General features: G+C 72.6%; 40 protein-coding genes (1 of these 40 running past the window's edge). 17 read left to right on the top strand and 23 right to left on the bottom strand.

The window, feature by feature from the left end; all coding sequences use genetic code 11:
- The 8 genes from AB0P03_RS30925 to eccB form a co-directional block, all read right to left on the bottom strand.
- Positions 1 to 18,125: the 5' portion of a hypothetical protein gene (locus tag AB0P03_RS30925; protein WP_363631971.1), read on the bottom strand. It extends 3,073 nt beyond the left edge of the window; 18,125 of the gene's 21,198 nt are visible here — the first part of the coding sequence; it begins with the start codon at positions 18,123 to 18,125; its stop codon lies off the left edge, out of view.
- Between the two features lie 67 nt (positions 18,126 to 18,192).
- Positions 18,193 to 18,495: a hypothetical protein gene (locus AB0P03_RS30920; protein ID WP_363587577.1), complete on the bottom strand. Its 303-nt coding sequence runs from the start codon at positions 18,493 to 18,495 to the stop codon at positions 18,193 to 18,195.
- Positions 18,488 to 18,940, bottom strand: coding sequence for a YbaB/EbfC family nucleoid-associated protein (locus tag AB0P03_RS30915; RefSeq protein ID WP_363587575.1), 453 nt, complete (start codon positions 18,938 to 18,940; stop codon positions 18,488 to 18,490). Before AB0P03_RS30915 ends, AB0P03_RS30920 begins: the two co-directional genes overlap by 8 nt.
- Positions 18,941 to 19,086: 146 nt before the next feature.
- A complete protein-coding gene (locus AB0P03_RS30910; protein ID WP_363631969.1) occupies positions 19,087 to 21,492 on the bottom strand; it encodes a hypothetical protein in 2,406 nt (801 codons plus the stop codon).
- A gap of 89 nt (positions 21,493 to 21,581) precedes the next feature.
- Positions 21,582 to 21,947 (bottom strand): hypothetical protein, encoded by a 366-nt coding sequence (locus AB0P03_RS30905; RefSeq protein ID WP_363587571.1) that lies wholly within the window; start codon positions 21,945 to 21,947, stop codon positions 21,582 to 21,584.
- 21 nt (positions 21,948 to 21,968) lie between these two features.
- Positions 21,969 to 22,265, bottom strand: a complete 297-nt coding sequence (locus AB0P03_RS30900) for a hypothetical protein (RefSeq protein WP_363587569.1) — start codon at positions 22,263 to 22,265, stop codon at positions 21,969 to 21,971.
- A 41-nt stretch (positions 22,266 to 22,306) separates the two neighbouring features.
- Entirely contained in the window at positions 22,307 to 22,633 is a 327-nt protein-coding gene (locus AB0P03_RS30895) for a hypothetical protein (protein WP_363587567.1), read from the bottom strand.
- Between the two features lie 90 nt (positions 22,634 to 22,723).
- Entirely contained in the window at positions 22,724 to 24,202 is a 1,479-nt protein-coding gene (gene eccB / locus AB0P03_RS30890; RefSeq protein ID WP_363587565.1) for a type VII secretion protein EccB, read from the bottom strand.
- A 268-nt stretch (positions 24,203 to 24,470) separates the two neighbouring features.
- Here eccB and AB0P03_RS30885 point away from each other — a divergent pair, with 268 nt between their 5' ends.
- Positions 24,471 to 27,590, top strand: coding sequence for a phosphocholine-specific phospholipase C (locus AB0P03_RS30885; RefSeq protein WP_363631968.1), 3,120 nt, complete (start codon positions 24,471 to 24,473; stop codon positions 27,588 to 27,590).
- A 106-nt stretch (positions 27,591 to 27,696) separates the two neighbouring features.
- Here the strand turns inward: AB0P03_RS30885 and AB0P03_RS30880 are convergent, their stop codons facing one another.
- Positions 27,697 to 28,899: an agmatine deiminase family protein gene (locus AB0P03_RS30880; RefSeq protein ID WP_363631966.1), complete on the bottom strand. Its 1,203-nt coding sequence runs from the start codon at positions 28,897 to 28,899 to the stop codon at positions 27,697 to 27,699.
- A 233-nt stretch (positions 28,900 to 29,132) separates the two neighbouring features.
- On the opposite strand from AB0P03_RS30880, the gene AB0P03_RS30875 reads away from it, so the two are divergent.
- On the top strand, positions 29,133 to 29,741 hold the full coding sequence (locus AB0P03_RS30875; protein WP_363587559.1) for a TetR/AcrR family transcriptional regulator: 609 nt from the start codon (positions 29,133 to 29,135) through the stop codon (positions 29,739 to 29,741).
- Here AB0P03_RS30875 and AB0P03_RS30870 read toward each other — a convergent pair.
- Both AB0P03_RS30870 and AB0P03_RS30865 read right to left on the bottom strand, forming a co-directional pair.
- Complete coding sequence (locus AB0P03_RS30870; RefSeq protein WP_363631964.1) at positions 29,738 to 30,856, bottom strand: agmatine deiminase family protein; 1,119 nt, start codon at positions 30,854 to 30,856, stop codon at positions 29,738 to 29,740. The genes AB0P03_RS30875 and AB0P03_RS30870 overlap by 4 nt on opposite strands.
- 238 nt (positions 30,857 to 31,094) lie before the next feature.
- Complete coding sequence (locus AB0P03_RS30865) at positions 31,095 to 31,673, bottom strand: helix-turn-helix domain-containing protein (protein ID WP_363631962.1); 579 nt, start codon at positions 31,671 to 31,673, stop codon at positions 31,095 to 31,097.
- A gap of 261 nt (positions 31,674 to 31,934) precedes the next feature.
- Between AB0P03_RS30865 and AB0P03_RS30860 the strand changes: the two genes are divergently transcribed.
- The 3 genes from AB0P03_RS30860 (at position 31,935) to AB0P03_RS30850 (ending at position 35,041) form a co-directional block, all read left to right on the top strand.
- On the top strand, positions 31,935 to 33,563 hold the full coding sequence (locus tag AB0P03_RS30860; protein ID WP_363631960.1) for a serine/threonine-protein kinase: 1,629 nt from the start codon (positions 31,935 to 31,937) through the stop codon (positions 33,561 to 33,563).
- The gene (locus AB0P03_RS30855) at positions 33,472 to 34,002 is read left to right on the top strand and encodes a DinB family protein (RefSeq protein ID WP_363631959.1); all 531 of its coding nucleotides are present in this window, start codon (positions 33,472 to 33,474) and stop codon (positions 34,000 to 34,002) included. Before AB0P03_RS30860 ends, AB0P03_RS30855 begins: the two co-directional genes overlap by 92 nt.
- A 130-nt stretch (positions 34,003 to 34,132) precedes the next feature.
- Positions 34,133 to 35,041 carry a phosphotransferase gene (locus AB0P03_RS30850; RefSeq protein WP_363631957.1) on the top strand — a complete coding sequence of 303 codons (909 nt, stop codon included), beginning with the start codon at positions 34,133 to 34,135 and terminating at the stop codon, positions 35,039 to 35,041.
- 21 nt (positions 35,042 to 35,062) lie between these two features.
- Here the strand turns inward: AB0P03_RS30850 and AB0P03_RS30845 are convergent, their stop codons facing one another.
- The 3 genes from AB0P03_RS30845 to AB0P03_RS30835 all read right to left on the bottom strand — a co-directional run bounded on the left by AB0P03_RS30845 (position 35,063) and on the right by AB0P03_RS30835 (position 37,307).
- Positions 35,063 to 35,464 carry a TIGR03618 family F420-dependent PPOX class oxidoreductase gene (locus AB0P03_RS30845; RefSeq protein ID WP_063350534.1) on the bottom strand — a complete coding sequence of 134 codons (402 nt, stop codon included), beginning with the start codon at positions 35,462 to 35,464 and terminating at the stop codon, positions 35,063 to 35,065.
- A gap of 54 nt (positions 35,465 to 35,518) precedes the next feature.
- Positions 35,519 to 36,148 (bottom strand): MBL fold metallo-hydrolase, encoded by a 630-nt coding sequence (locus AB0P03_RS30840; RefSeq protein ID WP_363617457.1) that lies wholly within the window; start codon positions 36,146 to 36,148, stop codon positions 35,519 to 35,521.
- 73 nt (positions 36,149 to 36,221) lie between these two features.
- On the bottom strand, positions 36,222 to 37,307 hold the full coding sequence (locus tag AB0P03_RS30835; RefSeq protein ID WP_363587547.1) for an S-(hydroxymethyl)mycothiol dehydrogenase: 1,086 nt from the start codon (positions 37,305 to 37,307) through the stop codon (positions 36,222 to 36,224).
- Positions 37,308 to 37,963: 656 nt separating this feature from the next.
- Between AB0P03_RS30835 and AB0P03_RS30830 the strand changes: the two genes are divergently transcribed.
- The 3 genes from AB0P03_RS30830 to AB0P03_RS30820 all read left to right on the top strand — a co-directional run bounded on the left by AB0P03_RS30830 (position 37,964) and on the right by AB0P03_RS30820 (position 40,758).
- Positions 37,964 to 39,181 (top strand): cytochrome P450, encoded by a 1,218-nt coding sequence (locus AB0P03_RS30830; protein WP_363587545.1) that lies wholly within the window; start codon positions 37,964 to 37,966, stop codon positions 39,179 to 39,181.
- A complete protein-coding gene (locus AB0P03_RS30825) occupies positions 39,178 to 39,441 on the top strand; it encodes a ferredoxin (RefSeq protein WP_363631955.1) in 264 nt (87 codons plus the stop codon). Before AB0P03_RS30830 ends, AB0P03_RS30825 begins: the two co-directional genes overlap by 4 nt.
- A gap of 132 nt (positions 39,442 to 39,573) precedes the next feature.
- Positions 39,574 to 40,758: an MFS transporter gene (locus tag AB0P03_RS30820; protein ID WP_363631954.1), complete on the top strand. Its 1,185-nt coding sequence runs from the start codon at positions 39,574 to 39,576 to the stop codon at positions 40,756 to 40,758.
- Here AB0P03_RS30820 and AB0P03_RS30815 read toward each other — a convergent pair.
- The 4 genes from AB0P03_RS30815 to AB0P03_RS30800 all read right to left on the bottom strand — a co-directional run bounded on the left by AB0P03_RS30815 (position 40,739) and on the right by AB0P03_RS30800 (position 45,094).
- Positions 40,739 to 41,644, bottom strand: coding sequence for a LysR family transcriptional regulator (locus AB0P03_RS30815; RefSeq protein WP_363587539.1), 906 nt, complete (start codon positions 41,642 to 41,644; stop codon positions 40,739 to 40,741). The genes AB0P03_RS30820 and AB0P03_RS30815 overlap by 20 nt on opposite strands.
- Before the next feature lie 9 nt (positions 41,645 to 41,653).
- Entirely contained in the window at positions 41,654 to 42,922 is a 1,269-nt protein-coding gene (locus tag AB0P03_RS30810) for an aminoglycoside phosphotransferase family protein (protein ID WP_363631952.1), read from the bottom strand.
- Between the two features lie 83 nt (positions 42,923 to 43,005).
- Positions 43,006 to 43,863 carry a PhzF family phenazine biosynthesis isomerase gene (locus tag AB0P03_RS30805; RefSeq protein WP_363631950.1) on the bottom strand — a complete coding sequence of 286 codons (858 nt, stop codon included), beginning with the start codon at positions 43,861 to 43,863 and terminating at the stop codon, positions 43,006 to 43,008.
- 133 nt (positions 43,864 to 43,996) lie between these two features.
- A complete protein-coding gene (locus tag AB0P03_RS30800; RefSeq protein ID WP_363587533.1) occupies positions 43,997 to 45,094 on the bottom strand; it encodes a DUF5937 family protein in 1,098 nt (365 codons plus the stop codon).
- A gap of 169 nt (positions 45,095 to 45,263) precedes the next feature.
- On the opposite strand from AB0P03_RS30800, the gene AB0P03_RS30795 reads away from it, so the two are divergent.
- The 4 genes from AB0P03_RS30795 to AB0P03_RS30780 all read left to right on the top strand — a co-directional run bounded on the left by AB0P03_RS30795 (position 45,264) and on the right by AB0P03_RS30780 (position 49,308).
- Entirely contained in the window at positions 45,264 to 46,544 is a 1,281-nt protein-coding gene (locus AB0P03_RS30795) for an MFS transporter (protein ID WP_363631948.1), read from the top strand.
- Between the two features lie 117 nt (positions 46,545 to 46,661).
- Entirely contained in the window at positions 46,662 to 47,465 is an 804-nt protein-coding gene (locus AB0P03_RS30790; protein WP_363631947.1) for an MBL fold metallo-hydrolase, read from the top strand.
- 6 nt (positions 47,466 to 47,471) lie between these two features.
- Complete coding sequence (locus tag AB0P03_RS30785) at positions 47,472 to 47,903, top strand: nuclear transport factor 2 family protein (protein WP_363587527.1); 432 nt, start codon at positions 47,472 to 47,474, stop codon at positions 47,901 to 47,903.
- A 142-nt stretch (positions 47,904 to 48,045) separates the two neighbouring features.
- On the top strand, positions 48,046 to 49,308 hold the full coding sequence (locus AB0P03_RS30780; RefSeq protein WP_363617478.1) for an FAD-dependent oxidoreductase: 1,263 nt from the start codon (positions 48,046 to 48,048) through the stop codon (positions 49,306 to 49,308).
- A gap of 204 nt (positions 49,309 to 49,512) precedes the next feature.
- Here the strand turns inward: AB0P03_RS30780 and AB0P03_RS30775 are convergent, their stop codons facing one another.
- Positions 49,513 to 49,950, bottom strand: a complete 438-nt coding sequence (locus AB0P03_RS30775) for a hypothetical protein (protein ID WP_363631946.1) — start codon at positions 49,948 to 49,950, stop codon at positions 49,513 to 49,515.
- A gap of 364 nt (positions 49,951 to 50,314) precedes the next feature.
- On the opposite strand from AB0P03_RS30775, the gene AB0P03_RS30770 reads away from it, so the two are divergent.
- Both AB0P03_RS30770 and AB0P03_RS30765 read left to right on the top strand, forming a co-directional pair.
- Positions 50,315 to 50,551, top strand: a complete 237-nt coding sequence (locus AB0P03_RS30770) for a DUF397 domain-containing protein (protein ID WP_363631944.1) — start codon at positions 50,315 to 50,317, stop codon at positions 50,549 to 50,551.
- A 145-nt stretch (positions 50,552 to 50,696) separates the two neighbouring features.
- Positions 50,697 to 51,113 (top strand): DUF3592 domain-containing protein, encoded by a 417-nt coding sequence (locus AB0P03_RS30765; RefSeq protein ID WP_363631942.1) that lies wholly within the window; start codon positions 50,697 to 50,699, stop codon positions 51,111 to 51,113.
- A 515-nt stretch (positions 51,114 to 51,628) separates the two neighbouring features.
- Here AB0P03_RS30765 and AB0P03_RS30760 read toward each other — a convergent pair.
- Positions 51,629 to 51,994, bottom strand: a complete 366-nt coding sequence (locus AB0P03_RS30760) for a hypothetical protein (RefSeq protein WP_363587517.1) — start codon at positions 51,992 to 51,994, stop codon at positions 51,629 to 51,631.
- Between the two features lie 141 nt (positions 51,995 to 52,135).
- Between AB0P03_RS30760 and AB0P03_RS30755 the strand changes: the two genes are divergently transcribed.
- From AB0P03_RS30755 to AB0P03_RS30745, 3 genes are read left to right on the top strand one after another with little or no spacing between them, the layout of a single operon-like run.
- Complete coding sequence (locus AB0P03_RS30755) at positions 52,136 to 52,495, top strand: hypothetical protein (protein ID WP_363587515.1); 360 nt, start codon at positions 52,136 to 52,138, stop codon at positions 52,493 to 52,495.
- A complete protein-coding gene (locus tag AB0P03_RS30750; RefSeq protein WP_363631940.1) occupies positions 52,492 to 53,514 on the top strand; it encodes a hypothetical protein in 1,023 nt (340 codons plus the stop codon). Before AB0P03_RS30755 ends, AB0P03_RS30750 begins: the two co-directional genes overlap by 4 nt.
- The gene (locus AB0P03_RS30745) at positions 53,511 to 53,900 is read left to right on the top strand and encodes a roadblock/LC7 domain-containing protein (protein ID WP_063350516.1); all 390 of its coding nucleotides are present in this window, start codon (positions 53,511 to 53,513) and stop codon (positions 53,898 to 53,900) included. The genes AB0P03_RS30750 and AB0P03_RS30745 overlap by 4 nt, the downstream gene beginning before the upstream one ends.
- A 76-nt stretch (positions 53,901 to 53,976) precedes the next feature.
- Here the strand turns inward: AB0P03_RS30745 and AB0P03_RS30740 are convergent, their stop codons facing one another.
- From AB0P03_RS30740 to AB0P03_RS30730, 3 genes are all read right to left on the bottom strand, one after another.
- Complete coding sequence (locus tag AB0P03_RS30740; RefSeq protein WP_363631938.1) at positions 53,977 to 55,032, bottom strand: Clp protease N-terminal domain-containing protein; 1,056 nt, start codon at positions 55,030 to 55,032, stop codon at positions 53,977 to 53,979.
- Between the two features lie 115 nt (positions 55,033 to 55,147).
- Positions 55,148 to 56,719 (bottom strand): APC family permease, encoded by a 1,572-nt coding sequence (locus AB0P03_RS30735; RefSeq protein WP_363589129.1) that lies wholly within the window; start codon positions 56,717 to 56,719, stop codon positions 55,148 to 55,150.
- Positions 56,720 to 57,086: 367 nt separating this feature from the next.
- A complete protein-coding gene (locus tag AB0P03_RS30730) occupies positions 57,087 to 57,503 on the bottom strand; it encodes a hypothetical protein (protein WP_363631936.1) in 417 nt (138 codons plus the stop codon).
- Positions 57,504 to 57,671: the final 168 nt, after the last annotated feature.

Here is a 57,671-nt window from a genome sequence, read left to right as displayed (position 1 = left end):
GGGCCGGGCAGGGGCGTGGCGAGCGTCTCGGCGACGGCGTCGGCGGTGGAGCCGCGGCTGATCGTCTGCCCCTCGGGGTGCAGGACCGAGTACAGCACCCGGTGGTTGCTCACCGACTGGACGACGGTGGTCTCGCTGATCGGGATCTCCATCTCGATCGGGACGAGGCCCTGCACGGTCTCGGTCCGGTCGCCGTCCCGGAAGGTCAGCTGGACCTCGGCCTGGCCGACGTAGCGGGCGGCCGGGGTGGGGATCTTGGCGTTGGCCACGGTCTTCCCGGAGGAGCCCGCGGACGGCCCCTCACGCCACCGGTGGCCGCCCCCACCGACGACGCCGGTGGTGAACTCGGCGGCGCCCTTGGCGCCGAACTTGGCGCCGAGCTGGCCCTGGACGTTCCACCGCCGCCAGTCGAGACGGGTGTGCCGCCCGCCGCTGGTGGAGTCGTTGGCCGGGCTGAAGGCGGCCACCCGGTTGTCGCTGTGGTACTCCAACTGGACGATCGAGATGGTGGCGCTGATGCCGGCGTCGTCGACGAACAGGCGCTTGCCGGCCGACGGGGTCTCGATGGTCCGGCCGTCCTGCACCACCGCGTCGCGGCGCGGGGCGTTCGGGTGCTCCTCCGACGGCGGCAGGATCTCCCGGCCCCGGGCGACCGACCCGAACAGGGCGGACAACTGCGCGTGGCTGTGGGTGTTCCGGGCGACGGACTCCAGCCAGGACCACGTCCCCTCGCGGAAGAAGCGCTCACCGAACACGGTCAGCAGGTCCCGCACGCCGGAGGTGTCGTCGAGCCAGCGCACGACGCCGGTCTCGTGCACCCCGTGGGTGAACACCGATTCCGGCGGCCGCCGGACGACCTGCGTCGCGGACGGCACGGCCGGGGGGATCGGGGGCAACTGCCGGTCGGGATCGTCCGGGCGCGGCGGCCGGACGGGCTCGCCCCGGCCGGACTCCAGCAGCACGTCGGCGTGGATCCGCGTCTCGACGACCGTCCGCCGGTACAGGCCGACGCGGGCGAGGCGGTCCCCGGTCCTGACCAGCTCCCGGTTGAGGGCCTGGAACTTGGACGGGGCGGCGCTGCCGCCGGCGTCCTGCCGCTCCCTGTCCTGCCGTCGGAACATCTGCTCCCGTGCCTCGCGGCTGGGGCGGATCTTGTGCGGGGAGGCCAGGCTCACCGCCGGCTTGCGCTCGAACTCGACCTTCAGCACCACGTCCGCGCGGTAGGACCGGCCGTCCGTCACCTTGCTCTTGACGGCCGTCCCGCTGGCGGTGCTGGCACTGCCGTGCTCCAGCCGGTCGACGCCCCACGCCCCGGTGACGCTGCCGCCGCCGACGAACGCCGCCCCCGTGGCCAGCACGTCGGTGGTGGCCAGCAGGCTGCCGGTGATCGCGGTGCCCTGGCCGCCGCCGGTGTTGGTCCCGCCGTCGGCGCTGGTGAGCGAGGTCTGGGCGCCGTGGCCGATGTTGAACTCGACCACCGGTGCCGGACCGGTCGGGGTCAGTTCCCGTACCTCGGCGGTGATCCACGCCCGGCTGCGGCCGTGCTTCACCACGATGGGGTGGCCGGCCATCACCGACTTGAGGTCGGTGTGCAGCCGGTCGAAGTCCAGCTCGGCGAGCAGCTTCCGCTGCATGCCGGGCCAGTCCTTGCCCAGGAAGCCCGCGGCCCTGCGGCCCAGATCCTGGACGACCTCGTGGACCGTCCCCTCCCGGCCCAGCCCCCGGTAGACGGCGGTGACGACGTCGGAGGAGCCGAGCCGGTGGCTCGGCAGTTGCCGCACGGGCGCGGCCGGATCAATGGTGCGGTGCGGCGCGGCCACCACGGCCGACACCGGAACGGTCAGGTCGTCAAGCCTCGCCGACCGCTTCGACGGCTCGAACGAGACGGTGAACTCGGCGGTGGAGTCGGACAGTCGGGCCAACTCCGTGGCCTTGGCCCGGCTGTTGGTGCCGCCGGTGCGGTCGATCGAGAGCCCCTTGACGAAGTCCCGGGTGTGCGAGGCCTCCCCGGCGAGGTCGACGTGCGGGACGGAACCCCCGAGCTTGAGCCGGAACCGGAACCGGGTGCGCAGGTCGGAGGTGGTGCCGGTGGTGGTGCGCTGCTGGCTGCCGACCTCGAACTCGAAGCCGGTGACCAGCGTCTCCCTCGGCCGGGGGTTGATCAGCTCGGCCGCCACCACGACCGTTCCCTTCCACCCGTCGAGGTCGACCGGGATCCGGATCCGCTCGCCCCGGCTCAGCCGGGACAGCGCGGCCTTGAGGCCGTACGGGTCGACCGCCCTGGCGAGCCGCGCCAGGACGCGCTCGGGCACCGGGTGGCCGGACTGCCGTTCGAGCGTCTCCCTGATCTGCCTCAGCACGGCGGTGTCGCCCCTGCCGAGGCTCAGCACCACGTCGGACTGGCCGAGCCGGGTGACCGTCCGCTGCGTGGCCACCTGCTCCGCGACCTCCTGGTGCGGGGCCGAGGGAGCCGTGAAGCCGTTCCGGTCGTGCTCGCCGACCTGGCGCAGCGCCGTGTGCACCTGCTCCAGGCTCAGTTCGGCGGAGAGCGGGACCGACCCGCGATGCTCCCCGTTGACCGTCACGTCCAGGGTGATCTCCGTCCGGAACAGCTCCTGCGCACTGCCGTACTTGCCGTTCGCGTAGCTCTTGCTGGACTCCCCGCCGCGCCACCCGTCGCGGACCCGCGACTCCACGGAGGCCGTGACGTTGCCCTGCATGGTGTCCTTGAAGGGCTTGCCCGCGGCGTCCAGCACCTCCCGGGTGTGCACCGGACCCTTGCCGCCGCCCTGGCCCTGCACGGTCTTCGTGTCGGAGCGCAGGTGACGCGACGAGTCGAAGGTGCTGCTCTCGCGGATCGGGTTGAGCTCGGCGTTGCTCTGGGGCCGCACGTGGTCGATCCGGGTGACCCGGGCCGTGACGGAGACGTGCATCTTCTCCAACGGGCCGAGGGTGACCTCGGGACCGCGCAGTTCGGATCCGCGCGACATCCCGACCAGGTGGGCGCTGACGGCGGCATGCGAGTAGGCCTGCAGGATGTCCTCGCGCACCGCCGACCAGCCCTGCTCGCCGCCGAACACCTCCCGGCCGATCCGGTCGAGTTCGGCGTGCAGCGGGGCGACGCTGCGCAGGTCCCGGACGGTGGCGGTGTCGGGCAGCCCCTGCCAGAACTCGTCTCGGGGGGCCAGGACTTCGTCTCCCACCGCGTGGGCGTGCTCGGGGGGCGTGAGCTGCTGAGCAGCGGTGAACACGGGCGGCTGCGTGCCGGGCACGACCTCCTCGACCGGGGTGACGAGGGTCGCCTCGGCCTGGTCGATCACCACCCGGAAACCCAGATCGACGTGGGCGTCCTGGTCGGCGGGCTGGGCCAGCCTGCTCCGCCAGCCGAAGGTGACGGTCAGGTCGGCCGCCCCCTCGAAGAGCACCGCCGGGTTCTTGACCTTGGTGCCGAGCCCCAGGTCGTCACCGGAGCCGTGGAGCTCGACGTCGTCCCGGCCGGCCCGGCCGCCCAGCCCGCCCCCGGCACCGCCGTTCTTGGCGATCCAGTTGCCGACCGAGGACGGCAGCGTCTGCCAGTCCTTGCTGCCAGTCTTCTGCTCGACGTGCGAACGGGTCGTCGCGGTGGCGATGTTGAACTCGGTGCTCGGCAGGGTGTGGACCTGCTGCATCCGGGAGACGGTCCCGCCGCCGATGGTGATCACCGCGGCGGGCCCGGTCAGGCTGTCGTCGACGATGGTCAGCTTCTGGCCGGACATCACCCCCTTCAGCTCCTGGTGCAGGGTGCCGAGGTCGAGTTCCTCCAGCAGCCTGCGCTTGAGGGCGGGCCAGCGCCCTTCGAAGTACTGCTCGGCCTGGCCCTCGAAGCCCGCCACGAACGTGGCCAGGGCCGCCGCGCCGTGCCCGGCCGGCGCGACGGGCTGGTTCACCGGGGCGAGCTCGATGTCGCCCGCGGCGTTCGGCACGGGCGCCGGCGGGCGGGCGGTCGTCCAGACGTCGGTCACGATGTGCGAGCCGGCCAGCCGCAGGTTCTCGGCGGTCTCCCGCGGCACCGTGTAGTGGGCCTGGGGCACCTGCGGCGCGTTCGCGGTCTCCCGCACCGGCACGGCGACCCGCCCGGTGAAACCGAGGTCGATCGGCTGCGGCACCTTCCACGGCCCCGGTGCGCCCTGGAGGCGGGCGTCCAGGAACTCCACCCGCACGTTGAACGGCGTGTCGAACAGCGCCGCCGGCTCGACGGTCTTACCCCGGGCCAGTGTCCTGCTGGCCTCGGCGGTGGCACTGCCGTGCAGCCAGCCGTGCTGATAGCCGAGCGTCTCGGTGAGATCCCCCGAGCTGCCGAACTTCGCCTTGAACTGCACACCGAGGTTGGCCTGCGTCAACCCGTCGGAGGTGACGCCGATCATGCTCTGCTGCTCCGAGCCGTACTCGAACTCGAAGCCGGACACCGTCTCGACGTACGTGCCGTCCCCCGCGCCACCCGTGATCCGGACCGTGCCGGACCACTGGCCCGCCTGGAAGTCCACCTCCCGGACATCGCCCCGGGACAACGCGGACACCGTCGGCCGCAGCACCTCGCCGCCGAACAGGCTGTTCGCCAGCGTCCGCGCGGCATCCCGGTCCCCGTGCAGCGCCTCGGCGAACCGGTCGGTGAGCTGGTTCAGAATCCGCACGTCGTCGTGGTTCAGAGCGACCAGGACGTCGTACGCGGCCAACCCGCGCTCGCCGACACGGGACGGCGGTAGCGGGGCGGGCGGCGGCGGAGGCTGCACCTCTTGCTGCTGTTGTTGCTCCAGCTGCTGTTGCTGTTGCTGTTGATCCTGCTGCTGCTGCGAGCTCTGCGTGACCTCATGGGAGTTCGCCACCGTCAGCGACTCTTCGGTGATCCCCTCAGTGATCCCCTCAGTGATCCCCTCAGTGGTCTCCTCGGTGATCCCCTCAGTGATCCCCTCAGTGGTCTCCTCGGTGGTCTCCTCGGTGTGCGAGGAGGTCTGCTGGAGCGCAGCCCCCTCATCGTCCGTGGTCAGCGGCAGGCCGCTCTCTTCGGCGACCACCGATTCCTGCGTGGTGGACTCGTCGTGGGAGACGGTGTGGTCGACGGCCTGCTCTACCGACTCGGTCTCGGAGACGACGTGGGAGGTGTCCTGCGACACGACCGCCGTCTCCTCGGGCACGACGATGTGCTGTTCCTCGCCCCTTCCGTCCATGAACTCCCGGAAGCCCTGGAACATCTCCTCTACGCGCTGCTCCTCGGCCCTCCCGTCCATGAACTCCCGGAGACCCTCGAACATCTCCTCTACGCGCTGCTCCTCGGCCCTCCCGTCCATGAACTCCCGGAGACCCTCGAACATCTCCTCCTCGGCCCGGACGCGGCTGACCTGGTTCGAGGGCCGCGCCTGGACGGACTGCGGGTCGGTGCCGTAGAGGTGTTCCAGCAGCGGCAGCAGCTCCGGCTCGTTCTCACGGACCCAGTCGACACCGTTGTTGCGAGGCTTCCCGGTCTGCGGATCGTTCCCGTGGTTCGTCCCGAGATACGTGTTGCTCAGCTGAGCGAAGAACTCGTGGACATCGGCCGAGGAGTAGTTGCCGACCAGCTCACCCGCAGCATTGCGCCGCGATCCATCGGGCCAGACCGTCACGGACTCCTCACCGAACAGATCAGCCAGACCGTCCGCGAGACGCTTCCCCCGGTACGCCTCCTCGACCAGCGCCCTCTGCTCACGACTCAGCCCGAACTCCAGGACCGCGTGCGCGAGTTCATGAGTCGCCGAGGAATACCCCTCCGGCTGCGTGGCATGCGGACCGACCGTCGTCCGCTCACCGAGCAGGTTCTCCTCGGGGATCGCCACCACAAGCTCGTCGTTCGCCCCCCGCAACTGGTCAACACTGCGCCCGTTGCCCGCCTCACCATCGACCAGGACACCGCGAAGCCGCTCGAAACCCGCAACACCGGTCAACGGCACGTCACGCGGCACCACCACCACGCGCACACCAGCCGCCACCAGCCTGGCCGCGACCTCCTTGTCCTGCAACATCCGCGCGACCTGCAACTCAGCCTCACGCCGCGAAGCAACCGGCTGATGCACACGGGGGTCCACGTCGATCACCAACCGCGCCGCCGCCTGCGCGAAGTCCTCCGCCGACAACTCCGACCGCAGGCTCTCCACAAAAGCGGTATCGGCCGCGAGCTCCCGCCGGGCCTCCGGACCGAGGTGCTCCAACGCCTGCACCCGCTCATGCAACGGCCCCGGAACCGGCATACCACCACCGTGCTCCACCGCCAGCGGATTCACCACCACCGACTCCTCCGACACCCCCGAAGGCGCCGGCCGAAGCCTCTTCTCCGCCGAATCCTCCGGCTCCGAGTCACTGTTGTGCTCAAGCGGCCGCTTCGGAGCCCCATCGCCCTCCTGGGTGCTGGCGGCAGCCGGTACCCCTTCCGGAGCGGGGACAGGGCTCAGCGGGGAGTAGTGACTGTCGGAGAGGAACAGGGAGACGTCCCTGTTGCCCTCGGGGGCACCGGGTACCGGCGCCAAGGAGTGCCAGTTGACCCCGTCGAAGATGTGCAGCCGCACCCCCAGAGCCGAGGCGACGATCGACGGGATCAGATCACCGTTCGACCCGGCCCACCACCCCCTCGTCTTGACCATCCAGCCGAGATCATCGGGCTTCGCCCCGTGCGTCTGCGCGAACGCGGTGACCAGCTCCATGTTGTGGCCGATCCACCTGGAGACGCGGTTGCGCAGCATCGCCGCGTTCTGAGGGCTGACGGCCGTGCCCATAACGTGGTTGACGGAGTGGTAGAGACAGTCCCCGTCGCGGGGCACCTCGTGGATCTGGTAGCCCATCTCGTACAGGTACGCGCCGTCGTGGAGGCTGCGGTGGTACGACTGCAGTTCGGGCAACAGGGGCAGTCCCTCCTCGGCCATCCTCCGGTACACCTGCCACGGGGGGTTGTCGGCGTACCGCGGCCCGTCGGCGAAGACCTCGTCGAACTTGCCCAGGTAATCCTCCACCGCCCGTCCGCCGCCCGAGGCCGTCACGACCTCCTGGCGCAGCTTGCCGTACCGGTGCCGCAGGTGCTGGACGCGGTTGGCGGCGAACTGCCCGGCGTCGAGCGGCCGGTCACCCGAAAGCCCCAGCTGCTCCCGGATCTTGGCCACAGCGTCGTACCCGAAACCGCGTTCCTGGCCGTAGACGTCGACGGGCTTGCGCCACCGGAGGATGTCGCCCCTCAGGTGGAAACCGTGGTTGGGCTTGGCCTGCGGCTGGTTGCCCTTGCCGCCCCCACCCGACTGCTTCTTCTCCTTGCCCTTACCGCCCGCCCCCGACTGCTTGGAGGCGCCGTGCTTCTCGTCGTACGGGATGGTGTACCGACCGGACGCGGTGGGCGGGGTCGGGATCACCACCCGCTCGTAGCCCGGCGCCTTGCCTCCGAATCCAGTCTCCCCCACGTCGTTTGCGTGCCACTTCTCCATCCGCTCCCGTCCGCTGGAGCCCTTCTCCTCCAGGTACGCGACCTTGTGGCCGAGCAGTGCGGCGGCTTCCAGGTTGCCGGAACGGGCCCCGAGGTGGTTCATGTCGTACTGGCGATTCAGGAAGTCGTACAACCTCAACTGGCCGGTCCTGAGGTTCTCCGTCCAGACGGACGGGTCCGATCCACCGTCCTTCCAGAAGCCGGTGACGTGGTGGATGGTGTCGATCCCGAGCTCCTCGCGCATCTCCGCGACCAGCTCGTTCCACTTGTTCTGCCGAGAAGGATGGGGGTCACCGGTGATGAGCACCATGCCCTGCTCACGGGCGACCTCCCGCAGGATCTGCCGCACGCCTTGGAAACTGGTGTCGTGCTCCATCCGGCCGCCCAGGTCGGCCCACTGCGTGGCCTTGCCGGTGAAACGGGACCAGAGCACCAAGACCTTCGAACCCCGGGCAGGCAGCGTGATCCCACGGCCCGTCAGCCAGTCGGCGATCCGCTGATCGTGCGCGGGGGTCATCTTCCAGGCGTCGCGGACGGTCTGGCGCAGTTCGTCCGAGAACACCTTGGCGACCTTGTCAGTACCGAACGTGACGCTCTTGACCGCCGCCTCCTGGTCCTGCTCGGAAAGCACCTCCCAGTCCTCGGCCACGATGCGGCGGGCCTCCGCGTCCATCACCTCGTAGAGGCGGCCCGTCTCCATGGTCGGCACCTCCACGGTGTGGATGCGATCCCCGTCGATCCCGATGGAACGGTAGAACGCCTCGATCTCCAGGGACTTGTCCTTGGGGTTGACGGCGCGGCCCTCCGCCGTGCGCGGCCCCCGCGCGATCAGGACGTGCAGGTTCGAATCGTTCAGCAGCGCCACCGAGATACCGAACTGGTCACCGGAGGAGTAACCCGGCTGCTTGACCAACCGCCGGTGCTCCGGCGGCAGGTTGTCCTCGTGGATGTTCGCCCTCGGAGCGACGTCCAACGGGCCGCCCTCGTGCGAACCGGTCCCGTGCGGGGCCGAAACCGGGTCCACCCAGACATGCTCACGGTCATGCGGCGACGCCAACTCCCGCGCCTCATCCCAGGTCCGACCATGCGTGGGAGCCGGGTCGAGGTGCCCCACCACGGACGAGATCAGCTGCAAGTGCCGCTCCCGCAGACCACCCTGCCCCAGACCACCCGGCGCCGGAGCCCGGTGATCACCCAGCAGACTCCCCTCGACCGCAGGACGATGAGACAGACCCGAAGCCCGGTACTCGTCCCGCAGACCGATCTGGTGGCCCAACTCGTGCGCGTAGTCGATCGGATCCGCGTCCAGCCACCAGGACTTCTGGTCCATCTCCCGGCCCCGCGAGACCAGGTCCACCGTCAGATGCGCCTGCTCACCCGGCCTGGCAGGCAACACCGTGACATGCATCCGGTCGCCATTGGCCAACCGGTAACCGGGCGCGTTGAGATACTCCTCCACACCCTGAACGACCTTGTCCCACACCAGAGCGGTGTTGTGCCCCCGACCACCCTCGACGAAGTCGATCCGCACCGTCAGATCAGTGACCGGACCCTCGTGATCGAACCGACGCGCCTCGAACGAGGAATGCACGACGAAACGGGGCGTCCGATCCAGCACCATCCGCGGCGCCGGCACAGGCGACTCCACGGACTCGTGGACGACCACCGATTCCTGCGGGGTGGACTCCTCGTGGGAGACGGTGTGCCGCTCCTCTCCGGTCGCTTCCATGAACTCACGGAAGCCCTCGTACATCTCCTCCTCGGCCCGGGCCCGGCTGACCTGGTTCGAGGGCCGCGCCTGGACGGACTGCGGGTCGGGCCCGTAGAGCTGCTCCAACAACGGCAGCAGCTCCGGCTCGTTCTCACGGACCCAGTCGACACCGTTGTTGCGAGGCTTCCCGGTCTGTGGATCGTTCCCGTGGTTCGTCCCGAGGTACGTGTTGCTCAGCTGAGCGAAGAACTCATGCACATCCGCCGACGAGTAGTTGCCGACCAGCTCACCCGCAGCATTGCGCCGCGATCCATCGGGCCAGACCGTCACGGACTCGTCACCGAACAGATCAGCCAGACCGTCCGCGAGACGCTTCCCCCGGTACGCCTCCTCGACCAGCGCCCTCTGCTCACGACTCAACCCGAACTCCAGGACCGCGTGCGCAAGTTCATGAGTCGCCGAGGAATACCCCTCCGGCTGCGTAGTGTGCGGCCCCACCGACGTCCGCTCACCGAGCAGGTTCTCCTCAGGGATCGCCACCACAAGCTCGTCGTTCGCCCCCCGCAACTGCTCGACGCCGCGCCCGTTGCCCGCCTCACCATCGACCAGGACACCGCGAAGCCGCTCGAAACCCGCAACACCGGTCAACGGCACATCACGCGGCACCACCACCACGCGCACACCAGCCGCCACCAGCCTGGCCGCAACCTCCTTGTCCTGCAACATCCGCGCGACCTGCAACTCAGCCTCACGCCGCGAAGCAACCGGCTGATGCACACGGGGATCGACGTCGATCACCAACCGCGCCGCCGCCTGCGCAAAGTCCTCCGCCGACAACTCCGACCGCAGACTCTCCACAAAAGCGGTATCGGCCGCGAGCTCCCGCCGGGCCTCCGGACCGAGGTGCTCCAACGCCTGCACCCGCTCATGCAACGGCCCCGGAACCGGCATACCACCACCGTGCTCCACCGCCAGCGGATTCACCATGACGGAACCCTCCGACACCCCCGAAGGCGCCGGCCGAAGCCTCTTCTCCGCCGAATCCTCCGGCTCCGAGTCACTGTTGTGGTCGAGTTGCCGCTTCTGCCCACCCTCGTCCACCGGAACGGTGACGGGGGCCGGCTCGGAAACCAGCAAGGAGTAGTGGCTCTCGGAGAGGAACAGGCGGACCTCTCCATTGGTCGCGGGGGCACCGGCTATCGGCACCACGGGGTGCCAGTTGACCCCGTCGAAGATGTTCAACCGCACCCCCAATACCGAGGCGACGATCGACGGGATCAGGTCCCCGTTGGACCCCGCCCACCACCCCTGGGACTGGGCCATCCAGCGAAGGTCCCCGAAGGTCGACCCGTGCTCGGTCGCGAATGCGGTGACCAGCTCCCGGTTCTGGTTGATCCATTCGGTGACGTGGGCGCGCATCTGCAACGCGTCAGCGAACCAGTACAGCTGCTGGTTGACGGAGTTGTAGAGACAGTCCCCGTCACGGGGCACGTCTTGGATCCGGTAGCCCTCGGCGGCCACGAGCGCATTGTTATGGGACGCGCGGTGGTACGACCAAAGTCCGGGCAGCTTGGGCAACCCGTTGGTGACCATCCATTGGTACATCTGCTCGGGGGAGGCGTTGGCGAACTCCGGCTTGTCCTTGAAGAAGTAGTCGAGCTCGCCGATGTAGCCCTCCACCCACGGTTCGCTGCCCGAAGACCTCAGGAACTCCTGGCGCAGCTTCTCGTACCGGTTCCGCAGGTGCTGGACGCGGTTGGCGGCGAACTGCCCGGCGTCGAGCGGCCGGTCACCCGGAAGCCCCAGCTCCGCGCGGATCTTGCGCAGCGCCTCGTAGTCGAAGCCGCGTTCCACGGCGTAGACCTCCACGGGCTTGCGCCACAGGGCGGTCTCGCCCCGCGGCTGGTGACCGCGGTCGACCGTGCCCGGCAGCTGAATCTCGTTCTTTCCCGCCGGCGCGTTGCCCATGCCCCGCTCACCCGCCGGCAGGAAGGAGCCGTGTTTCGCGTCGAACTGGGTGGTGTACTTGCCGGACGCGGTGGGCGGGAAGTCGATCGTCACGCGCTCGTAGCCTGGCGCCTTGCCTCCGAGTGCGGCCCTGCCGGTGCTGTAGTCCAGGTGCCACCGCTCCATCCGCGCCCGTCCGCTGGAGCCCACCTCCTCCAGGTACGTGACGTCGTGGCCGAGCAGCGCGGCGGCTTCCAGGTTGCCGGAGCGGGCCCCGAGGTGGTTCATGTCGTACCGGCGGTTCAGGAAGTCGTACAGCCTCAGCTGCCCGGTCCTGAGGTTCTCCGTCCAGACGGAGGGGTCCGATCCGCCGTCCCTCCAGAAGCCGGTGATGTGGTGGATGGTGTCGATCCCGAGCTCCTCGCGCATCTCCGCGACCAGTTCGTCCCACTTGGTGTTCCGGGAGGGGTGGGGGTCACCGGTGATGATCACCATGCCGTGTTCGCGGGCGAACTCTCGCAGGATCTGCCGCGCCCCCTGGAAGCTCGTGTCGTGCTCCATCCGGCTGCTCAAGTCGTCCCACCGGGTTGCCTTGCCGGTGAAACGGGACCACAGCACCAGAACCTTCGAGCCCTCGGCGGGCAGCGTGATCCCACGACTCGTCAGCCAGTCGGCGATCTGCTGGTCGCGCACGGAGGTCATCCTCCAGGCTTCGCGGACCCTCTCCCGCAGTTCGTCCGAGAAATCCTTGGAGACCTTCAAGGAGGCGAACGTGACATCCCTGACCATCGCCTCGTAGTCCGTCTTCGAGACGGCGCCCCAGCCTTCCGCCATCTGCCCGGCCCTGCCGTCCAGCACCTCGAAGAGTCTGCCCTTGTTCATGCTCGGCACGTCCACCATGTGGATGCGGTCCGCGGGGATCCCGATGGAGCGGTAGAAGGCCTCGATCTCCCGGGACTTGTCCTTGGGGTCGACGGCGCGACCGTCCGCCGTCTGCGGCCCGCGCGCGATCATGACGTGCAGGTTCGCGTCGTTGAGCAGAGCGACCGAGATGCCGAACTGGTCACCGGACGCGTAGCCGGGCTGCTTGATGACCCGCCGACTGCCCGGCGGCAGGTGGTCGTCACCGAGCACCCTCGGTGCGACGTCGAGCGGGCCGCCCTCGTGCGAGCCGGTCCCGTGCGGGGCCGAGACCGGGTCCACCCAGACGTGCTCACGGTCATGCGGCGACGCCAACTCCCGCGCCTCATCCCAGGTCCGACCGTGCGACCCTCCGCCGGTCGGCACATCGAGGTGCCCCACGACCGACGAGATCAGCTGAAGATGCCGCTCCCGCAGACCACCCTGCCGCAAACCATCCGCCGCCGGAGCCCGATGGTCACCCAGCAGGCTGCCCTCGACCGCCGGACGGTGCGGAAGATCCACCGTCCGGTACTCGTCCCGCAGGCCGATCTGGTGGCCCAACTCGTGCGCGTAGTCGATCGGATCCGCGTCCAGCCACCAGGACTTCTGGTCCATCTCCCGGCCCCGCGAGACCAGGTCCACCGTCAGATGCGCCTGCTCACCCAGCCTGGCAGGCAACACCGTCACATGCATCCGGTCGCCATTGGCCAACCGGTAACCAGGCGCGTTGAGGTACTCCTCCACACCCTGAACGACCTTGTCCCACACCAGAGCGGTGTTGTGCCCCCGACCACCCTCGACGAAGTCGATCCGCACCGTCAGATCAGTCACCGGACCCTCGTGATCGAACCGACGCGCCTCGAACGAGGAATGCACGACGAAACGCGGCGTCCGATCCAACACCATCCGCGGCGCCGACACCGGCGACTCCACGGACTCATGCACGACCACCGTCTCGTCGGAGGTGTGGACGACCGCCTCGCCGTCGGGCCGGGGCCGCAGCGTGAGGTCGGACGGGGCCTCGGTGTGCGACGGTGCGGGCTGCTCCTCGGGCCGGGTGGTGGCGCCGGTCAGCGCCGTCTCGATGGACTCGGGGAGGTCGTCCTGCCGAGGGCGTTCGTGCGAATCCGTCTCGTGCGAATCCGTCTCGCGCAAATCCGTGTGGTGGCCCGCCCCCTCCGGGGTGTCGGGGCGAGCGGTCGTCCGGACCAGCGCGAGCTGCTCCTCGGCGGCCGCGGCCTCCTCCTCCCGGCGGCGGGCGAAGGCGTCCTCGTGGCCGCGTTCGTGGGCGCGCCAGCCGGCCGCGTCCAGGTGGGCGAGCTTCCACAGTTCGCGGTACCGCTCGAAGAACTCGTCGCCGTACTCGCGCTTGAGGAAGGCGATCACGTCGTCGGTGAGGACGTGCGGCGCCGCCCGGTCCTCGAACCCCGCCGCGGCGTCGTGCAGGGCGGGCGCGGCCTCGGCCTCGAAGGCGGCGTGCTCGGCCAGCTCCTCGGTGAGTTCCCGGTGCCGTGCGTCCCACTCCTCCTGGCGGACCTTCAGGTCCTCGGGCTTGCCGAACACCTGGTCGAAGGCGGAGGTGATCCGGTCCCGGTGGCCCTCCTTCAGGCGGCCGATGCCGTGCCCGGTGAGGCCGCCGTGCTCCTGGGCGGCCTTCTCGGCGGCCTCCTCGGCGGCGCGGCGGGCCGCGAGGCGGGCGGCCTGGTGGGTGAGCCGGTCGTGGACGGCGCCGGTGCCGGTGAGCTCGTCGAGCTCCCGCCCGAACGCCTCGGTGTCCTCGGTGTTCCGGTTGAGGTGGTCGGCGACCAGCCGGTCGACGTCCCGGGCCAGTTCGCGGGTGACGGTGCCACGGGCCTGCTGGACGTCGTGCTCGGTCGCCCCGAAGGCGGTGGCCCGGTCCTTGCGCTCGGCGCCGGCGTCCGTGTTCCAGGATTCGGTCGCCTTCTCCGCCTCCGTGGCGGCGCGCCGGATCGCCGCCTCGCGGACCGCCTGGACGGCGAACTCGTGCGGCAGGCCCTGGGCGCGGCCGGCCAGCGCCAGGCCGAAGAGGTCCGCGGCCTGGGTACGCTCGCGGCGCGGTCCGGCGGCCGTGTCGACGGGGCCGGCGACCTCCTCGAAGTCGGTGCCGAGGCGGTCCCGCAGCTGTTCCCTGATCAGGGTCACGCTGTCGGGTGACAGCTCGGGGCGCTCCGTCACCCCGGCGGCGGCGAGCAGCTCCCGGTCGGCCGGGGAGAGGCGGTCGTACCAGTCGGCGGTGGCCCGCTCGACCAGGTGCTCCGCCTGGGCGAGCGCGGTCTCGTGGTCGGCGCGGAAGTCGAGCTCGCCGCGCAGGTGCTCGGTGAGCCGGTTCAGGGCGTGCTGGGCCTGCGCGTTGCCCGCGCCGGTGAGGTCCTCCGGGCGGGCGTAGATCCGGGCCACCTCGGCCTCGGCCCGGGCGCTGAAGCCGCCCCGCGCCTCGCTGCGGATCAGGTCCCGGGTCACCGCCGGGAGGTCGGCGTGCGAAACCGTGACGGGGCCGTCGCCGAGGGTGCGCGGCGGGGCGCTCCACTCGGTCACCGTCCGGTCGAAGCGCTCCATCGCCACCCGGACGGCCGCCTCGCGGACCGCGGCGAGGTGGGTGAGGCCGTCGAGGCCGTCGAGGATCTGCTCGCGGTCCTGCGGCCGGGCCGTCAGCTCCTGGTACATCAGGTCCTTGGCGCGCTTCCACACCGCCGTGGGCAGGCCCGGCGGCGCGTCGTCGGGGAAGCGGACGGGCCCCTCGGTGAAGGACTCGCGGAGCAGTTCCTCGGCCTGCGCGTCATGGACGTGGCCGCTGCCGTCCGGGTCCTGGCGCAGCTTGTCGGCCGCCTCGGCGAGCTTGGCGTCGTAGGCGTCCTGGAGGTCCCGCTGGGCCTGGCGCCACTGCTCCTCGCGCCGGCCGTCCTCGTCGGCGCGGACGTGTTCGGGCGCGTCGGTGTAGTGGTAGGCCGGTGGCGGTTCCTGTCCTGGGGCCGGCTGTCCGTGCTCCTGCGCGGATTTCGCCGCGTCGCCGAAGACCGCGGCCTCCGCCATGTCCGTGTGCTTGGGCCCCGACGTGTAGTGCTCGGGCAGCGGCGAGGGGTACGAGCGCACCAGCGGCTCGCCGGCCTCGACGCGCGCCCGGCCTTCCTCGGACGCGGGGTTGACGTACTCGTACCAGTTCCCGCCGCCCTCGACGACCGGCTTGCCGTCCCGGCCGAAGCCGACCTTCGCGGCGACCACGACGTGACCCGTACCGGGGCCCTCCTTCATCGCGGTCGGGGAGTCGAACCCCGGCACCACCCAGACCGGACCGTCGGCCGCCACCGCCTTGACGTCGGCGAGCTTCGGGTCCGCCCAGACGTGCTCCATCACCTCCTGGACGTACCGGGAGTTGAGCGGCCCGTTCAGGTCGCAGGCGACGAACTCGATCGTGCGCCGGTCCCCGCCGAGGTGCCCGGTCTGGGCGAGCCCGCGCACGACGGAGGCCAGCTTCTCCACCGACAGCTCGCGGCCGTTGTGCATCGGCATCCCGTGCTCGTTGGTGTGGATCACCAGGGCGAAGCGGGACGGGTCGAGGGGCAGGCGCTCCAGGGCCTTCAACGTCTCCTGGGACGGCCTGTCACCGAGCACCCAGCCGGGCTGCCGCTCCGGGCCGGCGGACGGCAGGTGGTGGCCGTGCTCCTTCGGGGCGTTGGACTCGTCGACCTCCAGGTACTGCAGTTCCTCGTTGCGGGCGTGGGTGTTCTGGTTCTCGTGGGTGTTCTGGTTCTCGTGGGCGCTCTGCTGCTCGGGGGTCTTCTGGTTCTCGTGGGAGTTCTGGCTCCCCCGGGGGTTCTGCTGCTCGGGGGTCTTCGGGTTCTCCCGGGGGTTCTCGTTCTCCCGGGGGTTCTCGTTGTCGCGGGTGTTCTCGTTCCCCCGGGGGTTCTGCTGCTCCCGGGGGTTCGGCTGCTCGTGCCCGCCGGTCACCGGGACGTGGGCGGGGGCGGGGACGTTGGATTCGGACGTCGTGGCGGGCGCGGGCACCGTCTCGTGCGCCGGGGGTTGCTGCGTCGACTTCTGCCCCTGCTCGTGCGAGCCGCCGCCGGACGTCGGTACCTTGGCCGGCGGCTCGGGCTTGTTCGACGTCTCCTCGGGGGCCTTGGCCTCCGTCTTGGTCGGAGCGTCCTTGGTCTGCCGCTCCCCCGTCGTGGACGGCTGCGACTTGGAGCCGTCGGAACTGGTGGGCAAGTCCTTCGGCTGGGTGGCGTGCTCGAAGTTCCCCTCCGCCGCCAGCCGCGCCTCGCGGGCCTTGGGCCCCTCCGGCCGGGGGATCAGCAGCGAGGTCGGGTGCCCCATCAGCGTGGACGCGATGGCCAGCAGGGTTCGCGGGTGTCCCAGGCCGTAGTACTTGTCGTCGCTGCTGTTCCTGGACTCCTCGTCCCACGCGCGGATCTTGTCCTGGAAGCGGAGCCGGGCCGGGCCGGTGAGGGTGTGCCCGGCGTGGCCGATCGCGCCCATGGCGACGCCGGCGAAGAAGGTCTCGGCGGTGACCGAGAACGAGCCGTCGCCGAAGATCGAGTTGTAGGTGCCCTCGGTCAGGATGTTCTGGACGCCGCCCTTGAGGTAGCCGCCGATGCCCTCGCCGAACTTGTAGAGCATCTGCAGTCCGGTCTGCGGCCGCAGACCGTCCATCAGGTGGAGCGTCCGGTCCGCGAGGTCCTTGACGGCCTGGTGCTCGCCGCCCTTGCCGGCGTCCTTGACCGCCGCGTCCAGGAGCTTGCGGACGGTCCCGAGGTCCACGGCGTAGCGGGCGCCGCTGCCGGCGATCGTCTCGGCGACCTTCCGCCCGGCCTCGTTCGCCAGGTCCTTGGAGATGCCCAGGCTCCCGAGCTGCTCCTCGAAGGACTTGCCCATCTCCTGGGTGAACTTCTCGACGTTGGACAGCTTCTTCTCGGCGGCCTTGACCGCGTCCTCCGCCGCGTCCTTGCCTGCGGTCTTGGCCGCACCCTCCGCCGCGCCCTTGGCCGCGTCCTTGCCTGCGGTCTTGGCCGCCCCCTCCGCCGCGTCCTTGGCCGCACCCTTGGCCGTCGTCTTCGTCGCACCCTCCACGGCGTCCTTCGCCGTGGTCTTGGCCGCGCCCTCCGCCGCACCCTTGGCCGTGGTCTTCGTCGCACCCTCGACCGCGTCCTTGGCCGTGGTCTTGGCCGCACCCTCCGCCGCGCCCTTGAGGCCGTCCTTCACCCCGGTCTTGCCGAGGCCCGCCAGCCCGCCCTCGCCGGTCTTCTTGAGGGTGTTGAGCCCCGCGTTCTCCAGCGAGCGGCCCGCGCCCTTGGCGAGGTCTGCCGCGGTCTTCAGCTCGGCGCCGGCCAGGTTCTTGAGGTTGTTCTGCAGCTCCTTGCCGATGCCGCCGCCGAACATCTTCCCGAAGAGCTTGCCGAAGCCGAAGGTGAACAGTTCCAGCGGGCCGGTGAGCAGGCCGTTGATCGCGCCGAACTCGATCGCCTGGAGGAAGGTGTCCTTCTCCCAGTGGTCCTTGTGGCCCTGGCCGATCTGGATGCCCTGGATGATCCCGTCCATGATCATGGAGGTGGTGATGTTCAGGAACTCGTGCAGGGCGATCTGCTTGAACAGCCAGATGAAGACCTGCTTGACCAGCTCCCTGGTCGCCACCTCGGCGGCGAAGATGGTGGCCAGCGAAGCCCCGAAGGTGAGCGGGATGTTGGCGATGGCCCAGGCGATCTGCGCGGCCAGCTGGACCAGCTGGGCGATGATCATCCACTTGGCGTACTCGACCTGGTTGGCGGTCTTGTGGGCGTAGTCGCCGAGTTCCTTCGCCGAATCCCCGGAGGCCGTCACGTAGTCGGTGCCGCCGTCGGCGCCGATCAGCTGCCCCATCTGCTGGACGAACCGGTCGGCCGCCTCGCCCTCGAACTCCTCCTTGACGTAGTTCACCAACTCCAGCAGGTAGGAGCGGAGTTCGGGGACCTTCTTGTAGATCTCCAGGTAGTCGTCACCGGCCGTGCGCAGCCGGTCCTCGTTGGCCTCGGGCCACTTCATGCCGGTCACGAACCCGAACAGCTTGGCCAGGGCCGGGGGAAGCATGATCGACACGGGGGCGTACTCCTGGCGTTCGTCGAGGGTTGGGCGAAGCGGGCCGGACCGAGAACCTGACGGATCGTCAGTTCTGGTTCTTGGCTTCCTCGTCGGCGTTCTTCAGCATCTCGGAGGTCTTCTGACCCTTGGTTCCGGCGCCCTCGACCTGGTCGCGCACCTTCTTGAACAGGTCGTCGAGATCGGCGGTCGGCCCGTCCACGTTCTTGTGGTACTCCTTGCCGATGTCGTCGTTGCCCGCCGAGCTCTTGTTGAACTCGTTGATCTCGTCGGTCCACCGGCGGACTTCCTCGATGGTGTCCGAGAGCGGGCCGAACTTGGCGAACTTGTCCTTCAGGTCCGCCATCGCGGTCAGCTGGGGCTTAGCCACGGAACTCCTCCTGCCGGTCGCGCTTGCGGCGGTCCGCCGCGGCGGCCTCGTCGGCGTAGCCGGGCCGCATGTCCCGCAGCGGCGCGAAGAGGTCGTCGAGTTCGGTCCCGCCGGTCATCGAGGCCCGCAGGGCCTCGCCCAGGCCGCTGAACGCGCCCATGGTCTCCGCGACCCGCTCGCCGATGTCGGCCCGCGCGGTGTTCAGCACGTCGGCCAGGACCTGCCCCAGCTGGGCCGGTGCCATCGACCGGTACGCGGTGGTGTGGAAGACCAGGGACACCACCTGCCCCTGCGCCCCGACCGTCGCGGTGACCATCCGGTCCTTGGACGTCACCGAGGCGGTGGCCGCCTGCAACTCCTTGGCGGCCACCGCCATCTTGGCCTGCTGCTCCTCCAGAGCGGCCATGGCCTGTTCGATCTGCTCGGCGTACGACAACGCCTTCACCCGCACTTCCGTCTCGTCCCGAATCCCGATGACGCGTCCCGGGCCTACGGGGGTGAGGCCCGGGACGCGCCGGCTCGTGGGGTCGTACGGTTCTCTCTACGGATGGGCGGGGTCCTGCGGTTCGACCGCCGACGCGAATCGCCCGGTCAGCGGCCGATGACGCCCGTCACGGCGCCCGAGTCGGTGCCCCAGACCTCCTCGTCCTCGGCCAGCCAGGTGGTGCGCTGCCGTTCCTTCTCCCCCTGACCGCCCGCGCCCGCGCCGGCACCGGCGCCCATAGGCGGCATCATGGGGCCGCCGCCACCGGTGGTGGAGACCCCCCGGCCCATCAGCTGGGCCTCCTCGCCGGCCAGCCCGGCCGCTGACGCCCGCTCGGCCGCCATGGTGCGGGAGGCCATGGCCTCCTCGGCGGCCGTCGCCCCCTTGTCGATGCCCAGGGCGGAGGCCAGGCGGTCGCTGACGCCGATGCGCGGCGGCCCCTGAGCGGCGATGCCGCCCATGGTCTTGGGGCCGGAGCCCTGGCCGCTGAAGGGCTCGCCGAACAGGTCGGTGCCGCTCTTGAGGGAGCTCGAACCGCCGGAACCGCCGAAGGAGATTCCGCCGCCGCCGAGCGAGCTCGGCAGGCCGGTCCAGCTGCTGCCGCTGCCGCCGCTGCCACCTCCCCCACCGAGGACGAGCCCGCCGCCCCGCCCGGAGAGCGCGTGCTCCTCGTCGGACAGCAGCTGCTCGAACTGCGAGACGGGCCGACCGCTCGCGGTGCGGACGGTGCCGTCCGCGTCGATCTTGTCGTCCTTGCGGAGCACCACCGGGTTGCCGTTGGAGTCCTTCAGCAGGTTGCCCTCGGGGGTGGTGACCGTGCCGTCGTCGTTGATCTTCGAGCCCGGCGGCACCTTGAACGGCGTATTGGACGTCGACCCGCCCGAACCGCCCGAACCGCCCGAGCCGCCCGACCCCGTGGTCGGCTGGCCCACGACGGTGCCCACCGGCACGTGCCGGGGCTTGCCGTCGGGGCCGAGCAGCGGCTTGCCGTCGGGGCCGATGAGTTCGCCCTTGCCGTTGACCGTCGTCCCCGGCGGGACGTACATCGGCTTGCCGTCCTTGTCGAGGACCGGCTTGCCGTTCTTGTCGAGCAGCGGCGCCTGGCCGTTGCCTCCGCCGATCCCCCCGATGCCACCGATGCCGCCGATGCCACCGGTCCCGGTGCCGCCGCCCTTGCCACCGCCCCCGCCGCCGATCCCGCCGGGCTTCGGCGGCGGGGGCGGCGCGATGCCCGGCGGCGGAGCACCGGCGCCGCCCTTCGGCGGGCCCTTGGTGTCGTCCTTCGGGCCGTCAGGACCGCCGGGCCCCTTGTCGGGGCCGTCCTTCGGGGGGTCCACCTTGTCCGGCGCCAGGTCCATGCCCGGGGCCGCGAACGACATCAGGACCCTGGCCGCGGCCTCGTAGGCGGTCGCCAGGGCGGTCCCGGCGTCGGTGGCCGCCTTGTCGAGCACCCTGACGACCTCGTCCGTCCACTGCTTGGTCGCCGCGTTGTTCAGGACCGTGGCGAAGGCGGCGACCGACGCGGTTCCGGTGGAACCGCTCGTCATGGTCGTAGAGCCGCCGGTGACCGTGGCCTCATACGAATCCCCTGAGGCGTCGTTCGTCGGGTAGCGGGTCGCCGTCAGCTTCTGGACTTCCTGCGTGAACGCGTAGTGGATGCACAGGTCCGGCCAGGCGTACGTGGCGTGCTTGTCCGGGTCGTCGTTCTTCTTGTACGCCCACGAGCCCGTGGGGTCCGTCAAGGCGCTGTACCCGCGCCAGGGGTTGTACCCGTTGTTGTACATGTCCTGCTGGACCTTGACCAGCGCATCGCCTGCCGCCTTCAGCTTGTCGGCGATGCTGCTGCCCGCGGCCGGCGCGGGGGCGTCGTCCTTGAACGCGTCGAGGTCGCCGCTGAGTCGGTAGTGCAGCGTCTTGAACTCGTTCTGCAGCCCGACCAGGACCTCCTTGAACCGGCCGGCCGCACTGCCCTGGAAATCGCTGCCCGCGCCGTCCACGGACTCGGCCCACTGGTGGATCTTCGCCCGGTTGTCCGCGAAGAACGTGTCCACCAGGGCGAGGATCCGCGCCGCCTCGGTCAGCGTCTTGTAGTTCGTGTTGTCGTTACCCGGGCCCCCCTGGAAGATGGCCCCGCCGAGGATCTCTCCGGGGTCGGTATGGAACAGGTGCAGCACGCTCCCCGTCTTACCGGAGGGCTTGTCGTCGAAGAAGGGCCAGTTGTAGGTCACACCCAGGATCGTGGTGAACGCGGTGGTGGCGTTGCCGTCACCGTAGTCCCACTCCGCCCACATGTCGTAGCCGGCGTTGTGGGTGGACAGGCCGTCCTTCTTCTTGCGCAGGTTGTTGTTGTACCGGGAGTCCGTCACCAGCTCCTGCCCGGTGATCCACGGCTGCCCCGTGACGTCCCCCCGCTTCACGATGGCGCTGTGGTCCGACCCCGCGAACGCCTCCAGCATCTGTTCCCAGGTGTACGTGACCTTGGGCGGCTCTGTCTTGGGCGGCTCGTCCGCCATGGTTTCCTCCGAACGCGGTGACACGGGTCAGGACATCGGTGTGCCGTCGGATCGGGCGGCCCCACAACCGTCCGATCCGACGACGGCCCTCACTTGGGCGGGGCGGGAGCTCCGGTGACTCCGCCGAGAACGTCCTTGAGGACGTCCATCATCTGGGCCTCCGTCAGGGCTTCACCGTCTCCGAGGTGAAGCTTCTCCCGCGCCTTGATCAGGTCGAGCACGATCTTGTCGACGTCGCCCCGGATGGCCTCGATCGATTCGCCCACGCTCTTGGAGAAGGCGTCGAAGTTGGCCTTCAAGGCCTTCGTCGCGGGGAACGATTCCCGCCCCGGCTTCAGGGCCGGCACCTCGCTCCAGGACGTCTTCTGGCCGTTGACGTCCTGCTCGAAGGCGTTCAGGTCCTTCACGAAGGTCTCAAGACCCTCGACCGTCACCTTGATCGTCGATTCACCCATGGTCGCGTGCCCCCGCCCGGACTAGAACTGCTTGCCGGCGTTGTAGTCCGATTCGATCATGATGTCGTGCATCTTGGTGAGCGTGCCCGCCGCGCCCTCGATGTCCTCGTCCATCTTCGACTCGTTGGCCGCGACGACCCGGGAGAGCTCCTCGAAGGCGGTGGCGGCGACACCCTGGAAGTGCCCGCCGTCGATCACGCCCCTCAGCTTGCCCATGAGCTCGTCCAGGTTGCTGCGCATCAGGTTGCCGGCCTGCCGGAGCTCGGCCGCCGACTGCTCGACCGTCTCGTGGTGGAGCTGGATGTTTCCGAAGTCCATCGGTTCGCTTTCCCTAGTCTTCCTGCTCTTCCGACGCGCCCTCAGGCGCCCTGGAGCCCGTTGTAGATGCCGTCCGCGGCGTGTGCCCGGGCGTCGTCCTCGGCCTGGGTGAGGATCTGGTTGGCGCCCTGGGTGGACTGGACGAAGTGCTCGAAGGCACCGATGACCTGCTGGTAGCGCTGCATCCAGTCGTCGACCCTCGACTGGAACATGCTGCTCGCCCCGGAGATGTAGCCGGCGGCGAGCTCCTCCTTGATCCGCTCGACCGTGCGGCCGGCGGTCACCATGTTCTCGATCTGCTGCTCCAGGCTCGAAAGAACCTGGCGGATCGCCTCGTCTTCCTTCGTCAACATGGACGGTGTGCCCACGGCATGCTCCCTTCCCTGCACGAGCGGGGGCGCGACTGCGACCCCGCACACGTTCCTGACCGACTCAACGGGCCCGCGAGACCGGGTGGTTCAGCTGCACGGGGCCGAACCGGGCGCGGCGGCCGCGGCGGCGGCCGTCGAGGCGGCCGTCGGCGTGGCGGCGGCCCCGTCGGCCACCGCCGCCGGGTCGAGGAGCGGCCCGGCGGGGAGCAGCCCGACCACCGGGGCGGGCACCGAGACCGGCGTGGCGCCCCCGTAGCCGAGCTGTTTGGCGACGGCCGTCGAGGGCAACGGATACCGCACCCCGGCCTCGGTGACCAGGTACTCGGTGCTGCCCGTGCCCGCGCCGGAGACCGCCTTGACCAGGGCCCCGCGCCCGGGCCGGACGGAGATCCGGTCGGCCACCGCGCAGGTGCCGCCCGCCGCACCCGACGGGACCGTCGGCGGGCGGCCGGTGTCCGCCGCGGCCGCGTCCAGGAGGGTGATCGCGGTGACCGGGGAGCCGGCGCCGGTGTGCAGGTCGGCGCAGACCCCCTCGCCGTGCAGCGGGGTGACCAGGGTCGGCGGCGTCTCGGGCAGTCCCGTGGCCGGAGCCCCGCCCGGCGCGGTGTGGGCGGCCAGGTCGACCGGGCCGATCAGCGCGGGCGCCGGGGCGTTGTTCGCGTACGCCTCCTTCTGGGTGCGCGGATCGCCGCGCAGCAGCTCGTACAGGGTCGTGGTGAGCGGGACCAGGCCGTCCTTGGTGAGCAGGTAGTGCGCACCGCCGGCGACGTCGAAGAGCTGGCCGATGCGGGTCGGCTTCCCGGAGAGCACCGGGCCGTCGCCGCCGCGCCCGGGGACGGCGGGGGAGGCGAGATCCGGTCCGGCGGGCAGCGCGTTCAGCACCCCGGCCGGGACGGGGAAGGGCGTCGCTCCGCCGTAGCCGAGTGCCTGCAGGGCCTGGTTGGCGGTGTCGACGCGCAGTCGCTGGCCCTGCCAGAGCAGGTGCACCGTCCCGTCCGGGAGGGAGACCAGCACGGCCTGACCAGGGGTCAGCGCCTTGCCCTCCTTGACCGGGTCCATCAGCAGGCCCAGCCGGGGCGCGGGGGCGCCGGTCGGGCCGGGCTGGACGGTCCCGCACACCAGCCAGGTGCCGCCCGCGAGTTCGGCGGCCGGCGGCAGCCCGTCGGGGGCGCCGACGATCCCGACCGGAGCGCCGCGCGGCACGTCCGCGAGCGACGCCCGGCCGACCTGGGCGACCGCCATCTGGTCGCCGGCCACCAGCCGGGCGCTGGTGTCGTTCAGCACCGGGTGCAGCTGCCCGCCCACGAACAGGTAGCGGGCGCCCGTCTCCTCCACCACCACGAGCGTGCCGGGCTTGGTCCAGCCGGCGTCGCCGCCGGGCTTGATGACCCCGTACACCACGACCCCGAGCCCGATCAGGACGGCCACGGCCAGTCCGGTCGTGGTGCCCCGGGTGGTCCGCCCGGTGGGGGTGTCCGGCGCGTCGGGCTCGGCCCGCAGCATGCCGGAGGCCAGCCTGCTCATCACGAACAGGTGCGCCTGCACCTGGTCGCGTCGGGACTGCATCCAGTTCCTCCCCGGTGTCCGGGCGCGCCGCTTCCGCGCCCCCACCCCGGTGCTACGGCCCGGAGGGGCGCGAGAGTTCACCGGGCTTCGTCGACCGCGGTTCTCCGTGGCTCGGCGTCAAGTCAAGTTGTCTGTACAGCTCCGGGCCCCTTGGCGGCCATCGGATCGTCATCGAACTCCCCGGCCCCGGTCACCTCGGTCACTTAGAAACATGACTGGTCCGGGTCGAACCGATGGTCCGGCGCCCGTCAGCAAGGAGCCCCACCCGATGAGTCCGATGCCCGAACTGTCGCGCCGCAGCCTGCTCGGCGGCGCGGCGGCGGCCGCCGTGCTGTCCGCCCTCCCGATCAGCGTCCAGGAGGCGCTCGCCGCGCCGGCCAAGCCCGGACGGCTGGCGGACATCCAGCACGTCGTGGTGCTGATGCAGGAGAACCGCGCGTTCGACCACTACTTCGGCACCCTGGCGGGCGTCCGCGGCTTCGGCGACCGGACGGCGGTGCGCGGGATCAACGGGCGCTCGGTGTTCCACCAGCCCGACCCGGGCCGCAAGGAGGGCCACCTGCTGCCCTTCCCGATGAACGCCGCGCACACCAGCGCCTACCAGCAGGGCGCGCCCGCCTTCGGCTTCGTGGACTCCATGAAGGCCTGGAACGACGGCCTCGCCGACGGCTCGGTCACCCGCCGCTCCGGCGGCTGGCTCGGCCAGGGCTACTACGAGAGCGCCGACATGCCCTTCTACCACGCGCTCGCCTCGGTGTTCACCACCTGCGACGCCTACTACGCGTCCGTCCAGTGCAACACCAACACCAACCGCGACCACCTGATGACCGGGACCAGCGGCGGCACCGTACGGGACACCCCGGTGACCGACAACACCGAGATCCCCGGCGGCTACGAGTGGACCACCTACGCCGAGCGCCTGGAGCGGGCCGGCGTCAGCTGGAAGACCTACCAGGCGCTGGACAACTTCGACGACAACGCGCTCGCCTGGTTCGCCCCCTTCGTCAAGGCCAAGCCCGGCGAGCCGCTGTACGAGCGCGGCATGCGGGCCGTCGGCGACCCGGCGAAGAAGAACGACCCGTTCGCGATGGGCGACGCCCTGGTCGACGCCTTCGCCGCAGACGTCCAGGCCGACCAGCTGCCGCAGGTGTCCTGGATCGTCGCCCCGGCCGCGCTCTCCGAGCACGCCAACTACGCGCCGCCGAACGGCGAGCACCTCACCGCCCGGCTGCTCGCCGCCCTGGCGGCGAAGCCCGAGGTGTGGCAGAAGACCGTCTTCATCCTCAACTACGACGAGCACGGCGGCTTCTTCGACCACCAGCTGCCGCCCGTCCCGCCGCTGGCCACCGGGCGCGGCAAGTCGACCGTGCCGGTGGACGGCGAGGTCGTCGTCCGCGTCGGCAAGGGCTCCGCCACCTACCACCGGGTCGTCGGTCAGGACGGCAAGTACCGGGTCAAGGCCGCGGACGGCTCGCTCACCTGGTCCGACACCCTGCCGGCCGGCGAGACCCTGGTCTCCGGCCCGTACCCGATGGGTCTGGGCGTGCGGGTGCCGATGGTCGTGGTCTCGCCGTGGACCCGCGGCGGGGTCGTCGACTCCACCGTCTACGACCACACCTCGGTGCTGCGCTTCCTGGAGCAGCGCTTCGGCGTCCAGGAGCCCAACATCAGCCCGTGGCGGCGCACCGTCTGCGGCGACCTCACCAACGTCTTCGACTTCTCCGGCCGCAACCCGGTCTGGCCGCAGCTGCCCGACACCAGCGGCAACCGGCAGAAGGTGGTCGACACCGGCAAGCTCCCCGCCCCCACCGTGCCCAGCCCGCAGGCCTTCCCGCAGCAGCAGCGCGGCACCCGCTCGGCCCGCCCGGCGCCCTACGACCTGCTGGTCAAGCCCCGGCTGAAGGGCGGCGAGCTCACCCTCGACCTGGTCAACCAGGGCCGCCAGGGCGCGGTGTTCGCCGTCTACCCGGCACCGGGCGGCGCGCCCCGGCACTACACCGTCGGCGCGAAGAGCCGGCTCTCCGACGTCTGGACGGTCGGCCCGGAGGGCTACGACCTGCGCGTCCACGGCCCCAACGGCGCGCTGTGGCACCTGCGCGGCGATGCCGCCGCCACGTACGAGGTGTCGCTGTCGGAGGAGCGCGACGGCAAGGTCCTCGAAGTCGACGTGATCAACCGCTCGCGCACCGCCCAGACCTTCCTGGTCGGCGACCTCGCCTACGGCGACGGGCTGCGCGAGGTGCGGGTCGCGGCCGGCGACGACCGGACCGTCAACCTCGCGGTCCGGCCCGAGGGCTGGTACGACGTCGCGGTGGCCGTCCGCGGGGACCTCACCTTCCGCCGCCGGATCGCCGGCCGCTTCCCCTGGGACGACCGGACGGTCACCGACCCGGCCCTGGGCCTGGCCGACCCGCTCGCCGTGGACGTCGCCCTCGGGGCCGCCTCCAGCACCATCGACGAACCCGTCCTGCTGCCCGGCCGCCCGGCCCGGGTCTCGGCCGTGCTCACCGCCACCGCCGCGCTCACCGCCGTCGAGGCGCAGCCGGTCGTCCCGCCGGGCTGGACGGTCACCGCCGTCACCGCGCCGCCCGCCTCGCTCGCCGCCGGCGCCACCGCCACCGCCGTCTGGGAGGTCACCCCGCCCGCCCAGCTGCCGGACGGCGCCACCCACCGGATCCTGGTCACCGCCCGGGCGCTGGCCGGCGACCGCTTCGCGATCGCCGACGGCGAACTCGCCGCCCGCCCCGCCCCCGTGATGGCCGGCCACCTGCTGGGCGAGGACTTCGAGTCGCTGGCCGGCGTGCTCCAGCCGCAGGACGGCGTGCTCGGCTGGACGGCTCAGGCGCCGCAGGGCTGGTCGGTGGTCAACGCCCCCGGCATGCCGCAGGGCACCGTCCGTCTCCAGGGCTGGACCTTCCACACCAAGCGGGAGTGGTCCACCCCGGCCGGGCAGGACCGCGGCAACTTCACCCGCGGCCTGGGCGTCCTCGCCGTCGCCGACCCGGACGACTGGGACGACACCGGCTCCCCCTCCCGGAAGGGCGTCTTCGACTCCACGCTCGTCTCCCCCGCCGTCCGCCTCCCGGCCGGCGCCGACACCCTGTACCTGGCCTTCGACTCGCACTACCGGCAGGAGGCCCCGCAGAAGGCGTCCGTCACCGCCGTGTTCGACAACGGCACGGAGACCCGCCTGGTCTTCTACAGCGCCGACGCCACCGGCAACGACAACGCCGGCAAGGACGTCCAGAACACCCTCGTCACCCGCCGCCTCGCCGTCCCGGCGGGGGCGCAGGCGGTGACGCTGAAGTTCCGGATGTACGACGCGGGCAACAACTGGTACTGGGCGGTCGACCACGTCCGCCTGGACAGCCGGCCGATCACGGGCTGACCGTCCGAGAGCGGCCCGATCGGCCGTGCCGCGCCGAGCCCGGAAGCCGGGGCGGCTCGGCACGGCACGGCCGGTCAGGCCCGGCCACTCAGGCCCGGCCGGTCGGTCAGGCCGGGCCCGAGGAGCCGCCGGAGGCCCCGGCGGCGGCCTCGGGCTGCTGTTGGGTCGAGCAGTGGATGCCGCCACCGCCGGCCGCGATGGCGTTGATGCTCACCGGGACGATCTCGCGGCCGGGGTGGAGGTCGGCCAGCACGCCCGCCGCCCGGTCGTCGGAGGCCTTGTCCCCGAACTGGGGCATGATCACGGCCCCGTTGACGACGTAGTAGTTGAGGTAGGTGGCCAGGAAGTCCTTGCCCCGGTCCGGCTGCCCGGTGAGGTCGGGTTCGGCGAGTTCCACGATCCGCGGCTTGCGGCCCTTGGCGTCGGTAGTGGAGCCGAGCACCTGCAAGGCCTGGTCGGAGGCGCGGGACCAGATGTCCGGCGGGGTGTCCGGGCCGGGGCGGTGGATGACGACCACGCCCGGCTCCGCGAACCGGGCCAGGGCGTCGATGTGGCAGTCGGTGATGTCCTGCCCGGCCACGCCGGCGAACCAGATGACCTTCTGAACGCCGAACAGCTCCTTCAGGGCCCCCTCGATCTGGTCGCGGCTCGTGCCCGGGTTGCGGTTCGCGTTGACCCACGAGCTCTCGGTGGCCATCAGGGTGCCCTCGCCGTCGACCTCGATCGCGCCGCCCTCGCCGGTGATCGGCGCCTGGATGCGCCGGATCCCGTAGTGGTCGAGGAGGTTCCGGGCGACCTTGGCGTCGTTGTCGTGGGTCTGCTTGCCGCCCCAGCCGTTGAAGTTGAGGTCGACGCCGGCCAGCCCTGCCGGGCCGGTGACGAAGGTCGGGCCGGTGTCGCGGGCCCACAGGTCGTCCACCGCCAGGTCGAGGACCTCGACGCTGGAGCCGCACAGCTGCCGGGCCGCGGCGCTCTGGTCCGGTCGGGCCATCAGCACCACCGGTTCGAACCGGGCGACGGCCTGCGCGACGTGCGCGATGTCCTGGCGGACGGCGGGCAGTTGGTCGCCCCACACCGAGTCGAGGGCCGGCCAGGCCATGAACGTCCTGGTGTGCGGACGCCACTCGGCCGGCATCGCGTACGACGCCGCGGCGCTCGCGGCTCCTCCCGTGCCCGTGCCGGCGGCCGTGGTCGGCTCGTCCTTCGGGGACGAGGCCCCCGACGAACCGCAGCCTTCCACCATCGCGACCACGGCCACGGCCGCCCCGGAGCGCAGCACGGCCCGGCGGGACAGGGCGGGTTCTCTCACGGCAGGTCCCCTCGTCGACGCGGATTCCACCCCGAAACGGGCGATATCCGACAGTAGGGGCGGCCGGCGGGTCCGGCGGCGAGCCCGCGCGGCGCCGATCGGGCGAATCGGGCGATCCGCCGGGCCGGGAGGGCCGGGTGGGCCGGGTGGGCCGGGTGGGCCGGGTGGGCCGGGTGGGCGCCTCCCGGGAGAGACTGAAAGTTCAGTCAATAATTCGAGTACAGTGGACCACCATGCCAGACCGTCGAACAGAGATACTGAGAGCGGCCACGAGACTCATCGCGCGACGCGGCGTACGCGGACTGCGGGTGGGGGAACTGGCGGCCGCGGCCGGGGTGTCGACCTCGCTGATCTACTACCACTTCACCGACCGCGCCGGGATCCTCCGCGAGACCCTGGAGTTCATCGGCGAACGGGCCGACCGCTACACCGCCGAACCGGAGCCCGGGGCGCCCGCGAACGACCCCTGGAGCGAACTGGCCCAGGCCCTGCTGCTGGAACTCCAGGACTCCACCGAGGTCCGCGAGAACAGCACCGCCTGGGGCGAGTTGCGGGCCAGCGCGGTCTTCGAGTCCCGCCTCCGCGAGGACCTGGCCAGGGCCACCCACACCTGGGTGCACGAGATCGCCGGCCTGCTCGGCCGCGCCCACCCGTTCGGCACCGCGCCCGCGCACGCGGCCTCCGCCGAACGCCTCACCGCACTCCTGGAGGGCCTCTCCATCCGGTGGCTGAGCGGCTCGCTGCCGCTCGACCGCGCGCGCAGCCTGCTCGGCGAGGCGATCGGCACGGAGATCGCGGGCTGGCGGGCCGAACGTCTCCCGGGCCGACCGGACAGGCCCTAAGGCAGCGGTTCCTGCATCGTGGAGCAGTGGATGCCGCCGCCCCCGGCCATCAGGCGGTCGACGTCGAGCTGGACGACCTCGCGCCCGGGGAAGGCCTCGGCGAGGGTGCGCCGGGCGGCCTCGTCCTTGTACACGTCGCCGAACTGCGCCGCGATCACGCCCCCGTTGACGACGTGGAAGTTCAGGTACGAGTCGACGAACTTCGAGTCCCGCGAGCGGACGGTGTCGGGGCCGTCCACCCGGATCACCCGGAGCCGGCGGCCCCTGGCGTCGGTGGCCCGGGAGAGGATGTCGAACTGCTCGCGGGCGTCCCGGGCCCAGACGTCGTGGCGGTCCGCCGGGGGCAGTTGCACCAGGACGACGCCCGGCCGGACGAACCGGGAGGTGACGTCGATATGGTCGTCGGTGATGTCCCGGCCCTTGATCCCGGGGACCCAGATCGTCTTGTCCGCGCCGTACACCTCCAGGACGGCCTCCTCGATCTCGTCCCGGCTCATGCCCCGGTTGCGGTTCTTGTTGACCAGGCTGCTCTCGGTGGCCATCAGGGTGCCGTCGCCGTCGGTCTCGACCGAGCCGCCCTCGCCGACGAACTCCGCGTAGGAGAAGGGGAGTCGGAGCATCTCGGCGATGCCGCGCGCGACCTCCGCGTCGTCGCGGTGGGTCTGCTTGCCGCCCCAGCCGTTGAAGTTGAGGCCGACGGCGTCGAGCCGCCCGTAGCCGTCGCGCCGGAACACCGGGGCGGTGTCCCGCATCCAGAGGTCATCGGTGGGGACGGCGTCCGTCACGGTGACGGCGGATCCGCACAGGGACCGGGCCTCCCGGACGCTGTAGTCGTCCGGGGCACACATGACCACCGGCTCGAATCGGGCGATCGTCCGGGCGATGAGCGCGATGTCCTGCTGGACACCCGCCAGCTGCCGGCCCCAGACGGACTTGCGGGACGGCCAGGACATCCAGGTGCGGGCGTGCGGGACGTCGTCGCGGTCCACCCACCACTGCGGGAGCCCGGCCTCGCCGGCGTACGGCAGCCCGTGCTCCGCCTGGTGCGGGGGCGGGGGCGGGGCCCCGAAGAGGCGGTCGAACAGGGAACGGTTGTCACCGTGGGTGTTGCTCATGACGATCTCCGAATCAAGTATTGCCCACCGAGTGACCGGTGGCCCCGCAGCCGCAACTCTGACATTGACTAAATTTTCAGTCAAGCTCCAGATCATGGAACTGCCCAGCCGGCCCCGACACGGGAAAAGGCCCGACACGGGAAAAGGCCCGGCCCGGGAAGAGGCCCGGCGCGCGAGAAGGCCCCGGCACGCGAGAAGGCCCCGGGCCGCCTCGCCCGGGGCCGGAACGCGACGCGCGCTACCCGCGCAGTCGCTCCACTTCGGCCTCGATCGCGCCGGCCATCAGCTCGCGCGCGTGCGCCACCGGCAGGCTGCCGCTGAGCCAACGGACGCTCAGCCCCTCCAGCAGCGCGGTCAGCCGCTCGGCCGAGGCCGCCAGGGCGGCGGCCCCGTTCATCGGCCGCACCTGTCCGAGCAACTCCGCGACCTCCTGGACCCAGACGAGGGTGGCCCGGGCCAGGTCCTCCCGCAGCTCGGGGTCGAACACCGCACTCGCCCGCAGCTCGCCCCAGGCCGTGCTGTTCTCCCGCACCTCGGGGGTGTCCTGGAGCTCCAGCAGCAGCGTCTGCTCCAGCTCGCCCCGGGCGTCCAGCGGCGGCGCGTCCGCCCCGCGCTCCGTCGTGTAGCGCTCGGCCCGGTCGTTGATGAACTCCAGCGTCGCGCGGAGGATCCCCGCGCGGTCCTTGAAGTGGTAGTAGATCAGCGCGGTGGACACACCCGCCTCCGCCGCCAGTTCCTCCACGCGCAGCCCGCGGACGCCGCGCCGGGCGATGACCCGCGCAGCCGCTTCCATGATCAAGGTTCGACGGTCAGCCACAAGGAATCACCTTACCCGGACGGGGCACCGACCGACCGGAGGACCCCATTCCTGACTGAAATCCCAGTCGGGTTATGATCCGGTGCGCTTCACGACGCCGGCGTCCGCCCGGGCCCCGGCCCGCCTGCCTGCCTGCCTGCCTGCCGCACCCTCGCCTTGCCCCGCCCCGCCTTGCCCCGCCCCGCCTTGCCCCGCCCCGCCTTGCCCCGCCCCCGCTCCGCCACTCCCCCGTCCCACCCGCACGACCCGCTGGGAGCCAGCATGACCGCAGAGCCCTTCGGCGCCCCGTCGCCCACGGCGTTCCAGGCGCTGTCCCCGGACGACCCCCGCGAGGTCGGCGGCTACCGCCTCTGCGCGCGGCTCGGCGCGGGCGGCATGGGCGTCGTCTACCTGGCCTACACCCCCGGCGGGCGGCCGGTCGCGCTCAAGGTCGTCCGGCCCGAACTCGCCGAGGATCCCGAGTTCCGGCACCGCTTCGCCCAGGAGGTCGCCAGCGCCCGGCGCATCCACGGCCTCTACACCGCCCAGGTGGTCGACGCGGGCACCGACGCCGCCACTCCCTGGCTGGCCACCACCTTCGTGCCCGGTCCCTCCCTCCAGCAGGTCGTCCAGCACTACGGACCGCTGCCCGAACGGAGCGTCCTGCTGCTCCTCGCCGGCATCGCCGAGGCCCTCCAGGCGATCCACGCGGCGGGCGTCGTCCACCGCGACCTCAAGCCCGGCAACGTCCTCGTCGCCGCCGACGGCCCCCGCGTCATCGACTTCGGCATCGCCCGGGCCGCCGACGCCAGCCCGCTCACCGGCACCGGTCTGCGGATCGGCTCGCCCGGCTTCATGGCCCCCGAACAGGCCCTCGGTCTGTCCGCCGCCCCGGCCACCGACGTCTTCGCGCTGGGCGCCCTGATCGCCTACGTCGGCTCCGGCACTCCCCCCTTCGGCGACGGGCCCGAGCCCGCCTCGCTGTACCGGGCGGTGCACGAGGAGCCCGACCTCTCCCAGCTGCCGCCCGGACTGCACGAACTGGTCCGGCTCTGCCTGGCCAAGCGCCCCGAGGACCGGCCGGGCACCGCCCAGCTGATCGAGGCCGCCCGCCGGCACCCCGCCACCGGCGGCGAACTCCGCTTCTCCGACGACTGGCTGCCCCAGCGGGTCAGCAGCGCGATCCGCCGCCACAGCGACCTGCCGACCACGCCCGGCACACCCGCCCCGCCCGCCACCGTCCTCTCCCCGGCCAGGGCCGCGGCCGACGCCCCGACCACGCTCGGCCTCCCCGCCCCGCCGCGCACCCGGCTGCAACCGGCCCCCGACAGACCCGAGCCCGCCGCCCCGGCCCGCCGGCACACCCGCACCCGCACCCGCACCCGCACCGTGCTCCTGACCACCGCCGCCCTCCTCGTCGGCGCCGCGGCCGCGCTCGTCCTGCTCGATCCCGAGTACCTCGACGACCTCGACGACCAGAACGTCGCCGCCGGCCTCGCCCCGTCCGCCGGCGCCGCCGCCACCACCACGACGGCCGCCGGGTACACCGCCGTCCACACCAACCTCGAACTCACCTCCCCCGACCCCACCTACGAGTTCGACCTCAAGGCCGGGAAGGTCACCGCCCAGGACGCCTCCACCTGGTACCTGGGCCGCCACGCCGACGAGTTCTCCATCCCCGAGGACAGCGACGCCTACGTCGCGCCGACCGGCCGGCTCACCCTCCCCGACTGCGTCAAGGGCGTCGAGACCCAGCCGGTCTCCTCCCTGCCCTTCAACGCCCTGCGCACCGACCGCAGCTTCTGCGTCCGCGCCCAGGGTGGCCAGGACATCGCCATCGTCCGCGTCCTCGCCACGGCCGACGACGGCCCGGTCCGGATCTCGCTCACCTCCTACCACCGCTCCGCCTGACGCGGCGCCACCCCGGGCGGACGGCCTGGACGACGAGCAGCTGCGGCGACCGATGACCCCGTCGGGGACGAACCTGCCGGGCCTGGTCAAGCACCCGGGGGGTGCCGAGCCGGGCTGGTTCTGCGAGGCGTTCGGCCGCGGGACGGGGCCCCTGCCCTTCGACCTGGAGGCCGACGAGACCTCCGATATGAGGGTGGAGCCGCACGAGTCCACCGAGGACGTCCTGGCGTACTACGCCCGCGCCCGCGCCGCCGCCGCCGCCGACCAGATGATCGGCGAGCTCGACCTCGACGACCTGGGCAAGGCCTGGTTCGGCGACGCCGTGTCGCTGCGCTGGGTGCTCATCCACATGGTGACGGAGACCACGCGGCACGCGGGCCACATGGACATCCTGCGCGAACTCCTCGACGGCGCGGCCGGCGACCACAACCGGGGCTGAGCCGGGCAGGAGCCGCACCCGCGCCATCCCGCGCTGTCTCCGGCGAACGCCTGACGTGCCCGCCCGGCGCCTTCACACTGGTGGTGAAAGACGCAGGCCGACCTGCGACCGCGAAACCCCGAAGGTGCACATGAGTGAGCGATTCGCCGCGTTGGACGACCTGGCCGAGCGGTGGGGCCTGAGCGGCCTGGAACTCGTCGGCCAGGGACTGGAGTTCTCCGTGTTCCGGGCGCAGGCGCGGGACGGGCAGCCCGTCGCGGTGCGGCTCGCGCGCCAGCGGTTCGAGTCGAACGCCAACGACCCCCACGTGGACACCCGGACCCTGCTCCGGCAGGAGTACGCCATCGCGAAGCACCTGGCCGCCCACGGCCTGCCGGTCGCGCAGCCGAGGGAGCTCGTCCTGGCGGACGACCCGGCCGCCCCCGACGTACTGCTGTCCGCCTACGTCCCCGACGACGGCTCGGACCTCGACTCCTTCGAGCTGGGTCACCTCCTCGCGCGGCTCCACCGGGTGCCGCCGCCGCAGCTGAGGCCCGTCGCGGCGGAGGGAACCGGCACGGCGGCGGCGATCGCCGCACGCATCGGGCGCCGCTGGGCCGAGATCGGCCGCCGCGTCGGCGACTGGCCCGAGCCGCCGGCCGCTTCCCTGATCGCCGGCCGCCTCGCCGGTTTCACCGAGGACAGCCTGCTGCACCTCGACGTGCGCAGCGCCAACATCCGCCGCCACCAGGGGCGGGCGGTCGCCCTGCTGGACTGGTCGAACGCCCTGCTCGGGGCCCCGGCCCTGGAGTTCGGCCGGCTCGTCGAGTACGCCCGGTACCCGGAGAACGACCTCGACCCGGCTGCGGTCCGCAGCGGGTACGCGAGGACGGCGACCGCCCCGGCCGACGACGATCCGTGCCTGGTCGTGGGCCGGCTGGACGCCGCGCTGATGCTGGCGCTCGTCTTCCTCTCCGAGGCGCCCGACGCCGGCCGGGGCCCGGCGGCGGCCGACCACGCCCGCGAGCTCGCGCTCAGGATGGGCGCGGGCCACGCGTGAGGAAGCCCGGGAGCAGGGCTCTCAGGGCCGGCCGAGGACGCGGTCGACGGCGATCTCGATGACCACCCGGTCCGGGTTCGCCCGGGGTTCGCGGTAGCGCTCGGTGTAGCGCCGCTCGGCGTCGGCGACCTGCTCCGGCTCGTCCCGGACGACGGCCACGCCCTCCAGGGTCGACCAGCGTGCCCGGTCCACCTGGCAGACCGCGACCCGCAGGCCCTGCGGGCCGGCCGCCGCCACGTTGCGGGCCTTGCGGCTGGTGCGGCTGGTGATCACCCGGGCCGTCCCGGTCTCCGGCTGGTACGTCACGCCGACCGGCACCACGTGCGGCGAGCCGTCCGGGCGAGCGGTGGTCAGGGTGGCGATGTGACGCTCCCGCCAGAAGGCGAGGAAGGCGTCGTCGAGGTCGCGGGGATCATGGGCCATGATCGCGATGCTACGGCCCCGGAGCACGCGCCGTGCTCCGGGGGCCGTTCATCGTCAGTGCCCGCGGGCGATCCAGTCCGGCAGGGCCGGGGCCTCGGCGCCGATGGTGGTCGGGTCGCCGTGGCCGGTGCGGACCACCGTCTCGGCCGGGAGCGACAGCAGCCGCTCACGGATCGAGTCGATGATCGTCGGGAAGTGCGAGAACGACCGGCCGGTCGCGCCCGGGCCCCCGTGGAACAGCGTGTCGCCGGTGAAGACGGTGCCGAGCTCCGGCGCGTACAGGCAGACCGCGCCCGGGGCGTGACCCGGGGTGTGCAGGACGGTCAGCTCGGTGCCGGCCACCTCGATCCGCTGCCCGTCGGCGAGTTCGCCGTCCGGGAGGCGCTCGGGGTGGGTGAGCTTCCACAGCGGCAGGTCGTCCGGGTGCAGCAGGATCGGCGCGCCGGTGCGGGCGGCGAGGGCCGGGGCGGCGTCGATGTGGTCGTTGTGCGCGTGGGTGGAGACGATCGCCAGCAGCCGGCGCCCGCCGAGCGCGGCCTCGATCGCGTCGGCGTCGTGCGCGGCGTCGATCACCACCGCCTGCTCGTCGTCGCCGACGATCCAGACGTTGTTCTCCACCTCCCAGCTGCCGCCGTCGAGTTCGAAGGTCCCGGCCGTCACCAGCCGGTCAATGCGCGGACTCATGCGCCCACCTCGCTTCGCTTGGCAGGTGCTTCGCCCGATGCGCACCTCTCGATGGTTCGCTCGCTACGCTCGCTCACAGGACCACGACCGAACGGAGCACGTCGCCCTGGTGCATGCGCTCGAACGCCTGCTCCACCGCGTCGAGTTCGATGGTCTCGGTGACGAACGCGCCGAGGTCCAGTCGGCCCTGGAGGTGGAGGTCGATCAGCATCGGGAAGTCCCGCGAGGGCAGGCAGTCGCCGTACCAGGAGGACTTCAGCGCGCCACCGCGGCCGAACACGTCGAGCAGCGGCAGCTCCAGCGTCATCTCCGGCGTGGGCACGCCGACCAGGACGACGGTGCCGGCGAGGTCGCGGGCGTAGAAGGCTTGCTTGTAGGTCTCCGGGCGGCCGACCGCCTCGACCACCACGTCCGCGCCGTTGCCGCCGGTCAGCTCCCGGATCGCCTCGACCGGGTCGGTGCTGCGGGAGTTGACGGTGTGGGTGGCGCCGAGCTTGCGGGCCGTCTCCAGCTTGCGGTCGTCGATGTCGACGGCGATGATCTTCGCCGCGCCCGCCAGCCGCGAGCCCATCACCGCCGCGCCGCCGACGCCGCCGCAGCCGATCACCGCGACCGAGTCGCCGCGGCCGACGCCCCCGGTGTTGATGGCGGCGCCGATGCCCGCCATCACACCGCAGCCCAGCAGGCCGGCGACGGCCGGCGAGACCGCCGGGTCGACCTTGGTGCACTGACCGGCCGCGACCAGGGTCTTCTCGGCGAACGCGCCGATCCCCAGCGCCGGGGACAGCTCGGTGCCGTCCAGCAGCGTCATCTTCTGCTTCGCGTTGTGGGTGTTGAAGCAGTACTGCGCGCGGCCGCGCCGGCAGGCGCGACACTGGCCGCACACCGCGCGCCAGTTGAGGACGACGAAGTCGCCCGGCTCGACCTCGGTGACGCCCTCGCCGACCGACTCGACGACGCCCGCCGCCTCGTGCCCGAGCAGGAACGGGAACTCGTCGTTGATGCCGCCCTCGCGGTAGTGGAGGTCGGTGTGGCAGACCCCGCAGGCCTGGATTTTGACCACCGCCTCGCCCGGCCCCGGGTCCGGCACCACGATCGTGGTCACCTCCACGGGCGCGCCCTTGGCGCGCGCGATGACTGCCTTGACCTGCTGGGCCATCCGATTCCACCTCCGTCGGCCGATGCGGCTCTGCACCGGCGTGACCTGCGACAAACGACTGCCCACGAAGCGTAGCGCCCGTAGCGACGGGCACCGACGGGGCGGGCCCGGTGATCCGGCTCACCGCACCTGCCGCGAGGGCGTCATATGCCGTCGAGATATCCGCCGGGCCCCCGGCGCGGCCCGCAGGACAGGGCGCGCGGGCGGCGCCGAGCGCCCGTCAGCGTGCCTCGAAGTGCCCGGAAAGGAGCGCCGTTGGCTGGAAGTGCCGCTGACGCGCGCGCCACCGCCCACGTACGGTCGTAGCAGAAGCGGTCCACGCGACCACGCTCAGCACATCCGCCCCACCCGACGGTGCGCCACCGCGCGCCGTCCGCGCCGAGGCGTACCGACCGTACGCCGTCGCACGATTCGCGCCATCCCCCGTTCCGGTCCGCGTTCGCCTTCGCTTCCGCCTTCGATCCGCCGTTCGTCCCACCCGATCCGCCGTTCGTCCCGATCTGCCGCCCCACCCGATCCGCCGTTCGTCCCGGTCCGCCGGACCCGGCCCGGGCCGAGCCGCCCGCCGGCCCGCCCCACCCGTCCCCGCACCATCCCGGTTCCACCCCCCGTCGGGCCGTCACGCGCGGCCCCCCGCCCTGGAGTCTGGAGTACGGATGTCCGCCGAGAACAGTGCGACCGGTGCCGGAACCGGCACCGTCCCGCTCATCCCGCTGCACTGCCTGCGCAGCCTGGAGCCCGGCCCGCCCCGGCTCGCCGCGCTGCCCACCGGCACGCCCGTCTGGCTGGTCAGCCGCCACGCGGACGTGCGGCAGGTGCTGACCGACCCGCGCCTGGGCCGCGCCCCGCTGTACGAGCCGGACGCGCCGCCGATCACCGCCATCCCCAACATCCTCGACGACCCGCAGGGCCTGCTGAACATCGACGGCACCGAGCACCAGCGGCTGCGCCGCACCGTGCAGCGGGCCTTCACCCCGCGCGCGATCGCCCGCTGGCGGCCCTGGGTCGCCTCGGTGGTCGAGGCCCTGATCGACGAGCTGATCGACCACGGCTCCCCCGCCGACATCGTGGCCGGCTACACCCGGCCGCTACCGGTCCACGTGATCAGCCGGCTGATGGGGCTGGACAACCTGGACGGCAAGAAGCTCGCGCACTGGAGCGACCACGCGCTCTCCGCCACCGCCTACACGGCCGAGGAGATCGCCACCGCCATGGCCGAGTTCGCCGGCTTCGGCGCCGCCGTGATCGCCGAGCGCCGCGCCGACCCCGGCGAGGACCTGGTCAGCAGCCTGCTCGCGGCCGCCGCCGAGGACGGATCGATCACCGAGCGGCAGCTGGTCACGCTGGTCATCGGCCTCGTCGTGGCCGGCCACGAGACCACCATGACCAGCCTTGGCAACGCGCTCGTCTACCTGCTCGCCGACGGCCGCGAGGCCTGGCAGCGGCTCGCCGCCGACGAGGCCAGCGCGACCGCCGCGACCGAGCAGATCCTGCGCGCCGTCCCGCTCGGCGACGCCAAGCACCTGCCCGGCCTGCTGCGCCGCACCATCGAGGACGTCGAGATCGGCGGGGTGGTCATCCCGGCCGGCAGCGTCGTCGCCGCCGACACCGGCGCCGCCAACCACGACCCGTCGGTCTTCACCGGGGACCTGCTCACCGAGCTGTTCTCCCCGCTGGCCGCGCCGATGCTGACCTTCGGGGCCGGGCCGCACCACTGCCTGGGCGCCTGGCTGGCCCGGATGGAACTCGAACTCGCCCTGCACCGCCTGGCCCGCCGGCTGCCCTCGCTGCGCCTGACCGGGCCCGTCGAGGAGATCGACTGGCGGAAGGGCCTGCTCACCCGCAGCCCCGAGACCCTCCAGGTCGCCTGGTGACGGCCACCCCGGGGACGGGCGCCGACGCGGTGGTCGTGCGGGTCGACCGGGACCGCTGCATCGGCTCCGGGATGTGCGCCCTGAGCGCCCCCGGCTCGCTGGTGCTCGGCGCCGACGGGCTGGCCGAGCCGGTGGCCGACTACGCGGCCGACGGCGCCGAGCTGACGGAGGCACTGGCCGACGCGGTCGACTTCTGCCCGGTCGAGGCGCTGACCCTCTACTCGGCCGCGGGCGGCTACCGGATCGCCCCGCCGGAGTGACCGCGCCCCGGCGCCGCCTGCCGCACCACGGCCGGCGGCGCCGGGGGCATCCCTGGATCGATGAGCCAGGCTAATCGACGGATGAGCTCATCGATCTTGTTCCGCCCTCGGCGCGGCTGATGGGCTGGCTCCATGACCGACGCCGACACCCTCGCGCCCCCGACCGCCCCCGGCAGCCCGCCCCGCTGGGCACCGATCACCGCCGTGGCCCTCGCCACCTTCACCGTGGTCTCCGCCGAGATGATGCCCGTGGGGCTGCTGACCCCCGTCTCGAAGACCCTCGGCGTCTCCGACGGCGTCACCGGGCTCTCCCTGACCATCACCGGGCTCCTCGCCGCCGCCCTGTCCCCGTTCGTTCCCGCGCTCATCGGGCTCCGGGACCGCAAGCACGTGCTGGTCGCCTTCATGCTGCTGCTGTCGCTGGCCAACGCGCTCACCGCGCTCGCCCCCGACTACCCCGTGCTGGCCGTCGGCCGTGTCCTGCTCGGCCTCGCGATGGGCGTCGTGTGGGGCATCACCGCGGGGCTGGGCCCACGCCTCGCCGACGGGCCGCGGATCGCGCTCGCCACCACGCTGATCTTCTCCGGCGTCTCCATCGCCTCGGTGCTCGGCGTCCCCCTGGGCACCTACCTCGCGGCGCTGCTCGGTTGGCGCTCCGCGTTCTGGGCCCTCGCCCTGCTCGGCGCGGTGTCCGCCGCCGTCCTCGCCCGCACGCTCCCCGCCCTCCCCGTCCACGAGCGCGGCCGGCTCGACCGGATCGCGGACGCGCTGCACAGCCGGGGAGTCGCCGCCGGACTCGCCGTCACGGCGCTGGTCGTGCTCGGCCACTTCACCGGCTACACGTACGTACGGCCGGTGCTCGAACTCGACGCGGGCCTGAGCAGCGGCGTCATCGCCGCCTGCCTGCTGGTCTACGGACTGGCCGGCGTCGCCGGGAACTTCACCCTCGGCCCGGCGGCCGGCCGGCGCCCCAAGGCTGCCGTGACCACCGCCCTCGCGGGCGTCGCGCTCGCCACCGCCCTCCTGCCGCTCCTCACCGGGAGCGTGGTGGCGGTGCTGATCGCGCTCGTCGTCTGGGGCGCCTCGTACGGCGGGGTCTCGATCTCCACCCAGACCTGGGTCCGGATCGCCGACCCCACCCGGATCGAGGCCTCGGCGGCGCTGTGGGCGGGCGTGTTCAACGCGAGCATCGCGCTGGGCTCGTTCGCCGGCGGCCTGGTCGTCGACCGGGCCGGGACCCACGCCGTGCTCCTCACGGCGTCGCTGATCACGGCGGCCGGACTGCTGCTCGCCGCCGTCACGCGCCCACGGCGGTGAGCGCCCGCACGAAGGCCCCGGCCAGCGGGTGCGGCGGCCGCTCGCCCTGCACCACCAGCAGCGTGGACGGCTCCAGGCCCGGCACCGGCAGATAGCGGATGTCCGGCCGCTGGACGTACGCCGTGCTCGCCTCGCACAGCAGCAGCCCCAGGCGGGTGCTGGCCACCGTCGACAGCCCCTCCTGGAGCGTGGCCGCGCCCGCCGGGTAGGCCAGCTCCCGCCCGTCCGGCGTCCGCCGCGGGGCGTTCGCCCGGCGCCAGTAGTCCGGGGCGGGCCCACGCGGTTCGATCAGCGCCAGCCCGGCCAGTTCGTCCGCCGAGACGCTCGCCGCCCCGGCCAGGCGGTGCCCGGCGGAGAGGGCGACGTACATCGGCTGCCGCGAGAACTCCAGCAGCACCCGCAGGCCGTCCTCCCGGCACGGGGACAGCACGATGGCCAGGTCGACCTCGCCCCGGCCCAGGTGGGAGAACGGATCGCCCCAGGACAGTTCGACGAGCTGGGCCGCCCCCTCCGCAAGGCCCGCGATCGCCCTGGCCACCGGCTCGTACACGGCGCACTGGAACCCCAGGCGCAGCGGCCGGTCCGTCGAGGCGGCCCGGGCGCGGGCCGCCTCGAAGCCCTCCCGGAGCCGGTCGACGGCGGGCACCACCTGCTCGGCCAGCTCGCGCCCCAGCTCGGTCAACTCGACCCGCCGGCTGGTGCGTTCGAACACCGGGGCGCCGACCCGGCCCTCCAGCCGCTTGATCAGCTGGGAGACCCGGCCCTGCGAGACGCCCAGGAGCTGCGCCGTCCGCCCGAAGTGCAACTGGCGCACCAGGACGGAGAAGCACTCCAGTTCCTGGAGCGGCAGCTCCGGGAGCACGGGGCCTGGCGTCGTCCGATCCACCCCGGCAGTCTAGGTGTTCCGACCTGTGAGGTCGGGAACGCCGCAGGCCAGTGCCGCGCGCAGCTCGGCGGCCGGGTCGCCCGCGTGGTACAGGCGTTCGCTCTCCTCGATGTGGTCCAGGAACTCCTGGTAGCGCAGCGCGTAGGACAGGTGGTACAGCGGCTCGACCAGCTCCAGCGCGCGCCACGGCCGGGATCCGGGCGCGTGCTCGCTCCAGGCCTTCAGCCAGACCTCGACGAGGTGCTGCCAGCGCTCCGGCGCGAGGTAGGCGCGCGGGCGCAGCCCGTCCAGGGCGGGGTGGCCGAGGCAGGAGTCGGCGTAGTCGACGACCACCGGACGCTCGCCGTCTGAGCGCCAGTTGCCGGGGTGGAAGTCGCCGTGCACCAGGGTCTCGGGGAGGCCGCAGGCCGCCAACTCCTCCAGCAGCGCCGGCAGTTCGGCGACCAGTCGGCGGACGTCGGCCAGTTCCCCGGGCGTCAGGTCGGTCTCGCCGGGGAGCCGGTCGAGCAGCGCCTGCGCCTGGGCGAGCAGGGCGCGGGGCGTCCGGTCGCGAAGCCCGGCCTTCGCCGCTCGCCCGTCGGCGGCCAGCGCCGCCTGGGCGGCGACCAGCCGGGGCACCACCTCCTCGACGGTGTCGAGGGACGGCGACCAGCAGTCCTCGCCGGGCACGTGGTCCAGCAGCAGCCGTCCGCCCGCCGGGTCGGCGGCCAGCACCGGCGGCACGAGGCCCGGGTCGACGCCGCCGAGCAGCGCGATCACCTCGCCCTCCCGGGCGTTGAAGGCGGGCGTCGTGGTCTTCAGCCAGGCGTCACGGCCGGTGGCCGTCGGGAGGCGGAGGAGGCCCGACAGGTTCCAGGTCCGGATCTGCCGCGCCGGGCCGGCGACCGGACGGCCCGCCCCGGCCAGCTCCGCCTCCGCCCAGGCCAGCGCCTCCCCCAACCCGGCCGGCGTGGCCCAGGCCGCGCGGCGCTCGGCGGGGCCGAGCAGCGCGGCCGTCCCGGCGTCCAGCGGCCGGGCCTCGACGGCCGTCGGCCGCTCCAGCGCCTCGGCGTGGTACCACACCTGCCCACCGTGCCCGCCGCGCCCGCCCTGCTCGCCCCGCCCCTCCACCAGCCGCAGCACCAGCACCGGCACCCCGGCGAGTTCGGCCGTCCGCGCCCCCACCCCGTCCACCGACGACCACCACCCGCCCGCCGCCTGGAACGGGCCCACGGCGCCGAAGTACTCGGCCCCGTGGGTGAGATGGACCGTGACGGTGCGTTCGCTCGCTCGCTGCATCCGGGCAGCTTCGCCCACCCGGGCCCGGTACGCGAGCGAATTTCCGGACGCCTCGGGCCGGGACCGGGCCGATCGCGTTCGCGCTACGGGATCGCCACCGCCGCGCCGGACACCCGGATCCGGCTGTCCGCCGTCCGCAGTTCCACGTGGAGCACGCCCGGGCGGCCCAGGTCCTCGCCCTGGTGGAGGGTCAGCACCGCCGGGGCCGCCGCCGCGCCCTGCTCCCGCAGGTAGGCGCCGAAGGCGGCCGCGGCAGCGCCGGTGGCCGGGTCCTCGACGACGCCGCCGACCGGGAAGGGGTTACGGACGTGGAAGACGTCCGCGGCCTCGCGCCAGACGAGTTGGAGGGTCACCAGGTCGCGGGCCCGGGTGTAGGCGGCGAGGCCGTCGAAGTCGTAGTCGAGGCGGGCCAGGCGGTCACGGGTGGCGGCGGCGAGGACGAGGTGGCGGGCGCCGGCGTAGGCGATCCGGGGCGGCAGGGTCGGGTCCAGGTCGGTGCGGGCCCAGCCGAGCAGGGCGAGGACTTCGTCGACGTCGGCCTCGGTCACGTCCTCCACCTGCGGCTCGACACTGGTCAGGGTGGCGCGCAGCACGCCCTCCGCGTCCTGGTCGACCTGGACGGGGACTTCGCCCGCGGCCGTCGTGAAGACGTACTGCCCGGGGCCGGTGCGGGCGGCGAGCGCGACGGCGGAGGCGACCGTGGCGTGGCCGCAGAACGGCACCTCGGTGAGCGGGCTGAAGTACCGGACTCCGTAGGCGCCTTCGGTCGCTCCCGCGGTCAGGAAGGCCGTCTCGGAGTAGCCGAGCTCGGCGGCGATGGCGAGCATCCGCTCGTCGGTCAGGCCTGCGGCGTCGAGTACGACGCCCGCCGGGTTGCCGCCCTCGGGGCGGGTGGTGAAGGCGGCGTAGCGCAGGATGCGGGGTGAGGCGTCGTCGGTCATGCCCGGACGAACGCGTTCCGCTCCCCCGCTGTTCCCGCTCACCTGTTCCCGCTCACCTGTTCCCGCTCACCCGTTGCCGCTCACCCGTCGCCGGTCCGCCGGCCCGCCGGCCCGCCGGTCACCACGACACCGGTCACCGCAGCAACGCCTCCAGGAAGTCCGAGCCGAGCCGGGCGCTGCCGGACAGGTCGAGCTGGTAGAGCATGTACCGCCCGCGCCGCTGGGTGATGAGCAGCCCCGCCTTGCGCAGGACGGCCAGGTGCCGGGACACCTCCGGCGCGCTGAGCTGCCAGGTGGAGGCGAGTTCGCCGGTGGTGTGCGCGCCGCGGGCCATGGTGCGGGCCAGGCGCAGCCGGACGGGGTGGGCGAGGGCTTCCAGCCGCTGCTGGACGAGGGCCAGCGAGACGGGTTCGGGGATGCCCGCCTCGGCGACGGGGTACTGGAGGACGGGACGCCAGCCGGGGGTGTACACCACCACGAGGTGGGGCCGGCCGAAGGCGGTGGGGATGAGGGTGACGCCGCCGCCCTCGGTGCCGCTGGTGGCGTTGTCCTGGAGCTTGTCGATGACGATCCGCCGCCGCCCGTCGGCGCTCTGGTCGAGGGTGACGGAGGGTGAGACCGCGGCCAGCGCCTCGGCGGGGCCGCGCCGGGCCAGCAGATCGGCCTTGCGCCGGGCGTCCGCGGCGAGGGCGGGCAGGACGCGCTGCCAGGCGTCGGCGAAGAACGCGGACTCGCAGTCCTCCAGCATCCGCCGGACGAGGGCCCGCACGGCGGGCGGGTCGGCGAGCAGCCGGTCCGCGAAGGCGGCCTGCCGGGGGCCCCGGGCGAGCGCGAGTTCACGGGCCCGTTCGTTGGCCACCGGGTCGGTGAGCGGGGAGGGCGCCCGGCGGGCCGGCCGGGAGGCGCCGCAGGTGGTGACGAGGGCGGCGGCGACGTACAGCTCGTCGTCCATCCGGTCGACGGCGTCGAGCTCGGCGGCCAGGGTGGCGCCGGGCAGGCCGGGGACGAGGAAGTCGGCGCGGGAGGAGCGCCAGAGGAAGTCGGCCTCCAGCAGCCGCTCGGACAGCTCCGGCGGGATCGTCGCGGCGGTGCTGGACGCCCAGCCGTGCAGCGCGGGGTGGTGCGCGGGCTCGGCGAGGACGTCCAGCATCGCGGTCAGCTCGCCCAGCGGGGACGGTGTGAAGAGCAGGCGCTCGTCCGGCAGGCCGGTGATGTCGATGGTCACGCTCATGCGCCCGCCGTGCTCCTCCCGGCAGGGGCGTTCGCCCACCCGTGCCTCTCGATGATCGGTTCGCTCACGACGGCGATCCTGCCACCCGCCCGGATCCGCTCCCGCGTCGATTGACGGTTAGCGTCAATCCACGTGCCCGGCGGGCCGGGCAGGGCGGACGGTACCGGCCATGAGCCTGATCCAGGAGAAGTCCGTCCATGACCACGCCGCCGTCCGCGACGGCGTGCCGCCGGCCCCGCCGATCGGTGCGAGCCGCGGGGGCCCGTCCACGCTGCCGCGGCTGCTGACCGCCGCGGGCGGGCCCCGGTACGCGGCCGCGCTGGTGGTGGACGCGGTGGGCTCCGGCCTGCTGCGGCCGTTCCTGCTGCTGTACGGGATCGGGGTGCTGCACCTGGGCGCGGCGGCGGCGGGGCTGACGATGTCGGCGGGGATGGTGGCGGGCCTGCTGGTGGTGCCGCTGACCGGCCGGTGGATCGACCGCGGCACCCGGACCCTGCCGGCGGCGGCCACGTTGGCGGTGCGGGCGGCGGGCGCGCTGGCGCTGCTGGTCTCGGACGGCCTGCCGGGGTTCGTGGCGGCGTCGGTGCTGATCGGGGTGGGCAGCCAGTCCTGGCCGACCACGCACGCGGCGGTGGTCAGCACGCTGACCGAGGGCCGCCTGCGGGACGCCGCGCTGGCGGCCGGGCGGTCGCTGCGCAACGCGGGACTGGGCGCGGGGGCGCTGCTGGCCACGCTGGTGGTGACCGGCGGGGCGGGCGCGATCAGGGTGCTGGCCGGGGTGACGGGCGCGGCCTGCCTGGCCGCCGCCGCGCTGGTGCTGTCGCTGCGGGTGCGCGCGCCGCAGCGGGCCGCCGACCGGGCGGTGGACGTGCCGGAGCAGGGCGAGTCGCTGCGGCGGATCAGCCTGCTGAGCCTCGCCAACCTGCCGTACGCGTTCTGCTTCGACGTGCTGGAGGTGGCGCTGCCGGCGCTGCTGGTGCTGCACCTGCACGCCTCCCCGGCGTGGTCGTCGGGCGTGTTCGTGGGCAACACGGTGCTGGTGATCGCGCTGCAGCTGGTGCTGGTGCTGCGGCTCGCGGACCGTTCGCGGCGGGCGGTGCTGGCCGCCTCGGGGGTGACGCTGGCCCTGGCCTACCTGGGGTACTGGGCGGTCGGGTCGCTGGGCGGCACGGCGGGCGCGGCGGGCGTCGCGGCGGTCTCGGTGGTGTTCACGCTGGGCGAGATCCTCTACACCGGTGCGGGGACGGCCCTGGTGACGGCCGCCGCCCCGCCGCACCTGCTGGGGCGGGCGCTGGCGCGCTGGGAGCTGTCCTCTGGCGTGGGCCGGGCGGCGGCGCCGGCGGCGCTGACGGCGCTGCTCGCGGCCGGTCCGGGGGTGCTGTGGCCGGTGCTGGCCGGGGCGACCCTGCTGGGGGCGCTGGCGGTGCTGCGACTGGCCCCGAGGACGTGACGCCCACGGCGCGGGTCGGATCGGGCCCGGCCCCGCCCCTCCTCCGGATGCGGAGCGCACCCGCAAGGCCGATGCTGGCCGCGAGGCGTGCCCGGCAGCAGGAAGGACAACAGACCCATGAGTGCTCTCGACTTCGAGATCATCGACAGCCCCGACAGCTCGCTCAACAAGACCTCCGTCCTGGTCACCGGCCCGAAGGACGCCCTGCTGGTGGACGCCGGGTTCACCCGCTCCGACGGCCGCCGGCTGGTGGAGCGGATCCGCGCCGCCGGCAAGCGGCTGGCCGCGGTCTTCGTCAGCCACGGGGACCCGGACTTCTACTTCGGCGCCCAGGAGGTCCAGGACGCCTTCCCCCAGGCACGGTTCCTGGCCACCGCCTCCACCGTCGAGCACATCCAGGAGACGTTCGAGGGCAAGCTCAGGGCCTGGGCCCACCTCGGCCCGGAGCTGCCCACCCGGCTGGTCCGACCCGAGGTGCTACACGGGGACGAACTCGTCTTCGAGGGGCACCGGTTCGAGCTGCGCGGCGCCGACTTCCACCTGCCCGACCGGCACTACCTCTGGCAGCACCACCACCACGCCGTGCTCGGCGGCGTGCTGCTCTTCGAGGGCCTGCACGTGTGGACGGCCGACACCCCCGAACCGGCCCAACGCGCCGCCTGGATCGACCTGTTGGACGGGATCGAGGCACTCGAACCGGAGTTCGTCGCGGCCGGCCACCGCACCGCCGGCGCGGCCACCGACCTCACCTCCGTCCGTCACACCCGGGACTACCTGCGCGCCTTCGAGACCGAGATCGGCCGGGCCCCGGACGCGACCGCCGCGAAGGAGGCGCTGGAACGGCGCTTCCCCGACCTGGGGCTGAAGATCGCCGTCGACCTCGGCACCAAGGTCGCCATGGGCGAGATGGCCTGGGGCTGAGCGACGATGATCGAGATCCCGAGGGACACCGCCTCGTTCGCCGAGTCCTCCGCCCCGGCCGACGTGGTCCGCCGCCAGTACCTGGCCTCCGCCCACGGCGACCTGGCCGCGCTGCGCGCCACGCTCGCCGACGACGTGGAGTGGACCGAGATGGCCGGCTTCCCGCTGGCCGGCACCTACCGCACCCCGAAGGGCGTCACCGCCAACGTCATGGAGCGCCTGGCCGCCGCCTGGGAGAACTGGACGGCGCACGACGACACCTACGTGGTCGACGGCGAGAACGTGGTGGTGCTGGCCCGCTACACGGCCGTCCACAAGATCACCGGAAAGCCGCTCGCGGTGCGGGTCGCCCACCACTTCACGGTGCGCGGCGGCCGGATCGTCCGATTCGAGCAGTTCGCCGACACCGCGCTGGTCCGGGAGGCCATGACCCCGTAGCGAATTCCTTGACCGCGCCCGTAGCGGTTCGCGTTCACCCGTAAGGGGGAGCATGGCGCGGCGCGCCCGGCACGCCCTCGACACGCCACCCGGACGGCGGCAGGCTGGCCCCTGATTCCGGCCGGAGAGCGAGGAGTTCAGCATGGGCACGGGCACGGCGGGAACGGCGGAGGACGGCGGGCGCGAGCGGCCGATCGTGATCGTCGGGGCGTCCCTGGGCGGCGCGAAGGCCGCCCAGGCGCTGCGCGAGGCCGGGTACCGGGGCGGCATCGTCCTGATCGGCGACGAACACGAGCGCCCGTACGAGCGGCCGCCGCTGTCGAAGGGGTACCTGCTCGGCAAGACGCCCCGGGAGAAGATCTACGTCCACCCGCCGCAGTGGTACGGGGAGCAGGACGTCACGCTGCGGCTGGGCACGGCGGTGGCCGCGATCGACCCGGCCGGGCACACCGTGACGCTCACCGACGACGGCCGGATCGAGTACGCCAAGCTGCTGCTCACCACCGGCTCGACCCCGCGCCGGCTGCCGGTGCCGGGCGCGGACCAGGACGGCGTGCTCTACCTGCGCCGGGTCGAGGACAGCGACCGGATCAAGGCCGTGCTGCGCCCGGGCGCGCGGGTCGCGGTGATCGGCGCGGGCTGGATCGGCCTGGAGGTGGCGGCCGCGGCCCGGGAGGCCGGCGCCGAGGTGACGGTGCTGGAGGCCGCCGAACTGCCGCTGCTGCGGGTGCTGGGCCGGGAGGTGGCGCAGGTCTTCGCCGATCTGCACCGCGACCACGGCGTCCAGCTGCGGTTCGGCGTCGAGGTCACCGAACTGACCGGCTCCGGCGGCGCGGTGAGCGGCGTGCGGCTGGGCGACGGCACGACGGTGCCGGCCGACGCGGTGGTGGTCGGCATCGGCATCACCCCCGCGACCGGCCTGGCCGAGGCCGCCGGGCTGGAGATCGACAACGGCGTCAAGACCGACCAGCAGCTGCGCACTTCCGACCCGGACGTCTACGCGGCCGGCGACGTCGCCAACGCCTACCACCCGCTGTTCGACACGCACCTGCGGGTCGAACACTGGGCCAACGCCGTCAACCAGCCGCAGACCGCCGCCCGCGCGATGCTCGGGCACCCGGACGCGGTGTACGACCGGATCCCGTACTTCTTCAGCGACCAGTACGACCTCGGCCTGGAGTACGTCGGCTACGTCGAACCGGACGGCTACGACCAGGTGGTGTTCCGGGGCGACCCGGCCACCCGCGAGTTCATCGCCTTCTGGCTGGCCGACGGCCGGGTGCTGGCGGGGATGAACGTCAACGTCTGGGACGTCACCGACCCGATCCGCGAACTGGTGCGCTCCAGGCGGGTGGTGGACCCGAAGGCGCTGGCCGACCCGGACACCCCGCTCGGCGAGGTCTGACGTACGCGCGCTGCCCTGGGACCCCGCCACCCCTTTCCGGAGTGGCGGGGTCTCCTGGCCGACCGCTCCCTGATGAAGCTGTTGAAAGCACGCCCGGCCTGTACCAGTTCGACCTGATCGACACTTACCGGCAATCCGGGGTGAGTCGGGCAGTCAGAGCAGGATCTTCAAGAGGCTTCCAGGGATCCGGCCAATGGCTTCGGGTCAGGTCCGCTTGCGGCTCGCGATCTCGTCAGCGAGCTGCTGCACGTGGGCGGGGTCCGCGTCCCGGGCAAGGGCGACGTAGTGGTCCATGACGGCCGGCCGGTAGCGCACGGGGAACGTCTGTCCTGGGGCGAGTCGGGTGAGCTCGGTGATCGTGAGGCCTTCGTCCGCGATACCGCGGAACGAGATGCCGCCGGCGGTCTCCACGTCGAGCATCAGGACCACGCGTGGACTGCTGTTGACCTCCCGCCAGTCGACGAGAACGCCGAGCGCAAGCGCCCCCGTACGCAGTTCCGCATTGCGCTTCCGTGCATCACTGCTCAGGAACGGGTTCGGGGCGACGCCCGGGAAGTCGGGCCCGACACCGAGCGATTCCCGACTCAGGTCGGGCCTGAGCTGCGCCATCAGATCGTTGAGCTTCTTCTGCGAACCGAACATCCTGGCCCTCCCTCACACCGGCGCCGGAATCTCGGCCTGGCGCTTCGTATTCACTGCGATGGTATGTCGCGGCCATTCCCGACCTCCGGCGCATCGCCCCGTCCCGATGGGGTCGCCGTCTGCGGTCGCGGAGGGACTCGGTCGGTGCACCTGCCTGTCGGACGAGCCACGTCCACACGCCGACAGGAGGACCAAGCCGTGATCGATACTGACCCCAACAGTGCGTCCCGGGCAACACCGTACGGTGCCGCGATCCTGTGCGGAGCGGCCGTCACGCTGATCAACTTCTTCTGGACCGTCGGCCAGTGAACATCAACGCACAGAGCTCGACGATCCCGTCGTAGGCCACCCTGGTCTCATCCCGGTGTTTCAACACAGGCAGGAATCAAAGAGAGGATCTACCGCGACCACCGAGCCTCAGCGGTTCAAGTCTTCGTACAGCGACAACGGCGGCGCTTGCGTAGAGGTGGCCGCCAACGTCCCCGGTGTTGTCCCCGTCCGCGACTCGAAGGACCCCGAGGGCCCGGCCCTCGCCTTCTCCCCCGATGGCTTCGCGGCCTTCGTTGCCGCCGTCCGTACCGGCGAGTTCGGCGACGTCTGACGTACGCGCGGCGCCCTGAGGGCCCCGTCACCCCTTTTTCCGGAGTGGCGGGGCTCCGCCGTGAACTGGGCGGGTTCCAGGCGTCAGGAGTCCCTGCGGTCGGCAATACTGGGGTGTCCGGGGGCGATTCGGACAGGGAGGCGCGGTGGGCGGGACGGCCGGATTCGCCGTGGTGGTGTTCGGCGGCCTGGGCGGCGTGGTCGCCTACCTCGCCGGGGTGGTCGGCCTACGCGACCTCCGGCGGCTGCACCGGGTCGGCGTCCCGGCCCTGGCCCTGGTGCGCGCCCGCGTCCCCGCCCCGGAGGACCGCGCGCTGCCGCCGCGCCCGCTGCTGCAGTTCGAGACCGAGGACGGCCGGGTGGTGGAGGTCTTCTCCCCCGTCCCATCCACCCCGCGCCACCCGCTGCCGGACGGCGGCCACGTGCAGGTCCGCTACGATCCAGCCGACCCCCGGCAGGTCCTGGTGGAAGGCCGCGAGCGCAGACCCCTGGAGTACGGCTTCGTGGCGCTCGGGCTGCTGATGGTGCTGGCCGCGATCACACTGGCGGTCGCCGTCCTGTGAGGCTGCCCGCCTGAATCGTCTTCGAGAACGAGGCCGGGTTCGCGATGACGCCGCCGCGCGCCCGCACCTGGGGCCAGCGCGGACACACACACCCGTCGTCCGCGTCCGGGGACGCTCCCGCCGCCGGATCTCGGCGGCGCGCCTTCGTGCCGCGCGCGGCGTGGTCGAGCCGATTCCGCGGCACCGCCGAAACACCGGCGCTCCGGCGGTTCGACCACGGTATTCCGGCGCTCCGGCGCCGGCCGGAACAGCCGGGGCGAATATGACGCGCAGTCATCGGAAAGTCACGCATTCTCATGGTCGGCGCACACCCGCGATATTCGAGGCCCGATTCCCACGGACGGATCTCCGTAGCCGGTTCGTCACGTCCCGCATTCGCTCCGCCCGGAATTCCACGCGCGACACGCGGCCCGCGCGGGCCTTCCGGGCGGGCCTTCGGGCAGTCCTTCAGGCAGGGCTTCCGCGCAGGCCTTCCGGACGGGGCGCGGACACCCTGGCCGTCGGCCCGGCCTCGGCTAGACGTCGAGAGCGGCCTCGATGCGCTTGAGACCGTGCCGGGCGAGCGCGAGGTTGGCGCGCGAGCGGTCCAGCGCCAGGTAGAGGAAGAGCGAGCCGTGACTGCGGGTCAGCGGGCGGATCAGGTGGTACTGGGTGCCGAGGGTGATCAGGATGTCCTCGATGACATCGTCGATCGACAGCGCGGCCAAGGCGCGTATCTTCGCACGAACGACCTCGGTGTTGGCGGCGGCCGCAATCTCCAGGTCGAGCTGCTGCCCCCCGCCGAGGAACCCGAGCGACATGCCGCTATCGTAGTCGGCCACAGCCACTCCGATGGCCCCCTCGATGGCCATCGCGTCCTTGAGTGCGTCGTCAATGTTCATGCGCTGTTCGTCCTTTGCGTGACTTCCGGGCAGAACTCCCGTGTGCAGGAACAAAATAGCAAGAAGTCACCGGTTGTGGTCGCCTCGTGAAAATGATGGAATAAAGTACGCTACCGGGGTTCAGAACGTGAAGGGGTACTGGTGCGCGCACTCGAAGCTTCCCTCTCCGATGTGCTCGGCTCCCCCGGAGTGGTCGGTGCCGCGCTCGTCGACGCCGTCACAGGTCTCAGCTACCAGTCCGCCGGGGACCACCGGCTGCTCGGGACCGGGGCCGAACTCGCCGAGCTGACCAACCTGATCGGCGAGCGGCTGTACGAGGCAGGGGCGGAGAGCGAGTTGGAGAGCCTGGTGGTCACCAGCACCCGCCATCACCAGGTCGTCCAGGTGGTGTCCCGGAAGGGCGACCCCCTGCTGCTGGCCACCGTGCTGGACCGGGAACGGACCAACCTGGCGCTGGCCGTCCGCCAGACCGCCGACCGCGCGCAGGACTTGCTGGCATGACCGACCCGTCCCACGACACGGCGCCGCCCGCCATCCCCGCAGCTCCCACGACGCCGGCTCCGCCCACCGCGCGCAACGTGCCCGCGCTGCTGCTCGCGCTGCGCCGGACGGAGTTCACCGGCTCGGTCACCGTCTCCAGCGCACCGGGCGGCACGATCCACCTGGAGCAGGGTCTGGTCACCGCGATCGAGACCCCCGGGGCCCCGACCGCCGCGACCCTGCTGCTGAAGTCCCGGCGCGTCGGCGAGGAGGAGTGGGCGTCCGCCGAGGTGGCCGCGTCCGTCGGCCGGCCGGCCGACGCTCCCCCGACCTGGGGCGGCGACCTCGGCGCGGCCCTGGTGGCTCAGGGGTCGATCGGCGCCGCCGAGCTCGAAGCCGTCTGCGCCGCCGCCGCCTTCGACGGGGCCTTCGCCCTGGTGCTGAGCCCGCCCGGCAGTTGGGAGACGGCCGAGGCGGCGCCGCCTGCCAGGATCGCGCTGCGCCCGGGCATCGAGCCGGAGCGGCTCTTCGCGGAGACCGCCCGGCGGACGGCCCTGCTGACCCGCCTCTGGGGACCGCCCGGCGAACTGGCCCGCATCCGGATCCGTCCTGCCGCCCGGGCCGAATCCGGCGCGCTGCGGATCCCGGTCCGCTACCGGGAGATCCTGGCCGCCGCCACCGGCCGCCGCACCGCGCGCGACCTCGGCTTCGCCCTGGGACGCGGTGTGTTCGCGGTACTCCTCGACGTCGTACGGATGGACGCCCGGCACCTGCTCCACCGGGAACCGAAGCACCCGGCTCCCCTGGCACCGAGCGTGGCCCCGCGCATAGCGACGAGCGAACCGCCGCCGGCCGACACCGGGCCGCTGCCGCGCCGCGTCCGCAGCGGACGCGGCGCGGGTGGTCCGGGCGGCCCCGGCGGCCGGCCCGCCCGATCCGAGGGAGCGGCGGCGGCTTCCGACGGCCCACCGAACGCACACCGCGCCGAGCACACCGCGCGTATCGAGACGACCGAGCAGAGTGAGAAGAGCGCACCATGAGCAGCCAGACACCGACCGCCGTACTGGTCGACGAGTTGAAGTCCCTCCGCGACCGGGTCATGGGCATCTCGGAGAGTGTCATCTCCACCACCGACGGCCTGTTGGTGGCCGCCGACACGGCCGCCGTCCACCCCGAGTCGGCCGCCGCCCTGTCGGCCGCCATGCTCGGCCTCGGCCGGCGCACCGCGGCCGAGGTCGGCGTGGGCGGCCTGCGTGACGTGGTCACCCGCTGCAACAGCGGCTACGTCGTGGTGCTGGCGATCGGGGAGCAGGCGCTGCTGATGATCCTGGGAGACGAGGGCCTCGACGTCGCCGGCCTGCACCGCGAGTCGCCCGCCACGGTCCGCCGCCTGAGCGAGCTGCTCGGGATGGTCCCCGCGGTCTAGGGCGTGTTTCATAATTCCCGCCGGGCGCGCGAATTATGAAACACGCCCTAGTCCCAACGCCGTTCAGTTACAGCAATCAGGGGCGATCGGGCCGGTCGCCGCGCAGGGCCTCGACCAGCCGCCGGGCCCGGGTCTCCTCCGAGAGCAGCGCCTCCACCAACGGCCCGGTTCCCTGCCTGTCCGCCGCGCCGGACAGGTAGGCCTCGACCGCCCGCGGGTCGGCCGCGAGCGGCACCCGCCCGGCGGTGAGCGCGGCGTGGGCCCGGGCGTAGTCCAGGCCGAGCCGGGCCAGCCGCACTCCGCCCGCGTGCCGCTCGGCCGGATCCGCGCCGCCCTCGCCGGCCAACTGCGGGTGCCGGCAGGCGACTTCGTGCACGGCGAGAACGGCCAGCAGCACGTGTTCGGTGCCGGGCGCACGGCGGCCGAGGCGCTGCGCCTGCCCGTCGGCCTCCAGCCGGACCCAGGCCATCGGCGCGGCCGCGATGTTCACCTTGGCGAAGCCGGGTACCAGCAGCCGCTTCCAGCGCGGCAGCCGGTACGGCGTGCGGCCGAGCAGCGCGTCCCGGGTGGGGCGCAGCAGCGGGTCGAGGTCGTCGCGGTCGGGGGCGCCCGGGGCACCGGGACCGTCCGGCGCGTCGGGGCCGGCGGGCGCCGCCAGTCGCTCCAGCACCGCTCCCGGCGCGACGCCCGCCGCGCGCAGCAGTTCGACGGCCCGGGCGTGCGGATCGGCGAGCAGGGCGCGCAACAGGTGTTCGGCGCTGAACTTCCGCTCGCCGTCCTGTCGGGCCCGCTCCATGGCACCGGTCAGGGCGCGGGCGGCGGCGCCGCTGAGCAGCACGCCGCGCTCCCCGGTCGGGCCGAGCGCGTCGCGGGCCGGCACGCTCGCACCGGCCCCGTCGTCCGAGTCCCAGCGTGTCGCGTCGGCCCCGCCCTGGCGGTCGCGCAGGACGGCGAGCAGAGCGGTCGCGGTCGCCCCGGCGGCCGTCAGGGCCTCGCCGGCCGGGCCCTTCGCCCCGGCGACGGCGGCCAGCAGGTGTTCCGTCCCGAGGCGGCCGTCACCCCCGCCGCGCGCGCCCCGGGCCGCGCCCAGGACGCCGAGCGTGCGCCAGTCCGGTTCCAGCGTCGTCTCCATCCGGCCCCTCCCACCACGATGCTTTGCCCGAACTATATGCCTGCTTTGCTAGTCCTTTACACGTGACTGCGCGTCAAGGAAACGTCAGAACCAGCCGGTTCGGGGCACCGGCAACTCAGGGCGCGGAGGCCGGGTCGGCGGCGCTCACCGGGACGTCCGGGTGGCGGAACCAGGACCCCTGCACCACCCGCTGCACCAGCATCAGCACCGCGCCGAGCAGCAGCGCGCCCAGCCCGATCACCGTCACCCCGCCGACCCGGCCGACGCCCGGCAGGTCGATCGAGGTGGCGCCGTAGTCCGGATCGGCGTAGACGTCGAAGGCGCCGTAGGCGAAGAAGTACAGCAGCATCAGGCCGCCGACCAGCGGGAGCACGCCCTTGAAGACGAAGTCCCGGACGCTGCGGGTGAGGACCCGGCGGTAGTACCAGACGCAGGCGAAGCCGGTCAGGCCGTAGTAGAAGGCGATGCCCAGGCCGACCGAGGCGATCGAGTCGGCCAGCACGTTGCCGCTGATCGCGGTGAGCAGGACGTAGAAGGCGATCGACGCCAGGCCCATGGCGACCGTCGACCAGGTCGGGGTCCGGTGGCGCGGGTGCACCCGGGCGAAGCCGGTCGGGATGGCCCGGTGGGTGGCCATCGAGAAGGTGGTGCGGGCGGTGGGCAGGATCGTCGTCTGGGTGGAGGCGGCGGCCGAGGTCAGCACCATCAGGATCAGCAGCCGGCTGAGCACCGCGCCGATCCCGGTGGTGCCGAACACCGCGTCACCGAGGCCGGACAGCACGTCCCCCGAGTGCGCCGGGTTGCCGAGCCCGATGCCGTCCGCGCCGACCCCGGCGAAGGACTGCGCCGAGGTGGCGACCAGGACGTAGATGAGGAGCAGCAGCACGGTGGAGATGACGGCCGCGCGGCCGGGCGTGCGCGCGGAGTCGGCGGTCTCCTCGTTGACGGACACGGCGGTGTCCCAGCCCCAGTAGATGAAGACCGCGGCCAGCATGCCGGCGGTGAACGCCGAGGTCGAGGGCACGTTGAACGGGTTGAACCAGGACGCGTCGACGGGGATGGCGGTCGGGGGCGCGGCGGAGCCGTACGCCTTGACGAGCGCGGTGACCGAGAAGGCGACCAGCATCACCACCTCGACGGCCAGCAGCCGGCGTTGCAGGGTCGCGGACAGCTCGATGCCGACGTAACAGATCGCGGTCATCAGGACGATCCAGACCACCCCGGCGGTGGCCGTCCACACCCGGCTGTCCGCGAGCGAGTCCAGGCCGACCAGCCGGAAGCCGTACACCCCGGCGATCTGCGCCAGGTTGGCCATCACGATGACATCGGCGACGACGATGCCCCAGCCGCCCATCCAGCCGGTGCGCGGGCCGAACGCCCGGGCGGCCCAGGTGAAGGTGGTGCCGCAGTCCGGGTCGGCGGCGTTGAACTCCTTGTAGGCGTAGGCGATCAGCAGCATCGGGATGAACGCCAGGACGGTGACGACGGGTGCCTGGAGGCCGACCCCGACCACGACGATGCCGAGGGTCGCGGCGAGGCTGTAGGCGGGGGCGGTGGAGGCGAGGCCGATGCACACCGAGGACAGCAGGCCCAGGGCGCCGCTCTTCAGGCCCTTCTCGCCCGCCCCGGAACCCGTCGGACGGTCACGGGGACCGCCGGTCGGGGGGCTGGTCGGGGACGCCGGCACTGGCCCCACCCCCTTGGGTGCGCAGCGGGGGCCGCGAGGACGGATCTGGTCGTCTCAGCGTAACGCCGCCCTCGGCGGGCGGCCCGGGGGCAGGACTTCCGGGCCGCTGGGCCGCTGGGCTGCCGGGCTGCTGGGCTGCTGGGCTGGACGGACGACGCGCGGCGCGGGCCGTGGTGCGGTCGCGGCGGTGCCCGCCTGGCTCGGCGGGCCCGCTGTCCGAACGGCGACCGCTCCGCCGCCACGGCGCCGCGCGCCTCCTACCTGTTTTCCACCGGTTGCCGAGGGCTCCGGAGTACCGGCCGGAGCCCTGGTCTCGGCGTGGTCCGCCCGCCGACCCGAAGGCCGGTGAGGGACCGTCTGTGGGGTTTCACCCGAGTTGGTCGAGGCGCAGCCGCGCCACCCGGACCGTCCGGCGCGGCAGGGTGGTGGGCAGGGCCACCAGCAGGGCGGTGGCGGTGAACATCGCGAAGTGCGAGCCCTCCGGCCAGGTCCCGGCCCAGCCCAGTTCACCGTGCCGGTGCTCGGCGAAAGCGTTGCAGCACAGCCAGGCCGCCAGTCCGATCAGCGGCGCCGCCCGGGGCCGGGAGAAGGCGCCGAGCATCGCGCACAGGCCGAGGTAGGCGACGTAGGCGAGCCCGCCGGAGTGCAGTTCGCCGAGCCCGCCGAGGCCCATCGCCAGGACGCCGCCGGCGAGCAGCGCCACCGTGCCCGAGGTCGGGGCGGAGAGCCGCTCCAGGACCGGGTGGTAGCGCCGTCCGCCCGGCCGGGCCGCGTACATCCGCACGCCCTACCCCTTCGCGGCGACGAGTTCGGGCGCCGGGCCGACCGGCAGGTGCCACCGGGTGCGCCGGTGCAGCGCCTCCAGCTCGTGCAGCAGCTCGGGCACCGGGACGGTCAGCACCGGGCAGCCCGCCTCGCGCGCGCAGTGCGCCGTGACCGAGCGCCGCAGCCG

The sequence above is a fragment of the Kitasatospora sp. NPDC088779 genome (genome assembly GCF_040685395.1).
In the GTDB taxonomy this organism is placed as follows: domain Bacteria; phylum Actinomycetota; class Actinomycetes; order Streptomycetales; family Streptomycetaceae; genus Kitasatospora.
The sequence above is the reverse complement of the archived record's forward strand: the minus strand, read 5'-3'. Positions and strand labels throughout refer to the sequence as shown.

Bases quoted from the DNA above. Each gene is read 5' to 3' on its own strand.
- AB0P03_RS30820 (WP_363631954.1), top strand. From the start codon at position 39,574: ATGACCGACGCCGACACCCTCGCGCCCCCGACCGCCCCCGGCAGCCCG.
- AB0P03_RS30900 (WP_363587569.1), bottom strand. From the start codon at position 22,265: ATGGACTTCGGAAACATCCAGCTCCACCACGAGACGGTCGAGCAGTCG.
- AB0P03_RS30805 (WP_363631950.1), bottom strand. From the start codon at position 43,863: ATGACCGACGACGCCTCACCCCGCATCCTGCGCTACGCCGCCTTCACC.
- AB0P03_RS30905 (WP_363587571.1), bottom strand. From the start codon at position 21,947: ATGGGTGAATCGACGATCAAGGTGACGGTCGAGGGTCTTGAGACCTTC.
- AB0P03_RS30810 (WP_363631952.1), bottom strand. From the start codon at position 42,922: ATGCAGCGAGCGAGCGAACGCACCGTCACGGTCCATCTCACCCACGGG.
- AB0P03_RS30795 (WP_363631948.1), top strand. From the start codon at position 45,264: ATGAGCCTGATCCAGGAGAAGTCCGTCCATGACCACGCCGCCGTCCGC.
- AB0P03_RS30740 (WP_363631938.1), bottom strand. From the start codon at position 55,032: ATGGAGACGACGCTGGAACCGGACTGGCGCACGCTCGGCGTCCTGGGC.
- AB0P03_RS30885 (WP_363631968.1), top strand. From the start codon at position 24,471: ATGAGTCCGATGCCCGAACTGTCGCGCCGCAGCCTGCTCGGCGGCGCG.
- AB0P03_RS30850 (WP_363631957.1), top strand. From the start codon at position 34,133: ATGAGTGAGCGATTCGCCGCGTTGGACGACCTGGCCGAGCGGTGGGGC.
- AB0P03_RS30910 (WP_363631969.1), bottom strand. From the start codon at position 21,492: ATGGCGGACGAGCCGCCCAAGACAGAGCCGCCCAAGGTCACGTACACC.
- AB0P03_RS30845 (WP_063350534.1), bottom strand. From the start codon at position 35,464: ATGGCCCATGATCCCCGCGACCTCGACGACGCCTTCCTCGCCTTCTGG.
- eccB (WP_363587565.1), bottom strand. From the start codon at position 24,202: ATGCAGTCCCGACGCGACCAGGTGCAGGCGCACCTGTTCGTGATGAGC.
- AB0P03_RS30760 (WP_363587517.1), bottom strand. From the start codon at position 51,994: ATGAACATTGACGACGCACTCAAGGACGCGATGGCCATCGAGGGGGCC.
- AB0P03_RS30785 (WP_363587527.1), top strand. From the start codon at position 47,472: ATGATCGAGATCCCGAGGGACACCGCCTCGTTCGCCGAGTCCTCCGCC.
- AB0P03_RS30780 (WP_363617478.1), top strand. From the start codon at position 48,046: ATGGGCACGGGCACGGCGGGAACGGCGGAGGACGGCGGGCGCGAGCGG.
- AB0P03_RS30840 (WP_363617457.1), bottom strand. From the start codon at position 36,148: ATGAGTCCGCGCATTGACCGGCTGGTGACGGCCGGGACCTTCGAACTC.
- AB0P03_RS30750 (WP_363631940.1), top strand. From the start codon at position 52,492: ATGACCGACCCGTCCCACGACACGGCGCCGCCCGCCATCCCCGCAGCT.
- AB0P03_RS30745 (WP_063350516.1), top strand. From the start codon at position 53,511: ATGAGCAGCCAGACACCGACCGCCGTACTGGTCGACGAGTTGAAGTCC.
- AB0P03_RS30860 (WP_363631960.1), top strand. From the start codon at position 31,935: ATGACCGCAGAGCCCTTCGGCGCCCCGTCGCCCACGGCGTTCCAGGCG.
- AB0P03_RS30835 (WP_363587547.1), bottom strand. From the start codon at position 37,307: ATGGCCCAGCAGGTCAAGGCAGTCATCGCGCGCGCCAAGGGCGCGCCC.
- AB0P03_RS30775 (WP_363631946.1), bottom strand. From the start codon at position 49,950: ATGTTCGGTTCGCAGAAGAAGCTCAACGATCTGATGGCGCAGCTCAGG.
- AB0P03_RS30800 (WP_363587533.1), bottom strand. From the start codon at position 45,094: ATGAGCGTGACCATCGACATCACCGGCCTGCCGGACGAGCGCCTGCTC.
- AB0P03_RS30830 (WP_363587545.1), top strand. From the start codon at position 37,964: ATGTCCGCCGAGAACAGTGCGACCGGTGCCGGAACCGGCACCGTCCCG.
- AB0P03_RS30870 (WP_363631964.1), bottom strand. From the start codon at position 30,856: ATGAGCAACACCCACGGTGACAACCGTTCCCTGTTCGACCGCCTCTTC.
- AB0P03_RS30875 (WP_363587559.1), top strand. From the start codon at position 29,133: ATGCCAGACCGTCGAACAGAGATACTGAGAGCGGCCACGAGACTCATC.
- AB0P03_RS30790 (WP_363631947.1), top strand. From the start codon at position 46,662: ATGAGTGCTCTCGACTTCGAGATCATCGACAGCCCCGACAGCTCGCTC.